The organism is Mycobacterium sp. NGS29, from assembly GCF_059812965.1.
Window position 1 is genome coordinate 1 of record NZ_JCALDR010000024.1, and the last position, 55,936, is coordinate 55,936.

The window sequence follows — 55,936 nt, forward strand, 5'->3', positions numbered from 1 at the left end:
CCGACTCTTCCCCCACCTACCACTCACTCAAGCCCTCACCCACTGGGCCGACGACGCCCTGGCCGGACAACCCAAAACCCCAGCCCCCCACCACCATCCCGCCGCCTCACTGAGCACCGAACTCCTCATCGACCAAGCCATCCGCACCAACCAATGCCTCAACTGCGCCACACCCAACGCCCCCCAACGCCCCCAACTACCCCTGGCCTCCCCCATCTGCCACCACTGCTGGCCCCACATCGCCACCCAACTCCACCACCCCCCCCAGGAGACCAACACCGCATGACCGACCTCCACGAAACCCCCACCCGCCAACAAAACCGAGCCACCACACCCACCGACACCCGACAACCACCACACGACCCCAGCTAAAGAACCCGACCGACGCGGGCTTCTCGCCCAAATTGGTACGCGAAGCATGTACGGAATCGAAGCCCCGCAACGGCGGATGACCGCTCAATTCGCGCGCTTCGGATGCCGCTGACAGCCGCGGGGGAGCGGTCGTCAATCAGTTGGGGTTAACAGGACCTGGCGGCATCTCGAAGATCACTTCGATGTGACCGTCAGGCATTAGCACTTCGCTGACCCGCCAGCCTCTGTATTGATAGACCCATCGGGTGGTGTCTGGTCCGCAGATTGAGCGGTCAGCATCACGGCTGCCCAGCCAGCAGCTGGTTCCCCCGGGCTCTGGCCCGGGCTGCAACTCGATGGTGATCTCTCCGGTGCTCAGGTCCTTGGAGACGTAGTTGTTGTCTTTGTCGACGTAGCTGACCCTGTCGGTGTCGGGGGGACACAAACTCGCGACATCACCATCTTCGGTGCCGATCCAGCAGAGCTTTTCCGCCGGCTTGCTCGGTGGAGGCTTCGGGTCAACATGGGCCACAGGCACACCCGTGCCGGGCACCAACTCACGCAACCCCGCCGGCCACGCCACCGCAGCCAGCCGCACCGCCCCACCCTTATCCGCACGGCTATACGCCGCCGCATGCTCAGTCAAACGCTGCGAATACACCCCGAAATCCGCCACCTTGGCGGTCACCGACCCCTCCCGAGACGCCAACCCCGCCGCCACACCCACCGCCGTCGGATACCCCATCGGACCATGACTTTCCGCGATCCGCTGCACCTCCACCACCGCCTGAGGCGCAATCAACGCCGCACGCGCCGCCAGCGCCGCATACGCATCAGCAGAACCCAACACATCCGCCGGAGAGACATCCACACCAGCCATCTCGTCGAGCGCCCCCTTCCTCCGCATAACGGCGAAGCGCGATCGGAGCTGAAACCGAAAACTACGTCCACCCCAGGACACCGTCAACGGCTAGGAGACTCAAGCTCGGGGTGGGAGCGGGCGCAATGATGCGAGCAATTTCTTGACCGGATTCTTGGGAGCAGGCTTCGGCCTCCGGTTCCGGGGTGGCCCCTCCCGATGATGCCGGCGGGCGCACCCCGGTGTTCAGAGTGGGCGGGCTTGTCCGTCGATGTGTTGTTGATCGACACCGGTGCGCCTGCCACCTCGGTTGTCCAAATCAGTGAACTGACACTGTGGCCCTGGGGGCGGACGGTACAGCGTGGTGTCGCATCGCTGACAATGAAATGTGCGATGGACCTGCCCGCAGCAGCACTGCTGACTGCCGATCAGGACACGGCCCGGGCCGCCCCGAAGTCTGTGCCCTCGGGGACAATATTCCGGAGCAGGGGGCTCTTCCCACCCTCTCCGGGTGCGTCGCAAAGCGGTCACAGGGCCGACACTATTCGGCGGCGGTGACTTCCCCTGATTGGCCAAGTAGTTCTCGAATCCGGCGCTGGGAGACCTACGGGTATCGGTTTGGCCGGGAGCTTCCTGCCGTATCTCGTGGAACAGGCTAACGCGCGCTACTGGATATCGTTCGTAGTCGGGGCGGGTTTGAGACGGGCGGCGATCTCGGCGAGCTGGTCACTGCTGAACGTTGCAGAGGTCAGTATCACCAGTGTGCCGTCGCGCTCCACGTGCGCTTGTGCCTGTGAACCGAGAACGTCTGATCGGGTGACTCGCACTATCGCCCCGTCGTGCTCCACGGTGCGCCACACGTCGCTGTTAAAGAGCTGCTCGTAGGCAGACGGCTGATCTGCAGCCAGACACTGGGACAACGAGACCGCTTGGTGGCCATCCTCTGAGCGGTAGTTCACCAGCACATACGCCGGCTGCGGAGGACGTGGTGTCGGCGCAATGAATAGGCAATCCAGACGCCAATTGTCGGGAACGCGATCGAGGGTCAGCACCGTGAACGGAGCGCGCTGCTGGGCCTCGGCCAGTGTCAGTCGGGACGGCTGCATCCGCTGGCCGATCGGCTGGACCTCCTCGCCGGCCGGCGGCTCGAAGCGGAACCGCTGCTCTTCGATCGGCCGATCGAAGACGATGTCCATTGCTGTGATCCGGTGGAAGGCCTCGCCGCCAACGAGAGCAACGACGTCGAGCACAACCCCTCGTTCGCGGTCGACCTGCAATGTGTATTGGTCTGCGCCGCTACCGAGTTGATGAAGCATGAACATCTGCTGCGAGCGACGGGAGTCTGCCCAGCGGGGAAAGGCCTGAACGGTCAGCGTGGCCCGTCCGGCGACGGTGGACAGACCGGCCGGGGCGAATCGCAATGCACCCAGCAGGGAGGTCGGATCGAGCATGATCGACACTTGCTCGCCGACCCCGCTGCCAACTTGCGGGTCGTCTTGGTTGCTTCGAGCGCCCATGCGTGGATCCCATGACCACCACAGATCACCCGCGCGAACAGCGTAGGAGCCGTCACTGGGCCCGCCCTCGTGTTCCTCGCGGACGCGATCAGCCTCGCGCCAGATCCGCAAAAACTCCACCTGCTCCGCGGCTACCTGCTCCCCGCTGCTGCGGAATGCCATCGTCGAGATCGCCGCACCCGCGTTTCTCAGCTTGTCGAGGTCGGCGCGCAGCGCAGCGGCCGCATGCTCGCTGTGCCGCCAGATCCGAAACGTGGCCTGCACGGAGGAAAAAGCGTTGTCAGCGCCGTGCAGCAGCTCGAGCGCGGCACCCAGGGCAGGAATGCCATCGTCGTCGACCACGGAATCAGACACCCAGTTAGGCTACGCATCTGGCGGTGAAAGTTGCTTGCCGCGAGACAAGCCCGTTAATGATTCCCACGCCTGCTGCCAACGTCCGCAGAGCATCGGAGGCTCGAAACAGATCCGCCGGCCACGACATCTACGGCGGCCACGAGAGGCCTTCCCTTCTCCGCCCGAGTAGCGGTGTGGCAGAGCAGTGCCGAGCTGCAGAAATTTCGTCCGGTCAAGGACACGTCAACCTCGCCGTGAGCGAGTGAGCAATCTATTTGCCGTGTCCCCTTCCTGTGCTCTACTGCGGGCATCGCGGACCAGGGAGGTTGTATGTCGTGGATGTTCGTGGCGCCCGAGGACTTGGTGTCTGCTGCTTCTAATCTTGCGGGGATGCGGGGAGCGCTGGACGCTGCCAACGCTGCAGCGACAGGTCCGACGACGACGGCTCTGGCCGCCGGGGCCGATGAGGTATCCGATGCCATCGCAAGCTTTTTCAACTCGCTCGGCGAGGATTACCGCCTCGTCTCCGCGCAGGCCGCGGCCTACCACGCTCAATTCGCGGATCTGATCGCATCCAGCGGCGCTCAATACGCCATAGCCGAGGCGGCATCCGTTAATCCCCTGCAGAGCCTGGGCAACGCCGTGGCCGCGCTGCCGGCAGGGCCGTACCAGGCACTCGACGATCTCCTGAGCACCCCCACCCTTGCGCCACTGGAAAGCCTGATTAACACCCCCACCAACCTGCTGCTGGGCCGGCCACTGATCGGTGACGGCGCCGCGGGAACCGTGGCCGCGCCGAACGGCCAGCCTGGAGGACTGCTATTTGGCAGCGGCGGCAACGGCTACGACGGTGCAGGCGGCGCGGGCGGGGCAGCCGGACTGATCGGCAACGGCGGACACGGTGGCACCGGCGCACCCAGCGGAACGGGCGGAAACGGCGGCGCGGGCGGCCTGCTGTGGGGGACCGGCGGAAATGGTGGAAACGGCGGCGCCGCAGCCGGTCTCGGCTGGAGCGGTGGCACAGGCGGCAACGGCGGCAACGGCGGCCTGCTGTGGGGCAATGGTGGTACTGCAGGCAACGGCGGAGTTGGCGGAGCCGCAACCACGATCTACGGCAACGGAGCCAATGGGGGCGCAGGCGGCAACGGCGGGGCCGCCGGAGTGCTCTACGGTGTACCCGGAAGCGGGGGAGCGGGCGGCCTTGGCGGCCCGGGCAGCTTATTCGGCTATCCAGGGCCCGCGGGCATCGGCGGCCCCGTGGGCACAGCCAGCCTCGTCGGGACGATCCAAGCCAATCTCAACGGTGTCCTGGGCACCGGCTTGGCCAACATCAACATCCTGTTCACCGGCTTCGCTGATCAGATCATCGGCACCGTCGATGGCATCGTCGACGGGGCCATCGGTCAGGCCGGCGTCCTGCTGCACGGGTTTCTCGTCGACATCGAAGGCACGGTGCTCAACAGCCTCGGCCTGGGCTTCCTCAACCCGGGAGCCGGCAACCTGGGCCTGCTCAACGCCGGAACCGGCAACACCGGATTCCTGAACTTCGGTAACGGCAACAGCGGCATCGCGAACTTCGGTTCCAATAACATCGGGTCACTCAATTTCGGTACCGGGAACAACGGCTATTTCAACGTTGGCTTCGACAACATCGGCAGCTTCAGCTTCGGCGGATCCAACAGCGGTGCTTTCAACGTCGGGTTCAGCAACATCGGCAGCTACAACTTCGGAGTCAACAACACCGGCAATTTCGACCTCGGCATCGGAAACACCGGTGACCGAGCGATCGGCTTCTTCCTGACCGGCAGCGACATGATCGGATTCGGTCCTCTCAGCATCCCCTTCGGCTAACGTCGCCAACTGGAAATCTTCACAGGATGAAGCTGCCCGCTTGCAACTGTGCCGAGTGCCGACCGGGACGCGGCACGCGCCCCACCCGAAGTCTGCGCCCGTAGGGGCAGCATTTAGCAGCAGGGGCACTTGTCACCCGTCAGGTGCGCCGCGAAGCGTCCACGCAACCACATTATGGGGCGACGCAGATCGCTACTAATTAGCGAAGTGGCACAGGAACTTAACGGCAAATGGATCGAGCATCGGTGGCTCTCGGAGCCCGAATGCTGGCACAATCCCTACTTGTACCTGAGCACAAGTAGGGATTGTGCGTGTCAGTGTCGTTGGTTAGCATTTGGTTCGTGCAAATCGAGGCTCTAAGGCTGGCATCCGCGTGATGGCAGGAAGCTCGATGACCGAGCTGATTCAGGATGCGGCTCAACGTGACGTCCAAGGTTTCTCAGCAAGAATCGCCGACGTGTCCCTGGAGGTTGCGGTGGACACATGGCTGCGGCGGGTGGTCCGGCGTAAAGCAACCCCTATTCAACGTGCGCGCTTGGTCAAAGCTGTGGAGCGGGGCAGCAGCCCGGAGACCAAGGACATCCAACTCACTCGTGCTGCGCTGCTGCGTGCTGCGGGCTTGGATGAACGTTCGGCCGCCGCGGCCGCAATCGAAGCGGGAGCGACGTTCACCGAAGTCGGATCCATCCTGGGGATGACTCAGCAGGGTGCGAGCGCACGGATCCGCCCTTACTTGAACGACCGCGCCGCTACGTCAGGGCCGCGCGCATGACCGAATTCCGGTATGTCGCAGATTGGCTGGCAGCAGGTTGCGCGAGCGCCGACGTCGGTGCCGTCGTGGACAGGAGACAGCAGCACGAGGGGGCCGCGTTAATTTTCGGTCGCAACATTGTTCCGGTGGGGCAGTAGCCATGACCGCTGGCGCAGCCGATATTGGGCGTCATGTCCTGGTCCTGACCGCTGCAGGATCATTCACTGTCGAGGGCCGGCGGCTGACAGATCCGGTCGACACTGCCGGCAAGCTCGGCAAGCTCATCTTGTGGTCGGTCAAGCGTGGGGGGCTGCAGGCGATACCGGGCTTTGGTGATCAAATGGGCGCTGCGCGGGTGTGGGTGACGGGCGCAGCAGTGGATCTGCTGGTCGGCGCCCCTGGCGATCGAGCCGGGGATCCAGCCACACACCTTGGTCAAAGGCTGGCGCCGCTCGTCGACGACGGGTGGGAACTACGTGGCGGCACAGGGCCAGCGGTAGTCCTCGCACATGGCCGCGGACCTGAGCGGGTGGTCGTTGAGGTGCTGGCTGAGCAGCAACCGTGGCTGGCTGCCGGTGATGCTGCGGTCGCCGACGACGCCGCAGAACTCGGCCGTCGGCTCCGCTGTTGGTATGCCGCTTTGGGGGTGCTGCCCGGGCACGGAGGCGCGGCCTCGGGTGCATTGCTGGCCGACCACGTCATGGCTGCTCGCACCGGCCGTCGGGGCGTCGTGGTCTCGACGCCCGGACTGCTGCCAGCGTGGGTGTCGCCGGAACTGCGGATCCAGCCCGCCTGGTCGGCGACCACCGACCAGACCGAATACGAGTTGCGACGCTGTGACGAACTGGTGCGCCTGAACCAACAGAGCCCAGCGCTGGCCTCGGCAGGGATGCTCACGTTTGGGCACGGCCAAACGCAGGCGTTAGAAAGCGCTGCCGCAGTCGCCGCCGCGCGCGCACAGAAGCGCCCATTTGGCCTCTGGCTCGTTGACCTGCCCGCAGCAGACGAGCTGGACCTGCCCGCGACCTTGCCGCTACCGCACCCTCGCATGGTCGCCAACCAGCGATCCCAGGCGTGGGTGACCACCGAAGACCTCGACGGCCTGGCCAAAGATGTTCGTGACGGCGGCGCCGGGCTGAGCGTCGAACAGCTCGAAATCAGCGAAGCGATCGTCTGGCCGCAGAAAGCACGCATCCTGGAGGCATGGGCGACTCGGCTGCGCAACGCCCGGGAATCATTCGCCGACGATGCGCCACTGCTGGAGCTGGTGGACGCCGCCGCTAACGACTACCTTGCCGCCCTCGCTGACCCCGATGCGTGGGCGGATGAAGACTCGCGGCACCACTTTCAACCGGCCTGGGCTGCGACGATCGCCGCACACATCCGCCAGCGCGCACGGCGCGCAGCGATGCGGATCTCTCGTGAACACCGAACGTGGCCGCTCTACGTGGATGGCACATCGATGGTGTACGGGCCGTCGGCTCCGTTGGAGTCCAGTGCACCAGTTGATCTGTCCGACAGTCACACTCGGCTCGGGCGGCTGGTTGTCACGTCTCGTGCCGAGTTGACCGAGCAGACCATTCTGGGCATGCTGCTCGCCGAATCCACCGCTGAGGTCTATGCGGTCCTCAGCGCAGCACTTGGCCCGTCAGCGGTGGGAGTCGACCAACTGCAAGACGCTGCCGTCCAATCGCCGCCCCCGCGTGACACCCCTGGTCGGCAAGATGCTGACGACGCGGAACCAACGTTGGTCGCCCCCGAGGTTGCGGGTTCTGGGGGTGAGGAGGTGGCCAAGAGCGCACCTGATGACGCCGAAGACAGGAATGCGGCAGCTGGTGCGCCTGGTCGTCGTCGCCGCGGGCCGGTTGGTGTACGTGCGAAACTGGGTGGGTCGCCGGCAGCGGTCCTGGACGCCGGCGGGCTATGGATGGCCGACGGATCCAAACACAACCTGCCGGAACCGATAACCCATGTGGGACACGTCGCTGAACTAGCCTACGCGCATCGTCTTGGCTACCTATTGACAGCGAAATATTCTGAGCCCGGACAGATTTGGATCACCGAGCAAGCATGTCGTGGCTTCGGCATCGACGTCGACCTCGTCTTGGAGAAGAAGCCGAAGGATCGTGACGCGGTCCTGCGCGACTGCACCCAAGACATTCCCTTCGTCACCCAGGCCGTGGCCGACGGCTGGAAGCTCGGCGGGGGCGGCGAAGGCGCGTCGGCCCGCCTGGGAATCTGGACCAGGATCTACCCGTCGGATCAGCAGCGCAAAGGCGTCTGGGTTGTGCTGATTCCCGGGATGGCGAGTTCCGGTGACTCGCCTCAGGAGGTCATCAACGTGCCGGTCCTCATCGACGGGCCAGGTGATGAGGGGATCGAGGTATCCGCGCCGAGTACGGTCGCTCGCCGACTCAAACTGCTGGCCGATGCCCAACGGTTTCCGCTGAAGATCAATCCCGGAGTCACCGCCATCGATCTGATGGTGCAATCGCGACCCCAAGGCACCACCATTGAAGAATGGCGCAATGGGCCGCTGGCGCCCTCGACGTTCGATGTTCCGTTCACCATCAATGATGTTGAGCGCGACTTCAATTGGACGCGGACACCTACTGCTGAGGAGCTGCAATGCCGCTTCGTGCACGCCTACGATCGGGGCGGGTCCTACCCTGCCGCAATCGCCGGGCTGGAGCTGCCGATCGGTGAACCCGTTCACCATCCTGACGGGTCGGTGTTCGAGGATCCCGCCCGGTTGGCGCAGCTGGTCAGGGCGCCGGGTCTGGTCACGATCGTGGTGCCCGAACCAGAGGATTGGCGGGTGCCGTTCCTGTTGAATCCTGCTGGGCTGCAGTTCACTTCGCCGAAGCCTACGACGACGGCGCGGCTGGAACGTGCGTTGAAGCTCGGTTACCGTCCGACCATCGTCGAAGCCTACAGCTGGCCTAATCACGGCCGCGTGCTGAAAGGGTTCTACGAGCGGGTGCGTGACGCTTCTGTCGTGCTGGACAGCGATGATCCCGATGCTCAGGCCGCCCGCAATCAGTCGAAGGTCATCCGCAACGTAGGGATCGGGCTGATGGGTTCTGAATCAAATCTCAAGGGCAAGACCGGGTATGACCCGATGAAACGCCTGAGCATCATCGGCAAAGCCAGCGCGAATATCGCCTACCGGCTCGACCAGATCGGACAAGCGACGGGCCGCTGGCCGGTCGCGGTGGAAAAAGACACTGTGCTCTACCTTTCCGACGACCCCGACCCCCGGGCGGCATGGCCCGGAGAGGCGAAGACCTGGGGCCGCGGCTTCGGCCAATACAAACACGAGGGCTCAGCACTGCTGTCCGACCAGGTCGAATTTCTCGACGGCCGCCACTACAAAGGCAAACCGGCGCTGCTGGATCCCGACGAGTGGGCCGACATGCTGGGGTCGCTGGCCAGCCCTGCTGATGTGAAGAGAGGCAGCTGATGGCGCGGCCCCGGCGGCGCCGTAACCTGACCGGCGACGACCTCGGTCGATACGGATCCGCATCGGCCGGTTCGGTTGACGTCGACCGTGCCGCAGCAGGACTGAGAGTGCCCAAGGCCCAAGTGCGCGAGGCGATCAAGCAGGCCAAAGCCGCACAACGTCAGGTCATTTACCGGGCGATCTCGGGACGTCGTAGCGCCGATGTGAGCAGCGGAACCAACACCACGGGAATGTTGCTGGCGGCGTTCGGTCGCGGTGTGCGAGGCGCGGCGGTCAATGCGAAGGCCGCTGCTGCCAAGCTCGGGGTGGCGGTGTCGACGGTGCGGCGTTGGGCTGCCGGGACACAACAACCTTCCGCAGCTCACCTCGCCGCGGTGCAAGCCGAGTCCAGAAAGGCGGCGACCACCAAAGCGGGCCGCAAAGCCGCCACCGACGACTTTCGCACCAGCCCCCATGGCCAAGCAGCCCTGGTCGGTGGAACGTCGTTGTGGATCAGTGGAAACCAGGGCCCAGGCGGCAATGTCGAGGACCAATACACCAAAGACCGAACCATCCGGCAACACATCGACGTCGAGGACGTCGAAGCGATGCTGCGAGCGTATGAAGAGGGCGGCGATGAAGGCCTGCACGCCTGGCTGACCGAGGTGATGGACCAAAAATACCTCGCCGACTGGGGATTCATCAGCATCGAGGACTTCGGATTCGGCGAACGGCCGTGACCATTTTCGTCGATCCGGTAGCGGGGCCGCGTTGGACCCGGGGACGCCTTGCCGACATGCTGATCGACTGCTACGGCACCAGCCCCAGAGGCCGGGTCAATGCTGATGCCGTCGCCGAGTACGTCGGTGTCACCGCGGCGACAGTGCGCCGCTGGATCAGTGGCGGGCAGCGCGACCGGCGCCGCGCACCACTGTGCCCGCCGAAGCGCATCACGCAACTACAGAGAGGCCCCGATATCGTTGAGCGCCGTAACCAGCAGCTCTACGAACGCGCGCTGTCCGCCATCGGCAGCATCAACGGCAATGACCCGATACCGGCCGAGTGGGACAAGCAGCAGTGGCTTGACACGCACACCGTCGCCATCGGCGCAATCCACGGAAAGCCCTGGTACCAAGTGGCTGTCACCAACGCCGGCCCCCGCTCCATGACCGAACTGCGCCGCCGGGTCACCGTGATCGACGCCCTTGAAGTCCCGACCTGGTTCCACGCACAAGTCCTTACCCACACCGTGATGACCCGACAACAAGCATGGCGCGTACACCCCGCAAAGACACAACTGACCAGCGGACGCACGCACGTGTGGATGAATAACGCACCACCGCTCAAGCTCATTGACTACGCCCCGGGTGAGGGTTGAGGGCCGCCCTGACCCGTACAACAAGTCCAGTGAACGTATGACCAAGGAGGACTGTACATTTCATGGAAAGTCACAACGATGAGGAAATCCTCGACACCCTAGTGCGCATCTCCGAGGGGGCGCCTGAGGCCTTGAAGAACCGTCACCTGCCTGCTGCTCTGCAGGACAACCTCGTCTATATCCGAGCCAACGTGTCGGACGCGTTGAAAACACTAGCGATACAACTCTAACGAAGTTCGCGATAGGTACGAGGGAAAGAGACAACGACGATGACCACTGCAGCGGGTACAGGAAACATCGCGGCGCTGGCTGAAGTCCTTGGCAGCGCCTGGGATTCGGGTCAAAGCTCGGATAAAGGGTCCACGGTCAGAGAAAACGCAATCCACGATCTCACTGGACGGTGGCTAGACTTGCGCACAGTCGCCGCCGCCGATGCACCTGTTCGATCCGTCGTTTTCAACCAAGCGGATGGGACGATTGCTGCGCGATTCGACGAACGCCACGGAGTAGTTTTCGGCGACGATCGCCCGTTCCCGTGGGACGTTCTTCGTGGTCCCTTGACGCTGCTGTGGCATCCAGACGACCACCCTACGCAGTAGTCCGGTACCGGCTCCGAACTGCCGAGGTTGAAGGCGAGGGGTGACGCAGCATGGCACGCGAAACGACTGAGGCCGAGGCGCCGGAACTCGTTCGGGCAATTCGACTCTGGTCAGACGAAGCCGAAGCCTCAAGGAGGGCAGCGCAATGACCCCCGCCGGGCGACCCCATGGAAGATTGTCAGACCGAGAGGCGAACAGTTATGGCGAGATTGATGAGCGTGGCGCTAACGACAGGTCAGGTACGCGCCCGCCAGAAAACGGTCACCCGTAGGGTTGGGTGGGAAGCTCTCAAGCCCGGGGACCTAGTGACCCCGTGCCCAAAAGTGCGCGGCCGGCGGGCTGGTGAGCCCCTGGAACGGATCGTCACGGTCGAGATCGTGTCTACTCGCCGTGAGCGGCTTGACAGCATCACCGCGGAAGACGTGATCGCCGAGGGCTTTCCGGGCATGACGACCGAAGAGTTCATCGATTTCTTTGCCGCGTCCCACCGCGGCGTGACCGCTGCTAGCGAGGTCACCCGGGTCGAGTGGAGATACCCACGCGAGTGTCGAGTCTGCGGGTGCACCGACTACAGCGCGTGCGACACAATCAGCGGCCCATGCGCCTGGAAGATTACCTACGACGACGACACCGGCATCTGCACCGCCTGCCGCGCGCCCGCCAGTTCAGCAAAGGTATTACCAACCGAGACAGCGAGTGTCATATGAGTGGGGCACAAGAAGCCGAAGCGTTGACTCCAGCGCAATCCCCTTGGGAGGTCCCATTCGGGATGTCCACCTGTGAGCTGACTCAGACAGTCGAGGGGCCTATTTTCGGCGGCGACGGCCGCGTGGTTGAGTTTGGCCCGCGTATCCACCACCGGGGTGTTCAGCACATCTACGATGACGGCACTGTGCGCGTCGTCGTCAGGCCAGGAGACCGTGACACCTATCGCGCGAGCGGCTACTACATGTCCGTCGAGTCATTGGCAGGTACGCCTGCGCAGCAATTCAGTAACGTTCACGCAGCGTTGACGGCCGCGAGTGAAGAGCTCCTACATTGGCCTCACCACCGTCGCGCCTTATCCCTCGCCCGGATCCGCCCCGCCGGTCCGAGATAGGGGCGGACACTGTGGTCGTCAACGTAATGTCCTGCGGGACTGAGCGTCTGGGCTGTTGAGGGCGTCGCGCAAGATGGTGTGGACATCGGTGTTGGCGCGCGCGGCAGTGTCGAGTTGGTCGGCCAGATTGTAGAAGCCGTGAAACATGCCCGGGTAGCACCGCGCCGTGGTCGGCACGCCGGCGGCGCGCAGCTGGCGGGCGAACTGTTCACCGGCCGCGCGCTGCGGGTCGGCGTGGGCCAGGACCAGATGTGCTGGCGGCAGTGTGCACAGCTCGGCGAGAAGGGGTGAGGCCAGCGGATTGAGCCGGTCGTGGTCGCCAGCGAGATATTGGTCGCTGAACCAGTGCAGGTGTTCGGCGGTGACGACCGCCGCCCGCGGCGGAGTGGGGGTGGGCGCGGATTGGCGTCGCTGGTCGACGACGGGACAAAGCAGGAGCTGGAAGGCGATGGGCGGTCCGCTGCGGTCGCGGGCCAGCAGGCACACGCCGATCGCCAGGTTGGCACCCGCACCTTCTCCGGCCACCGCCACCCGGTGCGGATCGCAGCCCATCTGCTCGGCGGTGTCGGCCGCCCACCGGGTCGCCGCCCAGGCGTCTTCCAGCGCGGCGGGAAAGCGGTTCTGGGGGGCCAGGCGGTAGTCGACGGCCACAACGACCGCGCCGACGCCGTTGGCCAGGCGGCGGCAATCGGCATCCCGTGCCACGGAGTCGCGCAGGACGAAACCGCCGCCGTGAAAGTAGACGATCAGCGCGGCATGGGTGTTGGCACCCGGAGTGGTGTGGGTGCTCAGCGGTTCGTAGATGTGCACCGGGATATCGCCGTGGCCATCAGGACCGTGCGCCCGACGACTGTGCACGCGCGCAACCTGGACGTGCCGGCGGGGCGTGCAATTGCCGCGCAGGTGCTGGCGAAGCTCGAACGCATTCGATCGGCTTTCGTCAAAGATCAGGGCCCAGCGGTCGGAAACCCGTTCCACAAAAGGCGTTTCCGCGGATTCGGAGGCGTCGGCCGCGCGGGTCATCGGAGATGTCCGTGGCCTTGCTGCGGTGGTTCTGTCCGGCTACCGGCTCGGTCGGCGCCCGGGGCGGGCTCACGGTCGGGAAGTTGATTGACTCGTAGCAGGGCGCGGACACGCACGGCCGAAAAAGGCACGCGCGGCTGGGACAGCATGAGCGAAGATCGTATCTCCCGCGCTGTGGTGGCGGTCAGCTTTGAGGGACTTCATACGACGTTCTTGATCAGAGGTCGATTCTTCTTCTGTTGCGAGGAGGCGGCGTATCAGCGTGCCGGTTGAAAAGCGGGGGCCCGACTAGCCGGATGAAGGTAGGGCGGGCGGAGTGTACCGGTGCCCAGTGGCCCAGCACTGGTGATGTTATTGGAGCCTAGGCAGCGGGGAGGGGTGGATCGGCCCAGGATTCCGGGTTCGTGCTCGTGGCCCGCGGACCAGTCGGTGGCGGAGGGTATTTCGGTGACCTGCCAATGGGTGACTAAGCCTTCTCCGACGCCGGTGTGCTTGCCGATCGATGGAAGGTCGGTGAGCAGATCGCGGATGGTGTCTGGTTCTCCGACGGCGCGCCAGGTGAGGTGGGTGGCTGGGTGTGCCATGACCGGGATGACGCGGTGTTGATAGCGAGCGGTCCTGTCCGAAACGGCTTTCGAGATGACTGGCGCGAGTTGTTGAAGTCGATGGTGGTTGGTGCGGGAGGTTCGCCACCTAATGTCGGGTTCGCTGACGGACTGGTTATGGGGATGTAGGTCGGCGAAGGTCGCCATCCAGTGCCAATCGTCGGCGTTTTCAGGGTCTCCGCAGCGAGCGAGCGGTAATTCTAAGGTTTCTGGGGGCTGGGATGGCTGGTAGGTGAGGTGGTGGCCGGCGGCGCGAGCGGCCCATTTTCGTCGGTGCCAAATGACTGAGGCGAGGAGGCCGTCGAAGGCGATACCCCAGGGCCGCGACAGTACGACGCCGTACGGGGTGGTGGCGGTGATGTGTAGCGGGATCATGTTGGCGCTCAGGTGATTTTGCATAGTGCCGCCATGACGTCACTGCGATGTGTCGCGAGTTCGGATTTCCAATCGATGGTGGAGTCGGGGAAATGTCCGCGTTGCACGGTGGGGGTGAGGGTGGCGGTGATTGTGCCGTGGCCGGCGGCGATGCGTCCGCCGAGATGGCCGTTGCGGGCGAAGGTGTCGAGGACGTCACGCAGGAATGCGGTCTGGTGGTTGGTGGCGTTGGTGAGGCGCACCCAGGTTTGAAGCCGGGTTCCGGCTGGGAGGGTCTCGACACCGAATCTGCCTAGGGGGCTGGTCGTTTCGTCGAGATCGGTACACGGTGGTTGGTCGGTGTGGGCGCGGTGATCGGAGAGGTGGCTATATGATTCTTCGGCGAGAGTGTGCACGGCAGGCAGAGGGGTGCCTGCTGGCGCCGGCCGGGGCAGGATGTGGGCGAGCTCGGCGACCTCAGGCAAAACCTTGCCGACGGCGAGGAGCCCGGACATGATCCGGCCGGAGGCTGCGCCGCCGAACACTGCCAGCTGGGGGAGTAGGGCTTTGAGGTGGCGCTCGTCCTCGTCGGTGAAAGGGCTGGCTGATTTGGCGAGGCGGCCGCCGTTGGTGAGTAAGTGCGCGGCCGGAACGGGCAGCGCACCTTCGTAGTCGAGGACTGCGGCGGTGAGTTCTTCTCCGATGCGGCGAAGGACACCGCGGAAACCGCTGCCGGACACGATGGGGACCAGCGTCGTCTCGCCGGCGGGGCTGAGGACCTTCTCTCGGCGGAACAGTGTGAAGTTGTCGGTGCCGACAGCGGTGTAGTCCTCGCGGTGCACGATGGATGATTGGGCCAGGACGTCGATGTCCCACTGAATACTGTTAAGGGTCAATTGCGTGCCGCTTTGCGTTTGGCGGCAACGGCTTCGGCGATGATGCGGACCCGCAACAGCAGTGCCGGCAGGCTGGTGTGCAATGCGGTGAGGACCGGCAGAGATGGTTCGCGCAGCAGCCCGGCAAGTTCCAGTCGCCGGTCTGCGGAGCGCGGTGTGGCAGCGCCGAGACGTACCAGAGCCGGCGAGGACCACCACTCATCGAGTGTCGTGGCGCGGTAGGCGGCGCGGCGCACTCTGCTGGGAAGAATCTCGTCCCAGTAGGTTTTGCGGTACTTCGGTTCGCCGATCCAGCTGTTGTCCCAGTCGATGCTGTAGTGCAATAACAGCAGCAGCCTTTCTGCAGTGTCGGCCGGATGGGCGGCCACTGCTGTTGGCGGTGCACCGGTTTCGGCGTCGCTGTCGACGGTGAACGATGGCAGTTCGGGCACCAAAGCTTGCCACGTTCGGGTCGGCGTGAGCTCGGTCATGGGCGTCAGGGTAGCGGGTAAGGGTGCCACCGAGGTGTTTACTTGTCGGCCGAGGGCTGGGGGTTTGAGCTGTTGGCTGGATACTGCGCGATTGTGAGCGCTTGGCTGACATCGTGAGCGTGGTTTCGTGTCAGCGGGTCTGGTTTGTCGGTGGCTCCCGCACAATGGCAGCCATGGGTGGGCAGTTGCGTCGGATTGGTGATCCGGTGGTGGCTGCGGCCTCGGAGGGTGCGCGTGTGCGCACCCGGCTGCACTTGACCGCCGACGAGGCCGCGGCGTTGGGCGAGGCCGGTGAGTTCTTGGGTTCGGTGTATCGCCGCGAGCTTGCGGGTCGGATCACGTTGGGCCGGTTGGACCGCAAGGCGCACGCAGTGTGGCGCGCTGAGCGTAAGCGTGCGGTGACGGCGGTGGCGTCGTCGCGGTGGGCCGGTGCGCTCACCCGCGCGGTCGAAGACCAGTATCAGCTGGGGATGCGCGCCCTGGACGCCGAGGTCACCGATTTGCGGGCCGCGATCACGGTGCTGGAATCCCGGTGTGCGCTGCGCCGGGGTGAGGTCGGTGCCCCGGACCGCGATGTTGCTGGTGGGCCGCGGCGGCGGTCACGGCGCGCGGTGCGCGGTTATCGCACGGCGGCCGAGCGGTTCTGCAAAACCCGCCGCCTGGCCGCGCTGCGCGCGCGCCTGGACGGGGCGCAAGCTGCGTTGGCCGCGGGCCGGCCGTCGATCACCGTGGGCGGCAACAGGCGGTGGCGCACCCGGCAGAACCTCACTGCCGCTGGATTGAGCGAGCAGCAGTGGCGGGACCGTTGGGACACGGCCCGCATGTTCCTGACCGCTGACGGTGAATCCGGTAAGGCCAGCGGTAACGAGACAATCCGCGTTGATGAGTCAGGCCATCTTCGGGTGAAAGTACCTGCCGCCCTGACTGATCGGTTCGGCACCCATCTGCACATCGCCGCCCCGGTTGCGTTCAACCATCGAGGTGACGAATGGCTTTCCCGTGTGGTTGCGCGTCGGGCGGTGCGCTACGACATCATGTATGACCCGGACCGGGGCCGCTGGTATCTGGACGCCTCCTGGACCACCACCCCGGTCTCGGTCCCCGAGCTCGACGAGCTGCGCGAACACCGGGTGCTCGGGGTGGATCTCAACGCTGATCACCTCGCCGCCTGCGTGCTCGACCCCTCCGGCAACCCCATCGGGCAACCCGTAACTATTCCTGTCGAGACCGCCAGTTTTCGTGCCACCCGCCGGGATGGGCGGGCCCGCGCGGCGATCACCACCCTGCTCGACCTCGCCCACCACCACGGTTGCGCAGCGGTGGTGGTCGAAAACCTTAACTTCACCGACGCGCGTAGTACCGGGCGTGAAACCCTGGGCCGCGGCAGGCGAGGAAAACGCCTTCGCCGCACCGTGTCCGGGATCCCCACTCGGCGTTTCCGAGACCGGCTCACCGCCATGGCTGCCCGCCGCGGCATCGCTGTGATCGGCGTGGATCCGGCCTACACCAGCAAGTGGGGGCGTCAGCATTGGCGTAACCCCTTGCAGCAGCAGACTTCCGATCCGACCGCTGTCACCGTGCATCACGGTGCGGCGGTCGCGATTGGCAGACGTGGACTCGGCGTGCCGATCAGGCGGCGGCCGGCAGGACCCCGCACCCAACAGCGGATGCGTGCGGGCACTCCACCGGCTAGACCCGACCAGCCACCGAGCGCCACACGACGGTGTGACAGTTCTGGCCCACCGACACGCCCACCACGACGACGAGGCGTACCGGTCCACCAGCCAACACCCGCCGCCAGCGGCCAACACCGTTCGGGCCGCACACCGAGCAGAAACTCAGTTTCGCTCAGTATCTAGGAACGGTTGGTGAGGGTTCGGCCAGCTGACCAAAGCGGTGGAATTGTGCGCCACGGCTGAATGGCCGCCCACGCCCGCAGGATCGCCGGCCAGCGGTCGGTGGGTTGTTTGGTGAGTAGCTGCGCCGGCGGAACTGGGTCACCGAGCTGTGGCCAGGTGGCCCCGACCGTGATGCGCAGCCACTGCAGATCGGTCAGTCGTCGCGCGGCGGCGGCGTCCCAGGCAACAACGAGGCCATCGGTGGCTAGATGCCCCCACTGGGTGGTCGGCAGGATGTGCCGGCGGCGCATGGTAGGCACCATCGCAGCGTGTGTGGTGGGTAACGGTCCGGCAGTCAGTATCGGCGTCAAGTCGGTGCTGGGGGAGTACTCGTTCAACGAGGTTGTCGTGATCAGTAGCGTCGGCTGCGTGGTCGGCGGATGACTGTAAGCCCACGCACACGCGACGCATAATCGGCGGGCCCCGAAGGGCCACGCGTCGAAGCCGGTGAACTTCTCAGAGATGATGCGGGAACTGGTGACAGTGGGCCCGTCCGTGCCGCATCGGCCGCAGCGGCCGGCTACCGGTTCGGGGGCATCCACGGCAGGTCGACCGGCAGCGACCCACGCCGCGGCGGCGGGATCAGACAGCATGGTGGCCGTCACGATACGGTCTGAAGTTGACACCTACGGCTGTTAATGTGACCACCACGAAACGCACACAGGGGCTGGGTGAGGGTTTCACCTGAGGCGGCTCCGGACGGTTGGAAACAGCCTTCCGGGCCGCCTACCTCCGTCTTCAGGTCGCTCCGCAGGGACGCTGTAGGGATTAACCGTCGTGTCCCGTTTGGCCCATACACTGCGATTTGAACCAGCCAGTTACGCAAATCTGAGGCCACGTGGGCGCCAAGACCGCCAGACCAAACCGAGAACAGCCCGTCGCCATCGACGTCGAGGGCGGGGCCATCGGTGCGCGTGACATCAAGGCGGCCCGCGAGGTTGCCGAGGACGCAATGACGGAGCGCTCGTTCCAACGACTGGCCAACCAGTTCGTCGACGAGCTACGCGATGACGACTCCTCCCTCACACGGGCGACGCGTGATCGCGATCGAGCGACACCGCGAGATGTGAGCCACGTCGACTCCGATCGTCTGCGCGGCGAGCTGCCTGCCCGCGAAGAGTTCCGAGAGATCCTAAGTGGCCGGCAGCGAAAGATCCGATCCACGGTCAAAAATAGAGTCATCGCGGCGGCGCCGGCGTCGCAGCACGCTGCGATCAACAGCCTGCTCAGCAGCAAGGACCCCACGGAGTGGCGGCGCGTCAACGAGCGTCTGCATCTCGCGGCCGGCGATGCGCAACAGCTGACCGATGGCGAACGCGCCAAGGTGCAGCGTCTGGACAGGGCGATCCAGTCCTACGAGCGACTCAACGACCGGACCCACCGTGTCTATGTGGCTGTGCGACTACCCGACAACCACGCAGACATCACCAAGCCGTCGGATCTGCCGGCGAGCCTGCAGCCGGGGGCCAGCGTCGCGTTCGACCAGTTCACTCTGACCCGGCACAACCTGCACGAGACACCGGGGCATGACAGTTCCCGGTACGTGGTGTTCGAGGTCGTGACCAGCCGCGGGATGTACCTGGGTCGCTCCGACAGCGTGGAGGACACCACTCACGTGTTGCCCAGGGGCATGCAGTTCGACGTGGCATCCGCCGAACACGTCGCCTACGCAACCCGCCCCCGAGGATTCAATGAACGCCTCGTCTTGCAACTGAGGGAGCGCTGATGACCCCCACCGAATGGATCGTTCACCCCAACCGGTCTGAGATCGGAATGGACGAGCCCGGACAGAACGGGCACTACCGATCAGTCACGCGCCTCCGCGCGGCGGCCATCGAGCCGTGCCTGGCGCGAGTTAAGCTGCCGCACAGACTTTTTGACATCGCCGACGCCGACGGCGCGGTCACCTTCGGCGGCAACGATTGGTGGTTCGTCGTCGGCGCGGCGCGCACCTTCGCCCGTACCCACCTCGCCGCAGACGTGCCGGCACCGTTCGGGTTCAAGCGCGGCGGTCAATGGCGGTGGTGGGACAACACCACCACCTCGGAGTCGATCCTCGACGGGCCCGACGCAATCGAGTACGTCCGCCAATACCTCGACCAGCTGTTCCCGCACGCCGCGATCGCGGTGACCGACCGACGATGACCACCGCACCGGCGGGCCTGAACATGCACGAGCTGCGCGGCATTGCGGCGCGCCGCCGAGGCCCGCGAGCCCATCATCATTTGCTTGACCGCATCGCCGAGCACCTCGACGAGCAGGACGGGTTCGTGTCCTGGAGCGGCGGCAAGGACTCCACAGTGGTGGTCGACCTCGCGCGCCAGGTCGATCCGCACATCCCGGTCGTGTTCTTCGACAGCGGACTGCAATTCCCCGAAACCCTGCGCTATTTGGCGGAGCTGGCCGAGGCTTGGCAACTGAACTATCAGGTGATCACTGCCGATCCGGACTTGTTGACGGTGCTGATCGCCGGCGGCGGATTCGATCATTACGCCGTCGATCGACGGTTGCGAGGCCAGTTGGCTGACGTGATGATTACCGGGCCGGCCAGGGAAGCGCATCGCCTTTACGGCCGCGGCTCGCTGTGGGGTGTGCGCGCCGAGGAGTCGCACGGCCGGCGGATGCTCTACCGGCGCGGATTGGCCTCGGAGACTCGGGCGCGGCAGCAGAGTTCACGCACCGACGTGCGGATGCAGGCCGGGGGTATCGTCCGTCGCGCCGACGGAACCATTACCTACGGGCCGATCTGGGACTGGCAACGCTCCCACGTCTTTGAGTACCTGGCGGGGCGGGGGATCGAGCCCAACCCGCTCTATCGCAAGCTCGCTGACCTCGGGGTCCCCGACGCGCAGATCCGTGTCGACTCCATCATCGACGCTTCCAAGCTGTCCAACGGCCACATCGCGTGGCTGCAGAGGGGTTGGCCCGATCTCTTCGACCGGTTGGCCCACGCACTGCCCCGACTGCACGAATGGGCCTGAAGTCAGAACGGGGCGGTAGCATTGACTTTCGACGACGGGCAAGCCGAGAAGGGGCGGGCCCGAACACTCCGGAAGGGAGCATGCATCATGAGTGTCGGACTGGCGGGCACGTTGCCCACCGCTGCGTACGACCAGGAGGACGACATCGACGAGGCCCCCTACCGCTGGTCGGACCTACTCGCGCGGCGCAATGCGCTGAGCTTGCGGGTCGAGGACCTCGTGCCGGTCCTACGGGTAGATCTGCACAAGTACCGCTCCCGGGAGACCGGCGCCCTGGAGGTTGGCGCCGAACTCGTCGACGAGCTGATCGCGATGGAGGAGTTCGTCGCCGGCGAGGCTGCGCGGATGCTCGACGCGGCGCCGGCCGGCGGGACGGTGAGGTTAGATGCCGCCGTCGACCAGGCGGAGTTCGAGGATGCCTACCCGGATGCCCGCACACTGCGGGATCTTGTGCCGTACCCGATGTCGCTGCAGCACGTGGCCGTGGGCCGTGCCGCGGCGGAGTTGAGCCGGCGCGGCCGTGACGTCGAGGTGTACCGCGGGCAGCAGCGCGGGGATCTCACCGTGCGCCGGCTGGCCGCCGGGCTGCTCAAAGAGGAAACCTCTCGGCTGCTCGGCATCGAGGCGAAGAAGTACGCGAAGTTCGAGCGAAGCACCTCGGCGCCGCCGACCGGGTTGGTGGCTGAACTGCAGGCCATCGACGACTTCATCACTGCCAGCGCCGCGCAGCTTCACATCACCAAGGAAGATGGTGCGAGTGTCGTGGTGATGATCGACGACCAGGCCGTTTTCGAGCGGCTCTACCCGCAGGCTCGCACCAAGCGCGATGGTGAGGTGTATCCACGCCGGGTGCACCGGGTCGCGGCCGCACGCCGCGCCCACGAACTCGAGGCGGCCGGCGCATCGACTCGTATCGCCGTCGCCGACCGCTGAAGACGAACCGCCCGCTGTTTCAACGACTTCCAGTTCGCAATCCGACGCATGAGCAGGTCCGCGCTGACGCCACCGCCGAAGTCGCGGCTGCGTGTTGGGCAGGTCGAGGCAACATCGCGCGGACCAGACGGCTCACCGAGCGGTCCGCTGAGCTGACCGCGGAGTTCCATCAACGTGTTCGACCCGCCGGCATTCGACCGGGAATGAGTCCGAGTCAACCTGGGACGGCCGGGATCGCGACGAGATTCTTCGAGCAGCTCTGACCCGCCTTTCGACCCACCCCACCCGGCACAGGGGCGGGGTGGGCAATGTCTATTGCGTTGCACCACAGAGGATTCCGTTGTCGGTGGCTGTTGGTAGTGTCATGTAGGTAAGGGCAAGCCGTTGGGGCAGGCCCAACTTCATCCGAGGGGAATTTGGGATGGTCGTTTACGTCGATGATGTCGAGCCGGTCGATGTCGAGCAGTTGAGCCTCGATGAGGCGCGGATGGTATTGGCCCGGGCGCGGGCTGAGCTGGCGAGCGCGTTCAATTCGGCGCATGCGGGGAGTCTGCGGCGGGAAATCGCCGAGGTCGAAGGGCAGATCGAATGGCTGGAGTCGGAGGCGGAAGCAGCGGCGTTAGAGGATGCCGCCACCGAGCACGCCAGCGACCTGTGGGCGGACTACGACCGGGGTATCTCGGCGTGAGTGCCGCAGACGGTGGGGAGAGGACCGACATCACCGGTGCTGAGGACCGCCCTTTGGTCGATGATGACGGCTATCCCACCGAGTGGGGAATCGCGGCGGTGCGCCACTGCCATGGCTCGCCAACGGCGGTGGTAGATCTGCTGGAGCAACTGTGGTGGACGCCGAGCCTGATGACCGTCGATGAGTGGCTGGACAACCAGCTGCGGAACGTCGTGCGGGTGTCGCTCGCGACAGGCGGATGGTCGGGTAACGAGACGTTGATCGACGCGCTCGACAAGTCGAGGTTCCACCTGCTCTATTTGGGAGTCAAGTCATCGCGGCGGGCTGCACGTGTATACGGTCCCTCAGACCGAGTGGGAGATGGTCAGCGAGCTCGGCGAGGTCATCGCGGAGAGCGCTGCCGAGTAGCGCGAACGGGATCGGGTAGGTGGCCGGTGAGGGAATTCGCCGGCCATCTTCATCAACCACCCCCACCCGGCACAGGGGCGGGGTGGTTGATGTAAACCGCTGCGATGTCGCGGTTTTGGTGGCGGTGGTGTCGGCAGTGGTGGTTGTGGACTTGTCGGTGGGTGCCGGTAGTGTCCTGTGTTGTGAGGACGGGCCATCGGGGCCGGTCCACTACTCCTCGGGAGGGGATTCGGTCATGACCGATTTGGACACCACCGTGACGGTGATCGACGCTGCGGCCAGAGCACATGTCCCAGTTTTACTCTGGTCCGATCCTGGCATGGGCAAGTCATCCATTGTGCGGGCGTTGGCCGCTGCCGATGGTGTACCGGTGGAGACGGTGATCGGGTCGCAGCGTGAGCCGGTAGACATTGCGGGCTGGCCGGTGGTCACCGATGGCGCGGTACAAACCCTCGCATTACCCGATTGGGCCAAGACGCTTTTGGACGCCAACGGCGGTTACCTTCTGTTGGACGAGATTTCGACATGTTCGGCGTCTGTGCAGGCCGCGATGCTCACGGTCGCGTTAGAGCGGATGGTTGGACGAACCAAGCTGCCTCACGCCGTGAGGATCGTCGCAGCTGCCAACCCACCTGACCGGAGTGCCGGTGGTGTCGATCTGACGCCGCCGATGGCTAACCGGTTCCTGCACGTCGATTTCGAGCCGACCGCCGAGGAATGGCTGACCGGCATGCGGTCCTCGTTCGCCGCCTTGCCCGCCTCGCGAGGCATCGCCGCCGATGACCTGCGCCGCGCCGACGAAATCGGGGCCGTCTGCGCCTTCTTGGAGGCCAGACCGGCTCTGCTGCACCAGTTTCCGCACACTGACGAGGCTGCTGGGAGGGCGTGGCCGTCGCGGCGCTCCTGGGAGGCGATGGCACGGGTGCTGGCGCATCTACGCTCTGACGACACCGCCGCCATCAGCACCGTCGCGCTCGGACTGGTCGGTGACGGTGCGGGCAGCGAGTTCATGGAATGGCGGGCCAGCATGGATTTGCCCGCCGTCGCGGACGTGATCGCGGACCCGAGCATCGTCGCCTGGGGGACGGCTCGCCCCGATCAGGTGTGGGCGGTGCTGTCCGGTGTGGTCGCCTGGGCGTCGGGCAGGGGCACTAAAGACGCGTGGATGACTGCCTGGGGTCCGGTGGTCGAGGCAGCGACCCACGGCGCACCCGACGTGGCCGGGGCAGCGGCCCGCGCGTTGAGCGTAGCGATGCCTGCCGGTGCGAAACCGCCTGCGGCGGCGCGCAAATTCAAAGACGTGATGATCGCAGCAGGCCTCGACGTGGGCAGCGCGGCATGACCGAGGTCAGAGCGCTCACCGCCGACGAATGGCGACGGTTGCGGCTGGCGCGGATGGCCGCAGTCGAGGCGATGCCCTACTTCGCACGGGCGCTGTTCGCGTTGTCGCCAGTCGCCGCACCGGGTTTGGGCACGTTCGCGGTGGACAAGCACTGGCGTCTCTACCTCGACCCGGCGATGCTGGGCACCGCCGAAGGGTGGTCGATAAATCTGGCTGGCTCCGTGCTGCTGCACGAGGTTGGGCATGTGCTGCGTGACCACGGTGGCCGCGCTGACACGGTGGACTCCCCGGTGGATCGCACCATGTGGAACTACGCCGCCGACGCCGAAATCAACGATGACTTGATCGCGGCGGGCGTGCGTCTCCCCGAAGGTGTTGTGACACCGGGACGGCTGGGCTGCGAGGACGGCCACGCCGCCGAGGTCTACTACCGGCATCTGGTGCCGCCCGGTACGCCACCACGCAGCGGGGCGGACGGCGATCCCGGCGGCGGGTCCGGTGACGGCGAGGACGACGGCCACGGCTGCGGGTCCGGTGCCGGGGATGCCGTGCCGGGCGAACTGCCCGCCGCTGCCGACGTGGGCGGCAGCAAGGGGCTGTCCCGTGCTGCGGCCGATCTGGTAAAGGTCGCCGTCGCCCGCGAGGTTCAACGAGAGTTGGCGCACGGCGAGGCCGGTCGCGGCACGATGCCAGCGGGCCTGGCGCGGTGGGCCGCTGACCAACTCGCCCCGGCAGTCGTGCCGTGGCCCAAGGTGCTGCGGGCGGCGGTGCGCCGCGCCGTCGAGGATCAAGCGGGACAGGTGCATCACTCCTGGCGACGGCCCAACCGGCGCGCTCCCAAGGGTGTGCTGCTGCCGACGCTGCGGGCACCCAAGATCGCCGTCGATCTGATCATCGACACGTCGGGGTCGATGGGTGAGGCCGATCTGGCGGCGGCGCTGTCGGAAACACGGGCGGTGCTGAGGCGCACCGGAGCCACTGTGCGGGTGCTCTGCTGCGATGCCGGTGCCAGCGCACCGCGCCCGGTGCGGTCCATCAACGATGTGACGTTGGTCGGTGGCGGCGGCACCGACATGCGGGTCGGAATCGATGCCGCGCTGGCAGCGCGCCCACCGGCCAACGTGCTGGTCTGCCTGACAGACGGTGGCACGCCGTGGCATGAGCGTCGGCTCCCGGTTCCGCTGATCGTCGCCCTGATCGGCACGCACGCCGCCGACACCGCGCCCGCGTGGGCCAAGACGGTGCGCGTCACCCCCGCTGCGGCGGTGGCGACGTGAGCAAGCGGGCCGGGGGCCGTGACTTCACGCAGTGGGCCGACACCGTGCTGGCGGGCACCGGCTGGACCGTGGGCACGGTGCGCGCCGCTGCGCAGCGGGACCGTACCGATCTGGCGACGGCGGCGCTGGCCGATGGGTTCGCCGCCGCCGCTCGCGGGCTGGCCGACCCCGCGCAGAGCCGCGACGGTGCGGCGTGAGCGCCGCACTGTTCGACCTCGCGCAGCGGGTGGCCGCACGCGATGCCGGTGGGCCGGTGCCCCGGCTGCTGCACAATCCCGCCCCATCGCGTGACGTGAAGGTCGCCGTCGCAGCGCAGCGCACCGGCCCGGTGGTGCACGTGCAGGCCGTGGGGCCGGATGGGCGCACCCGCAGCGGCACCGGGGCCGAGGGACTGGCCGCGCTCGCCCGCGCTGCCGGATGCGTGGACGGTGACCTCGGCACCGGCGCGACGGCCCTAGTCGATACCCCGGCCACGATGCGGGCGTTGGAGGGGCTGGCTCGCAGCTACGCCGACCCGGCGCGCTGCGCGGATCGCGACGTGACGGCGGGATCGGCGCTGGCCGGGTGGTGGGTGGAGCGGGCCGCGCACCCCGGTACATCGGCGGTGACCGACGTACTGGGCGCGACCCGTACCCGATTCATACTGGGCGTAACACCGGGCGAGGATCACGCGGGCATGTGGCGGACAGCGCTGAAGGTGCCCAACGGTGTTGGCGGGCTGCAGATCTGGCATCACGCCGTGACCGGTGGTCTGCTGCTGCCGGGGCTGGACGCGGTGCGTGAGGACGACGACTGGCAGTGGGAGGCTGCGCAGAAGGCCGTGGGCGAACAGCGCAGCTGGGACCGGCCCGAAACGCTGTACCTGGCGGCGGCGCGGCTAATGAGCCGCTGCGATGCCGCCGACCTCTACGACGCCGCACTGCTGGCCGATCCGCTATGGCGTGCGCGTGGTGTGCATACCGGGTTCGTCTGCCACGGGCAGGTCGTCACCGGGGCGGGCCAGGCGGGCAACCGCGTCACAGTGCGTGCCGATCGGCTCGACACCCGCCTGAAAGCCGGGACCGCCGTCACCGGGTGGCAGGGCGAGCCGATGACCGCGATGCCGGACACGGAGAACCGTTTCAGCGGTGAGGTTTTCGCGACCGCCGTGGGCGAGGACGGCGCGTTGACGGTGACCATCGGCGGCCTGCGCAAGACGGGTTACCGGCCTACTACCGGGGAGACGGTGACGGTGATGCCCGCCCCGCCCTCGGTGTCCACGATCCGGTCGCGGCGCACGGCGGTGTCTCGGCTGTACCGGCGACGGTTCTCCTGGTTATCACAGGGAACCACGCCGACCGCCAGCCGCCGACCGGTGCCGCTGGCGGTCATGATCGCCGCCGCCGACGACACACCCACGACCGAGAACTGAACTGAGATGCGTACCCTACCCAAGCGATTCGCCCAACCCGCCGACACCAACGAGACACCCGCCGCTACGGCGGCACCGGCCACAACGCCGTCGCCGCCCGCTGCCCCGATAGTTCAGAACTGGCCGGGGCGCGACCTGCTCGACTCACCGATGCTGGCGAGGGTGCTGCTGGCCGCGTGGGGCGGGGACCCAGCAATCTGCGTCCCCGCTTGCCCGGGAGCCGGAAAGTCAAGGCTTGTCGCGCTTTTGGCGGGTGCCTTGGCGCATCGGGTGGGACTGCGGGTGGCGGTGGCCGCGCAGACCCGCGAGCAAGCCGCCGAGCTGTCCCGGCGCATCGCCGCCGTCAGCGACCGCACCTCGCTGATCGTGTCGGGGGCCGGTAAGAAGCCGGTCACCGTGAACGGCATTCGCACCGTGGCCGGTCGCAGCGTGCGATGGCAGCACTCGACCGGGGGTGAAATCCTGATCGGCACCGCCGCCCGCTGGCTCTACGTGGACCCGAGCATGGCGGGCGCGGACGCGCTGCTAGTGGATGAATCCTGGCAGGCCACCTACGGCGACCTCGGCGCGCTTGGGGCGCTGGCCCGCCAGGTGGTCTGCGTCGGTGACCCCGGCCAGGTGGCACCCGTGGTCACCGGCTCGACCGAGAAATGGGACGGGAAGGCCACCGGCCCGCACCAACCCGCCCCCGCTGCGCTGCTGGCCGCACACGGCGAGGCGATCACCGTCCACGAACTGACGAACTCCTGGCGACTCGGCCCGCAGACCTGCGCGCTGCTCTCCGAGCACTTCTACCCGCAGATGCCGTTCACGTCACGCCGTCCCGACGAGGCGGTAATCGCACCGGACGGCACCGTACTGCCTGAAATCGTCAGTCGCCCAACAGAAGCGCACAACGGCCCGACCGACCCGGCGCTGCTGACCGCGCTAGCCGAGCGGGCACGCGAACTGACTCGCCACAACTACCGGCGCGGTGGCGTGTGTGAGCCGTTGACCGCCGCCGATCTGGCCGTAGTCGTGCCCCACGTCGCCCAAGCCGGTGCGGTACGGGCGCTGCTAGCCGACATGCCCGATGTGCTGGTCGGCACCGTCAACGCGTTGCAAGGCTTGGAACGACCGGCTGTCGTCGCATTGCACCCTATGGCCGGATACCGCAGTCCCGAGGCATTCGCCCTCGACGCGGGCCGAATGTGCGTCACCCTGAGTCGGCACCGAGCGCACCTGACGGTGCTCACCGATCCTGCGACTGTGCCGCTGCTCGACGCCGCCACCAACGACCCGCAGGCCGTCCAAGCGCGGGCGGTGCTCGCGGCACTCTGAACCACGAAAGCTTGTACAACCGACCATCGCGGTCGGCATTGGTTTGTGGGGGGCGGGCAGACCTTCGAGGCCGCCCACCCCACCCGGCACAGGGTGGGGGTGGGTGTTCGGGCGGCGGCGGCAGCAGCTGAAGAAGAAGAGATGCAGCGAAGATTGCCACACGGCGCGGGGTTGTTTAACAACGGCCCGACAGGGCGCTTCGGGGGTGAACACCTGCAGGTCAGGCCGTGCACTGAAGTTTGACAAGGGTGGGTGCCGGGCCGTTGTTCTGTCAAAGTAGCGCGGCGTTTCTTGTTCATCAGTGCAACTCGACGGCAGCGTCAACAGCGGCAGCGGCGGCAGCGGCAGCGGCGGCCGGCCGGCGGATTATGTCGGTGGTTGGCGGTAGCGTCTGTGGTGTCGAGCAAAGCCGTTGGGGCGGGCTCATTTCAGAAAGGGAAACATCATGGCGGTTCACGGTGACGGGGAATGCCTGGACGGGCCGGAGGGCTGCGCAGGGGAAACCCTTCCGCGTCAGACGCTTAGTGGGAGTGGGGATTCCTACTACCGGTGCGATCGGCACTACGACGCTTACGCGGCGCGTCTGCAGCCGGTGATGGACGGCATCAACCGGAGGTACCCGCGCCACGCCCCTAGCGACTTCGATGAAAGCTACGCCGGGGAACGGTGGGACGAGGACGAGTGGTAGGCGCTGCGCCCCAAGCCTCATACCCTATCCCTACCCGGCACAGGGGCGGGGTTGGGGCTGGTCCATGTTGGGTCGATCGGGTTTGTTTGGTTGGGGGAGTTGTTGATTCAGCGATAATTGTCGGTGTTGCCCGGTAGGCTTCACATTGTTGGGCAGGTCAGTGGGACCGGCCCTGGATTCCCGGAAGGGGAGTGCAATGCACGCAATCAAGGGGTTGTCGGCCGTCATCTCGAATCTGTTGGGAATACTCGGGTTTCGCCCCGTTGAGTCGTTGGTTGTAGTGTCCGTGCAGGGTGGTGAGGCGGGGTCAGTGATGCGCCTGGACCTCAGTGACGCGACGTCGCCGGATGTTCCGGAGCAGTTGGCGGATCTGGTCGTGCGTGCCGGGGGTGACGCTGCGGTGGCGGTGTTCGTGTCGGCAGAGGGCGCGTCGTGTGCGATGTGCGCCGACGAGTTCACGGAGCAGGCGCGCAATCTGTCGGCGGCGTTGGAACGGCGCGGCGCACAATTGCTCGATGCGGTGGTGGTCGATCACATAGAGGCCGGGGGACGCTGGCGATGTGTCGACAACTGCGGCAAGGGCGGTGTCCTCGATGACCCGGCTATCTCGGCGGCGGCTGCGGCGGCGGTAGTCGCGGGACACCGGATGTACGGCAGCCGTGAGGAACTGAGGGCGACCGTGGCGGTGGACGTGGCGCGAGCGACCTCGCTGGCGCCCATGCTGGTCGGTGTGTCGGGCTGCGTCGACGATGTGGCGGTGGCAGTGCGTTCGGCGGTGGCGGCGGTGCGCCGAGTCGGTGTCGGCGAGGTTCTCTCGGACGCCGAATTGGCCAGTGTCGGGTCGACTCTGGTGGATCTGAGAGTGCGTGACGCGCTGATGACCCTGATCGACAGCGACGAAGCGGGAGCGGCCGAGCAGCTGTGGTCGCAACTGGTGCAGGTTTTGCCCCAGCCGTTCCGTTCGGAAGCCTTGTGCATGCTCGCGCACGCCAGCTATGTGACGGGTGCAGGGCCGGTGGCGGGGATGTGCCTGGAAGCGATACGGGCCGAGACGCCGAATCACCGCATGGCCGCGTTGCTCGACACCGCGCTACAGAACGGGGTTCGGCCGGAGGCGATCCGCGGCCTGACCGCGAGCCTGCCCCCGGCGGTGTCGGTCTAGCCGCCGTGGCGGCGACCCGGTGGGGGCAGGGTACTGCCGGCTCCCACCGTGTCCCCCCTCGGCACAGGGGTGGGGTGGGGGTTGTTTCTTCGCGCGCGGCTGCTGCTGCTGCTGCTGCAGCGAAGATTGTCACGCGGCGCGGGGTTGTTTAACAACGGCCCGACGGGGCGCTTCGGGGTGGAAACTTGCAGTTCAGGCCGTGCACTGAAGTTTGACAAGGGTGGGTGCCGGGCCGTTGTTCTGTCAAAGTAGCGCGGCGTTTCTTGTTAATTTGCGGTGCATCTCGACGGTACTCGGGCTGTCGGAGGGGATCGGTAGCCTGGGGATGTCGGGCAGGTCAATCGGACCGGCCCACGAGTCCCAGATGGGGGATGTTCACGATGGGTTATTGCGCCAACTCGATTGACTCCGACTTCACCATTCCACCGGCGAACATCGCGGCCGCCCTGGAGGCGGTGCGTGCCGCGTTCGAGACGACCGGCACGGCGACGCTAACCGAGGTGATCGAGGAGAACACCTGCTTTGACGGATGTGAGGAGGATGCCGCGACGGGCTTCACGTTGGGGTGTCATCACGACAAGTGGTGGGACTCGACCGAGCAGATGTTGGCGGTGCTGGCACCGTTTGCGGTCGAGGGGTCATCGGTGCGGATGCTTGGCGAGGACGATTGTCTGTTCGGGTTCCGCGTGCTGGACGGTCAGTTGCGTACGGAATCGGGCAGATTCATGTGGTCGCTCGATGGTGAGACCGCCGCCCACGTGCCGGTCCGAGCGGGCGGGGTGTTGGCTCCGATGACCGTCGAGCGCGATCTCGTCGGGTACGCCGCTTGGTGGGCGGCGTCCGACACCGCTGAAATCGAGGAGCTTCTAGATGGGCTGACGGGTGACACCTGGGAGGCCGAGCACACCTTGGCCGCGGTGATGGGCTGTGTGTTCCAGAACGATCCAGGCAGCTCGCCGACTCGGGATTGGCTCACGGTCACAGGTCTCGCGCACGGCGTCACCGTCGCTTATCTCGGGTTGGATCTTGATCCGTCCTACGACGGCCAGGGGGTTCTCGATGGCTTGACCGTCGTGCTCAACTTGACGGCTGTCAGCGCCGAAGCTGCTGAGCAGCAGAACCTTTCGGTCTCGGTCTATGTGCAGGTGCGTGATGTCCTGCCCGCAGGCGGCGGCGTGCCCTGCGAAGTGCTGGGCGACATCATCGACACGGCGTTGGCGTTGGTGAATTGTGACATCGCCGCCTCCGACCGCTTCATCGTTGGTGCCCGCGATGTCCCCTCGGCAGCGTAGCGACGAGGATGGGGAGGGCGGTCTGATGGCGAATTACTACGGGCGGGGCCGCACTAACGTGTTTGCGGTCAAGGACGTGCAGGCGCTGAGGAATGCCTTGGAGTGCCACGACTTCGAGGTGGAGGAGCGGTCGCCCGGATGCGTGGCGATCTTCGCGGCAGACGCCGACGGCTTGGGAGACTGGTCGCGGTGGATCGACGGCGATGACGGCGAGGGCGAGGAGTTCTTTGTTCCGGAGATGATCGCGGCTCACCTGCAGCCCGATCAGGTGGCCGTGTTCGTCCATGCCGGTTCTGAAAAGCTGCGCTATGTCACGGGATACAGCATCGCTGTGGATTCCGATGGCCGCCGGATTCGCCTCGACCTCGACGAGATCATCCGCGTGGCGGCGGAGGTGTTCGCGGTGCCTGCAGGGTCGATATCGGCGCCAAGGTACTGACCGCGCGGGTGGGTGGGGCCGAGCCTGTTCGTGTCCGCGTGGGACGTTCGATCGAGGGGCGGCGTTGTCGGTGGTTGCCGGTAGTGTCACTCGTGTCAGGGCTCGCCAAGAGGGCAGGCCCGCGGTTCCCGGAAAGGGGAGTTGTCGTGACTGATGTCGTCGAGGGTTCAGAAGTATCGCAGTCGGTGTGCGAGGAGGAGTCAGTGAGCTTGTACTTCAAATCGGGCTCCAGCGACAAGGTGTATCACGCGCGCATCGAGGCCGCAGACGGCGGAGGTTACACGGTCAACTTTGCATTCGGTCGCCGCGGCGGGACGCTATCGACTGGCACGAAGACCAAAGCGCCGGTCGACCACGCTACTGCGCGGAGGGTTTTCGCGAAGCTGGTGGCCGACAAGCAATCCAAGGGATACACGGCGGGAGCTGACGGCACGCCCTACCGCCACAGCGCCAACGCTGGCCGGGTCAGTGGCCTGCTGCCCCAACTGCTCAACACCATCGACGAAGCCGACGCCGCGTGTTTGGTGGATTGTCCGCAGTGGGTGATGCAGGAGAAGTTCGATGGCCGGCGCCTGATGCTCCGCAAGGTCGGCGACGCAGTCGAGGGCATCAACAAGCTCGGCCTGATCGTGAGCGTGGCGGAGACCATCGAGGCAGCGGGCCGGTTGGTGCCCGGTGACTTCGTGCTGGACGGCGAAGCCGTGGGTGACTGCTTGCATGTGTTCGACCTGCTCTCCCGAGATGGCACCGACCTGCGTGCGCGGTCCTACGGCGACCGCTACCGCGCGCTGCGGGCCGTGATCGGCGATGCCGATACCGCAGCCGCCGCCGTCGTCGCGGAGTGCTGGGTCGATCCGGCCGAGAAGGCGCACCAGCTCGATGAGGTTCGGGGGCGAAACGCCGAAGGGGTGGTGTTCAAACGCTGGGATGCCCCCTACACGCAGGGGCGGCCCAGCAGCGGTGGCACACAGCGCAAGTTGAAATTCGTGGCAACAGCCTCCGCGGTAGTCACGGCCATCAATCGGCAGCGCAGTGTCCGGGTCAGCCTGCTACAAGGCGCGACCTGGCTGGACGTCGGCGCCGTCACCGTTCCCGCCAACCAGAGTGTTCCCCAGATCGGTGATGTCGTCGAGGTCCGCTACCTCTACGCCACACCAGGCGGCGGTGCGCTCTATCAGCCCGTCCTCCTGGGCGTCCGCACTGATGTCGAGCCCCCCGAGTGTGTGGTGGCCCAACTCAAGTTCAAGGCGACGTAACGCGGCGCCCGTTGGTGAGACCCACTGGTGATGGTGGGTCTCACCAACACCACCCCCCCTCGTCACAGGGGTGGGGTGATGGTGTGCCGGGCCGAAAAGGTCTGGCGGGGTTGTGGTTTCGGGTCCGGAATGTCGGCGGCGACGGGTAGAATCAGGTGTGAAGGCCAGGCCAGCGGGGCTGGGCCGATTTCCCAGGAAAGGGGAAATGTCGTGACTGCTGTCGTGGTTGAAGGTTCGGTAGGTGTGGTGTCGCGGTCGGTGGCCGAGGCGTTGGCGGCCGGCGTGGCGGCGGGCGCGGTGGTGTGCGCCGCGCTGTCGGACGGACCGGTTCCGGGCTGGCTGGTCGTCGAGGAGATCGCGGCCGATGGTGCGGAGCGTCAGTGCGCGGTGGTCCGGCTCGACGGCTGCTCGGTGGTGTCTGCCGGTCCGGTAACGGAGGTGAAGGTAGCCGGCGACCCGGTGCCCACCGAGGGCGAGATGCCGGCGTGGGCTTCCGCGCTTGCCGCGTCATTTTGGGCGGCTCGGCGAGCCCGCAGCGAGGCCGAGACGGCACGTTCGGCGCTGGCCAGGCACCAGGCGCGGCTAGCGGGCATAGAGGAGGCCGCTCACGAATACGCTGACGCCAATAGCCTTTGCGAGCGTTTCGATGAATTCATGGTCGAGCAGGGGCTGCGGCCACGATCCCGCGAGTACCTGTGCGTGGTGGACGCGACGGTGCGGGTGCGCATCGCGGCGTCAGGCCGCAACGGCGACGCCGCGGCTGGGGAGATCACCGACGAGATGGTCGCCGATGCCGTCGCGGGACTCGGCGTTCGGCTGCTCGCCGACGCCATCCAAGACCACGACGTCGTGGACGTCGAGGAGGCCTGAGTCGCCGAGCGGGGGCCGGCTCTTTCCGCAGTCGGCCCCGCTCCCCTCCCCGCCCGTCACAGGGGTGGGGTAAGGGATGAATCACTCTGCTGTCGAACATATTTGAATGAATTTGCTTGGTGGTGGTGATGGCGTGTGTTGCGCGGGTGAGTTGTCGGTGGCGGGTTGTACGGTGACATTTCGTGAGGGCACGCCAAACGGGCGGGCCCCTGACTCCCGTGAAAGGGGAGGCGGTTATGGCGACGGTGGAGATCCCGCAATCTGATGGGGCGCGCGCAGCTGGCCCGGTCCTGGCGCGACGTGTGATCGCAGCGGCGCAGGTGCTCGCCGAGTGCGATGGGATGCCTGCGACGGTGCTCGATGAGCGGCGGAGGGCGGTTCTGGAGGCGTTCCCCGGATGGGGACCGGTGGCGGCGTTATTCGACGCGGATCCGGCTGAGCCGTGGGCGGAGTTGGCCGACGAACTCGATGACGCGGCCGGCGACGCGATGGGCCAGGCCGCGAGGGTGGTCGACACGTCATTCTTCAGTCCGCCCGAGCTGGTGGCTCACATCTGGAACGTCCTTTGCACAGCGGGCTTCACCGGTGGCTCTGTGCTCGACTTGGGGTGCGGCACGGGGGCGTTCATCCGGCATGCGCCGTGTGATCTGGTCGTGGAATCGACGGGTGTGGAGGCGGATCCGACATCCGCGCGGATCGCCCGCCTGTTGCTTCCGGGGGCGAACATCATCACCGGCGAGCTCCAGAAGGTATCCCTGCCTCACAAGCGTTTTGATGCGGCCGTGGGTAACGTTCCGTTCTCGGCAGCCCGCGTGCACGACGGCGCGATCGGCTTCTACGGCCCCCTCCATGAGTACTTCGTGGCGCGTGCGGTGGCGGCCGTGCGCCCTGGGGGTTACGTGGTGGTGGTGACGTCACGCCATGAACTCGACGCCGCCAACGGCCTGTCGTCATCAATCACCAAGCATGCCGATCTGATGGCTGCCGTGCGGCTGCCGTCGGGCTACTTTCGCGAGTCGGGTACTGATGTGGTCGCCGATGTGCTGGTCCTGCGGGTCCGGGACGGAGACGACGATGGGCACGGGTGGTCACACGTCCGCGCGGGTGTGGTGCGCACGGCGGTGGAATCGACGGTGCGCGGACGTGCATGTCGGGAGATGGTAAGTCCCTTCTGGGGGCTGCACCCCGAACTCGTCGCCGGCGACATGGTGTTGACCGGTTTCGATCGGTCCCCCTTAGCCGTGCGCGCAGCGAACCCCGGCGGCGCGGTCGCATCGGCGTTCGCGGCAGTGGGTCCGCTGCTGGTGCCCTACACCGACGAGGCGGGACTGTCGGGGGACCTCGATGATGTGAGGCTCACCGACGACCAGGGCCGCAAAGAGGGGTCGCTACACAGCGTCGACGGTCAGGTGGTGCGCATCGTCGACGGCGCCCTAACCGCAGTTGCACGGCCCAGCGCCGAGCTGCGGGCACTGATCGGCCTACGTGATGCTGCGGTGGCCCTGATCGAGGCCGAGTCGGACTGGGACACCCCCGATTCGGCGTTGGAGCCGTTACGCGTGGCGTGCCGGCAGGAATACCAGAAGTACGTTGATCGGTACGGGGCTCTCAACCGGGGGACCATGACCGAGGGCAAACCGGACCCAGAGACGGGGCTACCGCGGTTGGGTTATCTGTAATCGCTTTGGGGGTGTGTAGGACTGTTACCCGCGTGCGTTTGGGGGTCGGTTTCCTTTGTTGGGGACAGTGTTATCTGTAGTGGTGTCACCGACGTGTTGTGGGTTCGTGGCGGGAACCGGATCGGCCGGCTGGGCGTCTAAACGGGGTATGGATGCTGAGGAGCGCGAAGCCTTTGTGAATGATGGGTTGGATCCGGACGACACGAGCGTTGTTGCCGCGATTGATTTGGTGCGGTGGGAGTTGTCGTTGCTTCTCGGTCAGGACGATTGACTGCTGAGCTCGTCGGCGAGGGCCTGGACGCGGGTGTTGATGTCGTCGCGGATGATTCGCATGCGCTGGATGCCGTCGATACCGCGTAGGGAGGGTTCGTCGGTATCCCAGCGTTGAATGCGGGTGCCGGGGTGGTCGGCGAGGTGGGCTTGGCTGCCGACGATGATAACCAGGTCGGCATCGTCGATCATCTGGTCGGTCAGTTGGGTGGGCTGATGGTAGGTGATGTCGACGCCAACTTCGGCCAGCACCTGCGCTGAGAGAGCGTTGACCGCGGTCTTGGCGTGCGTGCCGGCCGAGGCGATGTGGATGTTGGGTGCGGAGAGGTGGCGCATGAGTCCGGCGGCCATGACGGATTTTCCGGCGTTACTTACGCAGACGAACAACACAGATATGTCAGCCATAATGGTTGTGTCCCTTGGGGTTTTCGTCGGCTAGTTGGTGACGGGCACGTTGAGTTGGGCCAGCAGCTGGTGGATGCGTTGGTCGATCTGGTCGCGGATCGGGCGGACAGCGTCGAGGCCTTGGCGGGCCGGGTCGGGCAGTTCCCAGTTTTCGTAGCGTTTTCCGGGGAAGATCGGGCAGGCGTCGCCGCAGCCCATGGTGATGACGACGTCGGCGGCTTGCACGATTTCGTCGGTCCAGGGTTTGGGGTATTCGCCGGTGATGTCGATGCCGACTTCACGCATGGCTTCGATGGCGGCGGGGTTGATCTCGTTGCCGGGTTCGGATCCGCCCGACCAGGCGAGCGCGTTGTCGCCGGCGTAGTGGGTGAAGAACCCGAGTGCCATTTGGGAGCGGCCGGCGTTGTGGGTGCAGAGGAACAGCACGGTGGGTTTGCCGTCGCTGATCTTGCCTTCGACCCGTGCGAGGGCGTGCAGGCGTTGGCGGGCGAATCGTTCGGCCAGCAGGGGCAGGAAGTTGGCAATGGTGGCGCGGCTGGCGAATTGGTCATACGAGGAGCCGAGATACCGTTCGATGGTTTCGGTGCCGAACGTGTCGGCGAACTCAGATTCCAGCCGGGTGGCGGCAGTTTTCAGCGCGAGTTGTTGGTCGATGGAAAGGTCACCGCGTAGCTGATGGGTCACGGGGCTGTCGGTCATGGTCGATCATTCCGTTCTCGTCGAGCCGGTGGTGGGCACGTGTTGGGAGGTGTGATGGTGGAACCGTTTCCGCAGGGCTAGCGAGACATAGACCAGGGCGACCAGTACCGGAACCTCGATGAGTGGGCCGACCACCCCGGCCAGGGCTTGGCCGGAGGTGGCCCCGTAGGTGGCTATCGCCACCGCGATGGCGAGTTCGAAGTTGTTGCCGGCGGCGGTGAATGCCAGCGTTGTTGTGCGCTCGTAGCCGAGATCCAGCAGCGTGCCGAGCAGGTAGCCCCCGCCCCACATGATCGCGAAGTAGGCCAACAATGGGAGGGCGATGCGGGCTACGTCCCACGGTTGGTGGGTGATCTGATCGCCTTGCAGGGCAAAGAGAATCACGATGGTGAACAGCAGCCCGTAGAGCGCCCACGGCCCGATCCGCGGCAGGAACTTCGACTCATACCACTGGCGGCCCTTCGTCTTTTCTCCGAGGCGCCGCGAGAGGTAGCCGGCGGCCAGTGGGATGCCGAGGAAGATGAGCACGGATTTGGCGATCTGCCAGGGTGAGGTGTCGATGGTGGTTTGTTGCAGGCCGAGCCAGCCGGGCAGCACCGTGAGGTAGAACCAGCCCAGCACGGCGAACATGATGACCTGGAAGATCGAGTTCAAGGCGACCAGGACGGCGGCGGCTTCACGGTCGCCGCAGGCCAGGTCGTTCCAGATGATGACCATGGCGATGCAGCGGGCCAGGCCGACGATGATCAGGCCGGTGCGGTATTCGGGCAGATCCGGTAGCAGCAGCCAGGCCAGGGCGAACATCAGCGCCGGGCCGAGCACCCAGTTCAACACCAGTGAGGAGAGCAGCAGTTTGCGGTCGCCGGTGACGGTGTCGAGGCGGTCGTAGCGGACTTTAGCCAGCACCGGATACATCATGATCAACAACCCGAGCGCGATCGGCAGTGAAATGCCGTCGATCTGAACCTTGTCCAGCGCGCTGTTCAGGCCGGGGATCCAGCGCCCCAGCAGCAGCCCGGCGACCATCGCCGCGCCGATCCAGACCGGCAGGAACCGATCCAGGGTGGAGAGCTTGCCGACCGGTGTCGACGTCGTGGCGGTGTCGGTCATGCCGGCACCCCAGCCGAGGTGCCGAGCAGGACGGTCAGGCTGGCCAGCGCGTCGGGCACGACCGCGTAGTACACCCACGACGCTCGACGCTCCGATGTCAGCAGGCCGGCGTCGCGCAGGACTTTGAGGTGATGGCTCACCGTGGGCTGGGAGACCTCCACCCCGACCGAGATGTCACAGACGCAGGCCTCGCCGCCGGCGTGGCTGGCGATCGCCGAAAACAGCTGCAGCCGCACCGGATCGGCCAGGGCTTTGAGCTTGACCACCATATCGATGGCCTCAGCTGCTGTGAGGGGTTCGCGCAGCAGGGCCCCGGGTGGGCAGCACGTCTCGTCGTCGACCTGGACCGGTGATTTCGACATACATCAATATTGATACTCATCGAATCCATCGTCAAGTCGGGTGGTCGATCGCGGAGGGCCCACCATCATGGCGATGGTGGGCCCTTGGTGCCGCGAGTTGGGTCAGCAGCAGGACGTGGTCTTGGCCGTTTCAGGCTCGGCCTCTGCGGCAGCGGTGCCGCCACAGCAGACGCCACCACCCTGGTCAGCCTCGCCGCCGGCGAGCAGCTGGGGACTGGTGCCGAACGTCTCGGAGTCGGCCAGCACGGTGTAGACCTCCCATTTCTCGCCGGCCGGGCCGGTGACCCAGACCTTGTCCTGGGTGGCAAAACAACAGGTGGTGCCGATCTCCTCGTCGGTGAACAGGCCTTCGCCGGTCAGTCGGGCGATCTCGGCGTGCACCTTCTCGCTGGACTCGACCTCGACACCGAGGTGGTTGATGGTGCCGCCCTTGCCGGGGTTTTCCAGCAGCACCAGCTTCAGTGCCGGCTCGGTCACCGCGAAGTTGGCGTAGCCGGGCTTCACCTTGGCCGGGGAAATGCCAAACAGTTTGGTGTAGAACGTGATCGCCTCGTCGAGATCGTCGACGTTGAGCGCTAACTGAACACGGGACATGATCCACCTCCACTGAGGATGAGACATATATCGAACTGACGCGTCCCGCTCAGAATGCCACCTTTTCGATATATGTCAAGAATTGTGGCAGGATGGTTGTCATGCCCAAAGCGTTGCCCGTGATCGACATGTCCGCCCCGGTGTGCTGCGCCCCGGTGGCCGCCGGGCCGCTCAGCGACGCCGATGCCCTGGAGGTGGCGATGCGGCTGAAGGCGCTGGCCGACCCGGTACGGGTGAAGATCATGTCGCTGATGTTCAGTTCGCGCCCCGGGGGGGAGACCAGCGCGCATCTGGCCGCGGTGCTCGATCTGGCCGAATCCACCGTGAGTCATCACCTCGGGCAGCTGCGTAAGGCCGGGCTGGTGATCTCCGATCGGCGCGGCATGAACGTTTTTCACCGGGTGAAACCCGAAGCCCTGCAAGCCCTGTGCGTGGTGCTCGACCCGAACTGCTGCACGTAGCCCAAGGGGCGCTGTCGGGGTTGCTTTCGAGGGGTGCGGTCACCGTGGTGAATAGCCCCGCGGCGGGCCGTCACGAGTGGCGCGGCGAAGGGTCGGCGCAGTCGGCCGAGCAGAACCACCAATCCCGGCCGCCGTGGTGGCGGTGAGCGGGTGCGGTCGCCGGGTCGATACGCATGCCGCAGACCGGGTCACGCGGATAACGGGCCGCGGCCAGCGCGATCCGGTGCAGCGGGACCGCGGTGGTGATATTGCGCAGCACCGGCGCACCGATCGGTGTGGTGGGCAACCCGATCCCGGTGGCCGCCGGCACGATCGCGTCGGTCAGCACCGCGTCGCCGGCGCCGGCCAGGGCGGTGATGCGGGCGGCGATATTGACCGCATGCCCAAAGAAATCGCCGCCGCGGCCGATGGCGGGCCCGTGGTGGATGCCGGCCTGTATCGGCAGAAATCCGTCGGCAGCGGCCACCCGGTCGGCCAGGACGGTGATCGTGGCCATCATCTGGCTGGGGGTGGCGGCGGCCAGCATGACCGCATCCCCAATCGTCTTCACCACCTGCACCCCGGGCCCGAGGGCGGCGTGGGCGAGGTCGGCCAGCCGCGCCGCCAACTGGGCGGCCTCCCGATCGCCGCAGGCCTCGGTGAGCACGCTGTAGCCGGCCAAGTCGACGAAGGCCACCGTCACCTCCACCGTGGTGAAGTCAATGGTGGTGTCGGGCAACATCATTGGCCCCGCATCATCTGACGATCGCGGATGCGGCCGATCCACGGCAGGAAGCGGCCCACCGTAGCGGCGTAATCGGTGTAGGCGCGGCCATGGACCCGGCGCAGATAGGGTTCCTCCACCCCACGCACCTGCACCTCGATCCCTACGACCGCGATCACCAGCCCGGCGATCGCCACCAGGTTGCCCACCATCAGCGCCAGGCCGATCAAGGTGACCAGCAGCGCGGTGAAGATCGGGTTGCGCACCAGCGCGAACGGGCCGGTGGTGACCAGCTCGGTGGTTTCGGTGTCGTCGACCCCGATCCGCCACGACGCCCCCAACCCCAACTGCGCGACCAAGGTCAGCACGATCCCGCCGGCCACCACCACGACCCCGAACCCCTGCACCCATCCGCGGTCGAAAACGCCCAGGGCAGACAGGCCGGCCAGGGCGGCGGCCGGTGCCCCGACCCCCACCAGCAGATACCCCACATCGGCGACCGCCAGCGCCCACCACTCCAGCGTCGGCTCGGGGCGCCAACCGCGCCGGTTGCCGCTGTCACCGGTGCGGGCCAGCTGAATCCGGCGCCGCCACGCCCCGATCACCAGCATCAACACCACAAACAAGCCCAGCGCCGCATAGGCCATCGCGCACGCCCCCTTCCCGGCCGGCTTGACCAAACCCACCCCGGCATCGTTGCTTGGCGATGTTGCCCGGCTTGACCGATCAATGATGTGTGACGCTATCATCGTCGTGTGGCGATGAAAAGTGGTGTGGTCGAGGCCCCGGTGTGCGGGAGCTTGGATGCGGCGACGGCGTTGTTTCACAGCCTGTCCGATGGCACCCGGTTGGCGATCCTGCGGCGGCTGGCCGTGGGTGAGGCCCGGGTGGTGGATCTGACCGGCGAGCTGGGGTTGGCGCAGTCGACGGTGTCGGCGCATCTGGCCTGCCTGCGCGACTGCGGCCTGGTCGATTACCGGCCGCAGGGCCGGGCCTCGGTGTACCGGCTGGCCCGCCCGGAGCTGTTGGAGATGTTTCGCGCCGCCGAAGCGGTGCTGGAGGCCACCGGCAACGCGGTCGCGTTGTGCCCCAACTACGGCCACCCCACCACGCGGAAGAAGGCAACACGATGAGCGAAGCGTGCGGCTGCGGCAACGACCGCGACGAGGACGAACGCGAACCCGAACGGCTCTGGGAGGTCAGCGAACTACGCGCCGCCGCCGCGGCCGGGGTGCTGCTGCTGGCCGGCTACGTCGTGGGCTGGACCGACGGGCCGCGGCCGATCGAAATCGGCCTGTACGCGCTGGCGTTGGCGATCGGGGCTGCGACGTTCGTGCCCTCGACCGTGCGGCGGCTGGCCAAAGGCCAGATCGGGGTCGGCACGCTGATGACGATCGCCGCGGTCGGCGCGGTGATCCTCGGCGAGGTCGGCGAGGCCGCCATGCTGGCGTTCCTGTTCTCGATCAGCGAGGGGCTGGAAGAATACTCACTGGCCCGCACCCGCCGCGGCCTGCGCGCATTGCTGTCACTGGTGCCCGATCAGGCCACCGTCCTGCGCGACGGCACCGAAACGGTCGTTGCGCCCAACGAGTTGCGGGTCGGCGATCGGATGCTGGTCAAACCCGGCGAACGGGTCGCCACCGACGGCACCATCGTGTCGGGGCGCACCGCACTGGATGTTTCGGCGATCACCGGCGAATCCGTACCGGTGGAAGCCGGGCCCGGCGGTGAGGTGTTCGCCGGGTCGATCAACGGCACCGGCGTGCTGGAGGTCGAGGTCACCAGCACCGCCGCGGATAACTCCCTGGCCCGCATCGTGGCCATCGTGGAAGCCGAACAATCCCGTAAAGGTGAAGCCCAGCGCCTGGCCGACCGCATCGCCAAACCCCTCGTCCCGGCCATCATGATCGCCGCCGCCGCGATCGCTGCCATCGGGTCAATCCTGGGTGATCCGGTGGTGTGGATCGAACGCGCCCTGGTGGTACTGGTCGCCGCGTCGCCGTGCGCGCTGGCGATTTCGGTGCCGGTCACCGTGGTCGCGGCGATCGGCGCGGCCAGCAAGCTCGGTGTCCTGGTCAAAGGCGGCGCCGCGCTGGAAGCCCTCGGCGCGGTGCGCACCATCGCCCTGGATAAGACCGGCACCCTGACCGCCAACAAACCCACCGTCATCGACGTGGCCACCACCAACGGGGCCACCCGCGAACAGGTGCTCGACGTGGCGGCCGGGTTGGAGGCGCGCAGCGAACATCCCCTGGCCGCAGCGATCCTCGCCGCCACCGATGGCCCGGTCCGCCCGGCCGAGGATGTCGAAGCGGTCACCGGCGCCGGGCTCACCGGCCACCGTGACGGCCGCCGGCTGCGGCTCGGGAGACCCGGCTGGCTCGATGCCGGCCCGCTGGCCGACCAGGTCGCCGCGATGCAGGCCGGCGGCGCCACCGCGGTCCTCGTCGAAGACCACGACCACCTGATCGGCGCGATCGCGGTGCGTGACGAACTGCGCCCCGAAGCCGCCCACGTCGTCGCGGCGCTGCGCCGCGGCGGCTATCGGGTGGCGATGTTGACCGGCGACAACCCAGCGACCGCGACCGCCCTCGCTGAACAGGTCGGGATCGACACCGTGCATGCCGACCTGCGACCCGAAGACAAAGCCGCCCTGATCGCTCAACTGCGCCAACAACAATCGACCGCCATGGTCGGTGACGGCGTCAACGACGCTCCCGCCCTGGCGACTGCCGACCTGGGCATCGCCATGGGGGCGATGGGCACCGACGTGGCCATCGAAACCGCCGACGTCGCCCTCATGGGCGAAGACCTGCGCCACCTCACCCAAGCCCTCGATCACGCCCGCCGGGCCCGGCGCATCATGCTGCAAAACGTCGGACTCTCCTTGGGCTTGATCACCGTACTCATCCCGCTGGCCCTCACCGGAATATTGGGGTTGGCCGCCGTCGTCGCGGTGCACGAACTCGCCGAGATCGTCGTCATCGCCAACGGCGTCCGCGCTGGGCGCACCAAACCCCTCGACGAGGAGATCGCTGCCGCCCAGCCGGCCACCGCACCAGCGCCAACCGCAACGATCCGTTGACCGTCGCGCCCGAACACCGAAAAGATGGTGGTCAGGTGCTGTGGTGGGGTGCTGCCCCGGTCGAGCACGGCGTGCCAGCGTGCCTGGCCATGCAGGGTTGCATTCCGTACCTAGGTACAGGTTTATCGTCGAGCTATGGCGTTCGATGAACCCCCCGGCTGGGTGCCCGAGTCGTGTTCGTTACCGACGGCCGAGCAACCGCTGCGGGTGGCCGAGTTCGACCGGTTGTTCGGTCAAGCAGTGCTGGGTTGGGACCGACCCAGTGCCACCCGGTTGGACCTGGCCCTGGCCGCCGATGCCGAGGACGACGCCCGTGACCTGGCCGCGCGTGAAGTCGGCTGCTGCTCGTTCTTCGGCTTCGAGTTCGACTCGGACGGGTCGAATGTGGTCATGCGCATCGAGGTGCCGCCGTCGCGGGCCGAGGTGCTTGATGCCGTGACCGAGCGGGTCGCAGCAGCTGTGCGGGGCCCACGGTGAACGGGACGGGATTGCGCAGCGGGCAGGTCGCGGCCGCGGCGGGGGTGAACATTGAGACGCTGCGCTATTACGAGCGCCGCGGTCTGCTGCGTGAGCCGCAACGGTCGCTGGGTGGGCATCGGCTGTATCCGCCGGAAACGGTCACCATGATGCGGGTGATCAAAGCCGCCCAGCGTTTGGGCTTCACCCTCGACGAAGTCGCCGAATTGTTGGCCGCCACCCGCCTCGGTGGCCGTTCTGATGTGGGGCTGCAGGCACGGGCCGCGGCCAAGCTGGCCGAGGTCGACGAGAAATTGGTCGAGCTGACCGCGGTGCGCGACACGCTGCGCGCCGCGCTGGCCGCCGGCTGTGACGATCTCCTGGCATGCGTCGAGAGTCCTTGCTGCCCACTGCCATTCACTACCGGGAACGATAGCGCGATGGGAGGTGGCACCCAGGGGTGCTGCAGCCCCTCAACGTCGGGCCCGATCGCCTAGGGTCACCGATCATGGTGGTGCGTTCAATCCTGTTATTCGTGCTGGCCGCGGTAGCCGAGATCGGCGGTGCGTGGCTGGTATGGCAAGGCGTCCGCGAACAACGCGGCTGGCTGTGGGCCGGGCTGGGAGTGATCGCGCTCGGCGTCTACGGGTTTGTCGCTACCCTGCAGCCCGACGCTCACTTCGGCCGGATTCTGGCGGCCTACGGTGGGGTGTTCGTCGCGGGATCGCTGGTCTGGGGCATGGCGCTGGATGGGTTTCGGCCCGATCGCTGGGATGTGATCGGGGCCCTGGTCTGCATGGCCGGGGTGGCGGTGATCATGTACGCACCCCGCGCACACTGACACCCTCTTCACGAGGCGGTGAGGCTGTGATCGAGTTCCTGCCGGACACGACCGGCAATGTCGTCGGGATCAGTTTTCGCGGCAAGCTGTACCGAGGGAGCTACCGCGACGTGCTCGCGCCGCGCATCGAGTCGTTGTTGGAGCGCTTCGCGTCACTGCGGGTGTTGATCCTCATCGACGAATCGTTTAGGGGCTGGAGTGTTCCCGCGGCGTGGGCCAACACGGTTTTCGACGTCAAGCACCGACGGGACTTCGACAAGATCGCCATGGTGGGTGCCCCGACATGGGAGGAATGGTGCGTAAAAGCACCCGCTACGTTGCTGCTGCGCGGCGAACTGCGGACTTTCCCCCGCAGTCAACTCAACCAGGCATGGGAGTGGCTGCACTCATAGCCACCCGTTCGTCGATTCGTCGACTCGGCCACTGCCTCACCTCAGACGACAGTCGACCGACGACGATTGCGGTTCCGCAGACGGGATCGTCGAACTGAGCTCTTCCAGAAATGGCTCGACGACACCAGGCAACGTCGAACGTCAATCCGCGGCATCCGGCGACGTGGGTGAACCATCCGGTGTGGCAGCCAATTTCGCTCGCACCGGCCGCTGCCACCTCGTCAGCGGGTTGCTCGGCAATCGCCGAACTCACCCACCAGCCGCCCTGGCCGAGCAGCAGCGACAACTCCCACCGCACAACAGCAACCGCCATCACCACCTGCTCGTCATCCGGATCAACACCCTCATCCACGAGCGCCGGGCGCTCCTCAGCATCCACACCCCATCGGACAGCCAACCCGCCGCTCCGGTTGCCGACCAGACCCGCACGGCAACGGTGACGCCACTACACATCCCCGCCACCCACGGCGGTCACCAGCGAGAACGTTGACTCGCGCCCGACCGCCGACCGAGAGTTCGAAAACACCGGCAACCGACCATCAAGGACATCCCTACAGATAACACTGTCGCTCACGATCAGAACCAATCCCTTACCCCGTCAGCGACAGTCAAGGACACCGCAATACGGCCAACAGGTAACCCCGCTCCTGTTTTGCCGGGCGCAGCTCGACCATTTCGCCGGGGTTGGGCTGCCGGTGTCATCCTTGCCGGGCGGTGCCGTGCTCACCGGTGGCGCCCAGGCGGTGGATTTCACCGTGGGCGGCGGCCAGGTCGTGTTTGAGCTGTTTGATTTCGGCTTTGAGTGCGCTGATGGTGGTTTCGTAGCCGCGTTTTTGGGTGCGCAGCTGTTCACGCAGCGCTGCGGTGACACTCGAGGGCGTCGCGGCGTTGTCGGGGGCCGCGGTGCTCAGCCGTGGCGCAGGAGTGTTGGCGGCGGCTTTGACCTCGGCCAGCAGGTCGGCGTGGTTGTAGATGGTCTTGCGGGAGACATCGGCGTAGCGGGCCAGGGCGTTGGGGTTGATGGTCAGGCCTTTGCGTTGCATTTCGCGCAGCGCCTTTTTGATCTTGGCGCGGGCTTGGTTGCGGCTCTTGGTCGAAGCACGGCGCAGCCCGTCGAGGGAACGGGGCATACTCACCGCCCGCCGGGGCGTGGGCGCGGTTGGCCGGCCTTGTCGAGAGCCGACTGGTGTGCCCCGCGGGTCTGGATCTGCAGCAGCGGCAACCGAGGCGCGGTCCCCGCGCCGGCCACCGATCCCTGCCCTGGTGTCTGCCCGGGTGTGTTGAGGCGATCGATGATGGCCTGCAGCGAGGCGATTTCGCGGCGCCGCTCGATGATCCAGATGTTGTCGTCGGTCAGCTCGCGTCCGGCGCGTGCCCGGTACTGCTCACGGCGGGTGGCGATCAGTGCTTCGGTGGCGGCCAATTGCGCACGCAACTCGCCCAGATGCGTGGCGTCGGTGGCGAAATGCCCGCACGATAGACAGGCGTTGCCCTTGTCGCAGGTCTTCAGCGGCGGCAGCAGACACACCCCGTTGGGTAGCACCCGGTCGGTGCGCGCGGCCAGCTGAGTCATCTCGTAGATGTCGTGCGGGGCGATATCCACCTCGGCGCCATGTGCACCGATCTTTTTGTGCTTGAGGAATTCTGCTTCGGCGGTGGCTGCCAGGGTGGCCGCATACCGGGCGGTCATCTCCGGGCTCTTATGCCCGAGGTAGCGCTGAACGACGTGAAACGGGACGCCGTCGTTGAAACTGGTGAACGGCGTTGATCGCTTATGTCGAATACCGGTCAGGAAGCGTGTCATCGCACTGTCTCGAAGGAGCTGGACGCGGTCTGAGCCCGCGTTCGGGCGATCTCGGCGGAATAGTTGGACCAGTCGCCCCCGGCTGCGTGTGCCCAGTCGGCGGCGGTGGTGGCGTGTATGCCGAGCAGGTCGGCGAGCACGGCCGCGGGGACGGTGCTGGCGAGTTTCAACATTGCGGCGCGTCGGCCGGTTTGGCAGTCAATTCCAAGTTGGGCGAGGCGTTGACCCAATCGTGCCGGGGTGATCGGTCGACTAGGGAGGTGTCCGGGGAACAGCCAGTTGCTGTCGGGTGGCGCGGCGATGCTGGTGTGTCGGCGGGGTGCATCGAGGTGGGCGCGCACGAATCCGGCTAGAGGCTCGGCGATTTCGACGTCGCCGGTTCCGAATCGGATCGATAGGCTGTCGCCGCGGTCGTGTACCTGGCTGCGTGTCATTGTCGCGATACGGGAGAGCTGTTGGCCGTAGAGCAGCACGAAGCTGCCTGCGACCCGATCGACGGTGGCGATGTCGGGGTCATGCAGCAGCCGCTGGGCGAGGCTCCAATAGTCCTGCTCGCTAAGGGCAGGTCCTTCGCAGTGGGCGGCATCCGCAAGGGTCAGCGGTGGGGTGAGCTTGCGGGCAGCCGTCCAGCCGAGGAAGTCGGCGACTTCGCGGCGCAACGTGGGTGGGCCGGTCAGCAGCCACTGGTCGACGTCGGCCTGTCGGAGCTGGCTGAGCTTGATGGCGTTGTCGCGCAAGCACTCCAGCAGCGCGATCGCGGCCCGCAGGCGCAGGGTCGCATGTCCGGTGGCCGCGGTCGAGGTGGGTCGGGCACGGGCGCGTCCACGAGCACGGTGCAGGATCCGCCAAGTGGCATAGGCGGTCAGCGTGCGCCGGTCCTCTCCGACGGGGACCCGCTCAAGCAGGTCCGCAACTTTCCGCTCGAGCCTGGCCAGTGGTTCGTCACGCGGTGGTAGGACGTCGTGGGCCACGAGCACGGCGCGCAGATAATCGGCGGCTCGTCGGGTCGGGTGAGCATCGAGGGCCTCGTGGGTCAGCGCGACGTCGCCGCGCGCGAGCGCGGCCAGAATCGCAGCCCCCGCTCCCTTGCGCAGCCAGTTCAGCGCGGTCTGTGGGGTGCTCGTCGCCACGATGGCGTCGCGTACCGCGGCGAGCTTCCTGGGCACGATGCCGCTGGGGTCTGCGAGCAGCTCATCGGTGCGCCGCTCCAGCGTGCATCGGGCGCAGTAGCCGCGGGTGTAGAGCTTGTCTTCGGCGCCGCAGCTGGTGCAGACGTGCCCGGCGGGTCCGGCGCCCGAACAAGCGGCGCAGGTATTTGCGCCCGGCCCGGGCGGGGCGACCAGACGCTGGTGGCGCCCGCAGACGGTGCACGTGCCGGCCCGACGCAGCGCGGCGGTGTAGCACGGGTCGCAGATCGGACCCTCGGGCCAGCGCGCGGCTGCGGGCCGAGTAGCGCCGCAGTGGGCGCACTGGCTGGTCCGGCGTGGCCGGCAACGACTACATATCGGCCGCCCGGCTGCGACTCCGCTGCAGGGGCGTTCGTCGCCGCAGACCGAGCAGACGGCGGTCGGCGGCCGCCAGCAGCTCGAGCAGATGTCGGGTCCATCTGAGCTGGCGCGCTGGGAGATTGGCCGCACCCGCCCGCACCGGCCACAGAGCCGGGCGGGGCCGGCGCTCACTTGGGTTCCTCAGTGTCGGCGATGATGCGGGCGCGTTTGGGTCGTAGCTCACGTGTAACTGATTGCACCACAGTAGCTTTCGTGCCTGATACGCGTTTGGCGCCGGATTTGGATTCAACCACAGGCTCAATCAGATCGGAGGGGGTGCACTCCAGGATGTCGCACAAAGCGGCCAACGTGTGCAGCGACAACCGTTCCGGCGTGCCCGCCGCCAGGCGGTAGACCTGCTCGCGGGACAACACAACGCCGCGTTCGGCCAGCAGCGGCCCTAACTCGGTGGTGGCGAACATGCCTTGTTCGGCCATTCGCAATCGCAGACGCCACCGGTAGCTCACGGTCCGGCTCATCGCGAGCTCCCTTGCGGTATACGATCTTTCACCATGGCTTTGTCCCAGTGCTGGTAGTGATCACCTCAGCAACTCGCGTCTCGGTTCGGGTGGTGAGCCGCTTGACATGGTTGTAGTACTCGTTGACCTGCTGCTTCGTCACGCTGGTACCTGCTGATCCCCGATGAGCTATTTCACCCCGGAGTGTCACGAACGCATCGAGCTTCTTTGCGGCGGCGTCAGCCCTCATTCCCGGCCAATACCAAGCCTTCGCGACGTTCGCAACACCGACAGCATTCTTGAACAGATCGGTAATTTGGGAGGTCTTCGGCGTGTTCAGCTTTCTGTTCCGCTCCGCCTGGAGCTTCGTGAGTCGGGACGACAACACTGTCCGCCAGCCGTCGCCGGCCAGTCGCCATACGGCTAGATCGTGCTGGTCGGTCTTGAGTTCTTGGGCAACAAGTTTCCGCAACTCCGATGGCAGTCCGTCTGCCTTTGTCGAATGCTTGACGAGATGGTCGAGCGCTTCCGCGGCGAGATCTTCGCAAAACGCCTCCCAGAAGGCCGTGAGGAGCACGAACGCGGACTTGTGAAGCGCCTCGACCTTCCACTTCCGGCCACGGCCTTCGGGCGTAATATCGCTGTGGATCTCAAGGAGGCGCTCGATGTCCTCGCAGTTCTCTATGAACGCCGTTTGAGCCTGGCTGGTCATCGCACCGTCCCTCTACTAGCGAAGTGGATTACGACCGAACTCATCGCAAATTTCCTTGCGGCGCAGCGACAAACGCCCGATCCACAGCCGCACGCAGCATCCGGTTAGCGTGATCTGCGCCGACCGTGGTGTAGCCGGCCGTCGTCGATGCCCATGAATGCCCGGCCTGGCGCTGTACGAATGTCGGATCGACGCCGTCTTCGATCAGATGCGAAATGTAGGAATGGCGCAGGCAGTGGGGCGTGAGATTCTCTGGCAGGCCGGCGCCTGCCCGGTAGACGGCGAACCGCTCGTCGACCTGGCGCACCGAAATCCGCTCGCCCCGTTCGGTGAGAAACAGCGCGGGACGAGCGGCGGCGGCATAGCAGGGCCGGATCTCGGTCACGTACTCTTCGACCACCTCCGCCACCCAGGGCATCACCGTCGCCACCTGTCGCCGTCGCGGTGGAGACCCGCGCATCGCCTTGCCGTAACGCACCGCCAGTGTGCCGAATCGACCCAACTCTGGAACCGCTGGGTTGGTGGTGAAGTCGGCCACATCGAGCATCGCCGCCTCCCGCCGGCGAAGGCCAAAGGCGTACGTCACCTTGAAAAGTGTCGCGTCGCGAAATGCCGCCAACCAGCCCTTGCGACCGGTCGCGCCGACCGCGCCCACCCGGGCATCGGCGTAATCGAAGAACGCCTGCAACTCCGCGCGGGTGAACGGGCGTCGTCCCGGCCTGCCTTCGTAGTCGGCGACATGCACCGCGGTGTTCCACTCGTGGCAGATCTGTACCGGATGTGTCCCGAACCGGGCCTCGCATTCGGTCGTCCAGCCATAGCGGGCGTCGACGACATAGTCCAGGAAGCACGCCACCGCACCCTGATAGGAGCGGATCGTGGTGTGTGCGTGGCCATTACGCGACAGCAGGCTACTGGTCCAGTCCTCCACATCGCTCGCCGTCCAGCCCCAGGGAAACCCATCGGTGAACTCGGCGAATCGGCGCACGATCCGCTCCCGCCACAGCACCGTTGCTTCCGCAAGCAGCCTGCTGCGCTGCTGCGCCCGCCACCCGGCAAGCATCGCGTCGAACACAGTCCGCTCGGGGTGCAACAGTGCCGGACCCTGCACCAGTACCAGCCGTGCCGAACCAGCCAGATTGCCATGCTGTCGTGCTTGTTCCGCCATCCCCACGCAACCTTCCCAAGGCCCAAACCGATGCCTCAGCGTTGCACCAAATGCATCTAAGTGACGGGACGCCGAGCATCAACGCAGCTCACGGGGCGTGTCAGCCGCGAGTCCGATCGACTCCGTGGACTACGGCAAATGCCCAGATCGCCGCTGCCACAACGTTCTCCCTGGCCGCCGAATGATGCATCTGATGCAATTCCGCGCAGATGTAGCTCGGTGGCCCGGGTATGGCGCAGCCGATGGGTTTGGGTGAACCGCAGCGGCCGGCCCGCGTGATCGGTCATCGAGTGCATTGCGTCGAGCTTTTCCAGCATCGTGCGGTAGGTGGTGTAGGGCCGCGGCCGCTGGCCGCGGTATTGGTTTTTCAGCCCCAGAAACAGATACCGCGGATTCAGTTGCGGGTAGGTGGCTTTGAGCCAGTCTTGCTGTTCGGTGATGATGTCGACGACGGCCTGCTCCACCAGGATGGTCGGGATGACCCCGTCGACTTTGGTCTGCTGATAGCGCAGCCGGGCCACGAACGCCGCACTGTCGGGTTGGCTGCCCACGGGACGGTCGTGTCCGGGAATCGCCTCAAGCGGGTCGTGGTCGAGCATGAGGATTTCGGAGGCGCGCCGCCCGGTCAGCGCTTGCAGCAGCCACACCCGCGCGGCCTGCGGATCGCCCAGGCCCGGCAGGACGGTCAGATTCCCATCCGCCCGGGTCAGCACCACCTTGGCCTTGGCATCGGCGGCCAGCACGTCCAGGTAGGTCAGCATGCGCTGCAGATCCCCGGTCGAATACCAAGTCAGGTCGCGTTCACCGCGGCGCCGGCGCGGAGCGTTCAGCGGCGACCACAACGCGGTGTGGGTCAGCGTGGCTTGGCGCCACCGGGGGTTGCCGGTGGCGGTGGCCGCTTCGGCGGCGTGATCGTGCATGAACGTGTAGAACGCCTGGGTTTGGGCTTGCAGGCTGGCCACGGTGCCCGCGGTCAAACGGTGCGAGTGGGTGGCGGCCTGCGGGGAGCGCAGATACTCCAGGTAATCGACGAACACCTGCCGCAACCGATCGGGATCGGTACTGAACAGGGGGTCGTCGAGGTGGCCGTGGCTGCGGGTGAACCGGCCCAGCTGCGATCCCAGATTGCGGCACCGGTCGGTGACCGAGGACCAGGTCAGCAGATCGTAGGTCAAGGCGCTGCGCAGCCAGAACCGCAATCCTTCACGCAGCCAGGCCGGTTCGATGCCGCGCAGCCGGACCGTCTTGTCGTGGCTGGGTTCATGATCGCGTTGCGGAATCCGCGGATCAGCACGCAGATCCCAGATGTCATGCGACCACCACGGGGCCTCGGTGCAGCGCACCGCCACGCTCAGGTGCAGATGCTCGATCAGGTGGCCGATGTTGCGCCGCGAACCGGCCGAGGGCAACCGGTGGTTGCGCCGTTCAAACACCAGCGTGGCCTGCCGCATCATCTCGGTCGGGTCCAGCTCAGCGACGCTGACCGGCGAAGACCCGGTGCGACTGGTGTGCTCGGCGATTGCGCCCGGCAGCGCGCGGGCCAGCCAGCCCAGCAGCGACGGCTCGATCTTGCGCAGCTGTTGATCCCAGCACAGCCACACCCACCAGGCGATCTCCTGGCCGAAACGCACCGGCGCACCCATCGGTGTGTAGTCGCGTTCGGTCTCGGCGTATTCGGGGCGGCGGTACTGGCTTGCGAAGACGAACACCTCGTCAAACGGGGCGGTGGCGATCCGGTAGACCGAGCGCCGCCACGGTGTGGGAACCCGAGCCCACTGCGCTTCCCACGGGTGCGCGGCCCCCAGCGGTCCCGCCCCGGTCACCGCCGCCGGCGGATCAGTCGGAGGAATCATGGTGCACGCCTTTCCATCCGGCCACGTAGTTGCGTCACTGAGCCAGGGTGCGCATCTCGGCGTCCTCGGTGACCCACCCGTAGGTCGACAGCGTGGTCTGAATGTCGGCATGACCCAGCCGGCGCATCACCACATGCGGCGGGGCGCCCGAGAGCAGCAGCGCGGTGGCATGGGTGTGGCGCAGCCAGTGCGGCGTCCACTGCCGCGGCAGCGCAGGGCACCGATAGGTCAGGGAATCGACTTTGGCGTAGACGGTTTCGGGTCGCGTCGGGGCGAACCGCTGGCCACGGACCAGGTTGACGAACACAAAATGGGTGTCCAGATCCGGCACCACCAGATCGGCCCCGCGGTCCACCAGATGCCACACATATGCCGAATACAGTGCCTCCAGGTCATCCCCGATATAGATCCGGCGGGCCCGCAGCGTCTTACCGCGCACCCCGCGCGGATGGTCCTGGCGCGCGGCCACATCGATAAACGGTGTGCCCCCGGCGCCGATATGAAAATCCTGGTGCCGCAACGACAACGCCTCACCCAGGCGCATCCCGGTCTCGGCCAGCACCGCGAACAGCAACCGGTCCCGCAACCCCGAGTCCGGCCCCGACCACTGCTGCCCACTCTGGGTGGCGCAGCCGTCGAGGATCGCGCTGACCTGGGCGGGCAACAACACCGGTGTCGCCGCCCGGTTGCCGCGGCGCACCGTGTAGACCGGTCGGTCCTTGACCCGCGGCGACCCCACCCCGGCCAGCATCGGCACATACCGTGACCGGGAGCGCTTGCCGCGACTGATGAACAGCCGCTGATACGGCCCAGCCAGGCCGTGCGCATCGGCATGGAAGCGATAGCACGCCAGCACCGCCGCCGCCCGCAACTGCGTGCTCGCCGGACTCAGCCAGCCTTGCGGTGCTCCGATGCGCGCGGTGCCCGGCAGATCGCCGGTGCGCAGATAAGCCAGAAACTGGCCGAACAATCCCGTGGAGATCTCACGCCAATCCGTGCCGGTGTGTTCCAACACCGTCCACCACGCCGCCAACCCGGCCGCATACGCCTTGACGGTGTTCGGCGAGGCCTCATCATCGCGCAGAAACTGCAAGAACTCCTCAGCCGCCCTGACCGGCAGGCCATCGGCGCCCAGCACCGTGTAGGTGTCGGGCCGATCGGTCACAGCAACCCGCTGTGTGCGTGACATCCCCCCGACCGCCCCCGACCGCTTCTCTAGGCCTGCCGGCGGGCCCGTTCAAACGGCACCACGATCTGCCCACCATCACCGGGCCCCTCGCCGTCGCCATCACCGGCACTCTTGACCCGGGCCACCCGAAGCCGAGCCCGCCCCGGGGCGTCACGCTGACCGGCCAACACATCGGCCATCAGATCCGCCGGGAAAATCAGGTTGTGCGCCATCAACGCCTCGGCCGACGCGGTGCCATAGCAGGCCTCGATCCATTTGCGCAGCAACCGCGGCCGCTCCGGCTTACGCGCATCCCAACCCGGCTCGGTCTTACCCCACGTGTGCCCGGTATCGGTGTTGATCCTGGTATACAGCTGCTTCTGCAATGTCTCCGCCCGCGCATTGTCGATCAGCTTCGACTCGCGCAAGTGCAAAATCAACGCCCCCAACGAGATCCGCCACTTCAACTTCACATCGACCAAATCGTTCAAAGTCGGGGCCACCGGAATCTCCGGTGCGATCGCCTCGGCCGGCGCCAACAACTCCGAGGCGAACCGGGAGGCCTCACGCTCCTCCGCATCGCTCACATCGCCATACCGGTGCAACACCAAATGCCCGATCTCATGGGCGATCGTCCAGCGCGTGCGCTCCCAGGAATCCAGTGCCCGCAACAACACCACCGGTCGCTCCCGGTAGGCACCGGTACGCGCCGAGCACCCCAAATGCTTCTCAGTCAACGCTCCGGCCGGATCCTCATCCTCACTGTCCCAGTCGACACTGCCCGAGATACGAGAATGCTTCATCCGCAACACCACTGGAACGCCGGCAGCCTCCAGCTCGTAGGTCAACGACTTGATCGGCACCCCCGGCTCCACGCCCAACCACTGGCGGGCCTGGGCCGCCGCGGTCACCACATCGGTACCCGCCGGCAGCGGCTCCAGACGCACCGCGGGCAACTTGGCCTGCCCGTTGAGCTGATCGAGCAGATCACCCACCACATTGGCGAACACCGCCAGGTACTCCTTCTCGGTGACCCTGGTGGATTTCGGTGCGCGAAACAGCAAGTCGTGAGCGAACACTCGCGATACCGGGGCAGTGGTGAAAAACGCCGCCGGGAACCGCAACAACGTCGCCAGCCGGTTGAACTCGGTAGCATCCAGCAGCGCGGTTTCGGCCTGCTCCAACCGGGTCTGCCGAGGCGAGCGCCACCCCATGTGATCCATCACCGCCGTGCCCGACAGTCGCCGCAACACCCGGGCCTGGCGGACCCGGACGCCGAACACCTCGACGGTTGTCATCGCCGACCACCTCGTCCCCGGTAGCCTCCGGCCGGTAGCACGCCATCGCCTAAGCCCCCGAATCCTCGCCCGCAGAAGGGTTTTCGGGCCACTGCTCGTCGAAGTCGCGGTCGTCCTCGTCGTCCTCGACGTCCTGCTGAGCAATCTCGGCCGCTGTCTTCGGTCGGATCGCCGCCGGCAGATCGACGAACGCCACAATCCGCTCGTCGGACGTGTCGATCTCCTCGACCATCGCCAGGATGCCTCCGGCCACCGACAACCGGCCCGGGGTCTCCCACCAGTACAGGACCAAATCCCAGTTCTGCCCGATCCCCGGCGGGCCCATCACCCGCTGCGACTCCGGCTCGTCGTCGTCGAGCACCATCTGCCGCCCCGGCTTCGGCGCCGGCATCGCCAACTGCTGCACCACCGCCCCGAGCGCCTCGGCCTCCTTCGGCGACATATGGCGCACCCGCGCGAACGCCATATCTGAATCGCCGAATCGCACCGAAACCCCCGGACCCGACGACATCTGCAGTGTCGAATCCGGCCCGCACGATGCGCTCCGCGACGGTGTGCGCGGCGGGTTGTCGAACCGAGAGCGCGCATCGATCGCGTTCATCGCCAACACCCTGGTCCGCACATCCGAACACAGCGTTCCGCCGTGCAACCTCATCGGATCGGGAAACTCTTCTGCCCACGAGGCCAAGGTCTTGTCGAACGCCAGCCCGATCTCGCCCAGCAGCATGGCCAACGCCACACGATGCTGGACCACCAGCCGCCTCAGCAACTCCAACGGAACCGCCATGGCAGAAATTCTGCATGGTTTTACCTACATCACCGGGTAGGCGCGCCGCGTGTCGGGGTGTCATTCTTGGTGCCTCGTCATAATCGAATTCTACATGTGTAAGACGTCAAATGCACTGCAAACACGGCACTTTCGCGCGATTCGCGTCACCAATTCGAGCTCCAAACCCGCACGTGGCCGCACCCCAGGCGGCGCGCGGAGCCTCAGCCCGATGGCGCATGGGCTGGCCGGCCGGAGCGCACCGCGCAAACACGTGTCGAGTGTGACCGATGGGGCGAATGTGACTCAGGAGGTAATCGGCGTGTCGCTCGGATCGGCAGCGGAAAGGCCGTGTGCACCTTACTGACGACCCACGCCACGGTCACAACCGGCCCGAGCGCCGCTGCCGGTCTGCGCCCGCGGTGAACGTTGACCACATGTGTACAACGCTGGGCCCGTCGCCTGGACGCCCTCTACATGTACCAGTCGTCACAACCAGCATCTATCGCGATCAACCCAAACCCTATTCCAGATAAATTGCGTTGGCGCACACCGAGCCTCGGCGGGTTCCGGGCGGACCCCGATGCGCCGGTGGTGCTCGCCTTGGAGGCG

Annotated in this window: 55 protein-coding genes and 4 pseudogenes (1 of these 59 cut by a window edge); 35 read left to right on the top strand and 24 right to left on the bottom strand. The window is 66.4% G+C overall.

Annotated elements, in window-relative coordinates; genetic code table 11:
* A pseudogene (locus AC5Y5Z_RS23220) lies at nt 1–286 on the top strand (hypothetical protein); the annotation flags it as partial.
* A 222-nt stretch (nt 287–508) separates the two neighbouring features.
* Here AC5Y5Z_RS23220 and AC5Y5Z_RS23225 read toward each other — a convergent pair.
* Nucleotides 509–1,312, bottom strand: a complete 804-nt coding sequence (locus AC5Y5Z_RS23225) for a WXG100 family type VII secretion target (RefSeq protein ID WP_499919413.1) — start codon at nt 1,310–1,312, stop codon at nt 509–511.
* 563 nt (nt 1,313–1,875) lie between these two features.
* Entirely contained in the window at nt 1,876–3,081 is a 1,206-nt protein-coding gene (locus AC5Y5Z_RS23230; protein WP_499919385.1) for a hypothetical protein, read from the bottom strand.
* Nucleotides 3,082–3,399: 318 nt separating this feature from the next.
* Here AC5Y5Z_RS23230 and AC5Y5Z_RS23235 point away from each other — a divergent pair, with 318 nt between their 5' ends.
* The 6 genes from AC5Y5Z_RS23235 (at nt 3,400) to AC5Y5Z_RS23260 (ending at nt 11,788) form a co-directional block, all read left to right on the top strand.
* Entirely contained in the window at nt 3,400–4,911 is a 1,512-nt protein-coding gene (locus tag AC5Y5Z_RS23235) for a PE domain-containing protein (protein ID WP_499919414.1), read from the top strand.
* A 391-nt stretch (nt 4,912–5,302) separates the two neighbouring features.
* On the top strand, nt 5,303–5,683 hold the full coding sequence (locus tag AC5Y5Z_RS23240) for a Fis family transcriptional regulator (RefSeq protein WP_240751274.1): 381 nt from the start codon (nt 5,303–5,305) through the stop codon (nt 5,681–5,683).
* A 139-nt stretch (nt 5,684–5,822) separates the two neighbouring features.
* On the top strand, nt 5,823–9,125 hold the full coding sequence (locus AC5Y5Z_RS23245; protein WP_499919387.1) for a hypothetical protein: 3,303 nt from the start codon (nt 5,823–5,825) through the stop codon (nt 9,123–9,125).
* A complete protein-coding gene (locus tag AC5Y5Z_RS23250; RefSeq protein ID WP_499919388.1) occupies nt 9,125–9,844 on the top strand; it encodes a hypothetical protein in 720 nt (239 codons plus the stop codon). Before AC5Y5Z_RS23245 ends, AC5Y5Z_RS23250 begins: the two co-directional genes overlap by 1 nt.
* 56 nt (nt 9,845–9,900) lie before the next feature.
* Entirely contained in the window at nt 9,901–10,482 is a 582-nt protein-coding gene (locus AC5Y5Z_RS23255; RefSeq protein WP_499927798.1) for a hypothetical protein, read from the top strand.
* Nucleotides 10,483–11,458: 976 nt separating this feature from the next.
* The gene (locus AC5Y5Z_RS23260; RefSeq protein WP_240743961.1) at nt 11,459–11,788 is read left to right on the top strand and encodes a hypothetical protein; all 330 of its coding nucleotides are present in this window, start codon (nt 11,459–11,461) and stop codon (nt 11,786–11,788) included.
* A gap of 410 nt (nt 11,789–12,198) precedes the next feature.
* On the opposite strand, the gene AC5Y5Z_RS23265 is transcribed toward AC5Y5Z_RS23260, so the two are convergent.
* The 4 genes from AC5Y5Z_RS23265 to AC5Y5Z_RS23280 form a co-directional block, all read right to left on the bottom strand.
* Complete coding sequence (locus tag AC5Y5Z_RS23265) at nt 12,199–13,203, bottom strand: alpha/beta hydrolase (RefSeq protein WP_133449284.1); 1,005 nt, start codon at nt 13,201–13,203, stop codon at nt 12,199–12,201.
* Between the two features lie 257 nt (nt 13,204–13,460).
* Nucleotides 13,461–14,183, bottom strand: a complete 723-nt coding sequence (locus AC5Y5Z_RS23270; RefSeq protein ID WP_133449311.1) for a hypothetical protein — start codon at nt 14,181–14,183, stop codon at nt 13,461–13,463.
* Between the two features lie 8 nt (nt 14,184–14,191).
* Nucleotides 14,192–15,058, bottom strand: a complete 867-nt coding sequence (locus AC5Y5Z_RS23275; RefSeq protein WP_133449285.1) for an RAMP superfamily CRISPR-associated protein — start codon at nt 15,056–15,058, stop codon at nt 14,192–14,194.
* Nucleotides 15,055–15,528, bottom strand: a complete 474-nt coding sequence (locus AC5Y5Z_RS23280) for a hypothetical protein (RefSeq protein ID WP_133449286.1) — start codon at nt 15,526–15,528, stop codon at nt 15,055–15,057. The genes AC5Y5Z_RS23275 and AC5Y5Z_RS23280 overlap by 4 nt, the downstream gene beginning before the upstream one ends.
* A 173-nt stretch (nt 15,529–15,701) precedes the next feature.
* Here AC5Y5Z_RS23280 and AC5Y5Z_RS23285 point away from each other — a divergent pair, with 173 nt between their 5' ends.
* Nucleotides 15,702–17,387 (top strand): hypothetical protein, encoded by a 1,686-nt coding sequence (locus tag AC5Y5Z_RS23285; RefSeq protein WP_205879842.1) that lies wholly within the window; start codon nt 15,702–15,704, stop codon nt 17,385–17,387.
* Here AC5Y5Z_RS23285 and AC5Y5Z_RS23290 read toward each other — a convergent pair.
* Complete coding sequence (locus AC5Y5Z_RS23290) at nt 17,384–17,677, bottom strand: hypothetical protein (protein WP_338100573.1); 294 nt, start codon at nt 17,675–17,677, stop codon at nt 17,384–17,386. The genes AC5Y5Z_RS23285 and AC5Y5Z_RS23290 overlap by 4 nt on opposite strands.
* On the opposite strand from AC5Y5Z_RS23290, the gene AC5Y5Z_RS23295 reads away from it, so the two are divergent.
* From AC5Y5Z_RS23295 to AC5Y5Z_RS23380, 18 genes are all read left to right on the top strand, one after another.
* Nucleotides 17,676–17,810, top strand: a complete 135-nt coding sequence (locus tag AC5Y5Z_RS23295) for a hypothetical protein (protein WP_338100574.1) — start codon at nt 17,676–17,678, stop codon at nt 17,808–17,810. The genes AC5Y5Z_RS23290 and AC5Y5Z_RS23295 overlap by 2 nt on opposite strands.
* A 454-nt stretch (nt 17,811–18,264) precedes the next feature.
* Complete coding sequence (locus AC5Y5Z_RS23300; RefSeq protein WP_499919392.1) at nt 18,265–19,152, top strand: hypothetical protein; 888 nt, start codon at nt 18,265–18,267, stop codon at nt 19,150–19,152.
* Nucleotides 19,152–19,571: a hypothetical protein gene (locus AC5Y5Z_RS23305; RefSeq protein ID WP_499919394.1), complete on the top strand. Its 420-nt coding sequence runs from the start codon at nt 19,152–19,154 to the stop codon at nt 19,569–19,571. The genes AC5Y5Z_RS23300 and AC5Y5Z_RS23305 overlap by 1 nt, the downstream gene beginning before the upstream one ends.
* Nucleotides 19,568–20,407 carry a phosphoadenosine phosphosulfate reductase domain-containing protein gene (locus tag AC5Y5Z_RS23310; RefSeq protein WP_499919395.1) on the top strand — a complete coding sequence of 280 codons (840 nt, stop codon included), beginning with the start codon at nt 19,568–19,570 and terminating at the stop codon, nt 20,405–20,407. The genes AC5Y5Z_RS23305 and AC5Y5Z_RS23310 overlap by 4 nt, the downstream gene beginning before the upstream one ends.
* 87 nt (nt 20,408–20,494) lie before the next feature.
* Nucleotides 20,495–21,340 (top strand): hypothetical protein, encoded by an 846-nt coding sequence (locus AC5Y5Z_RS23315; protein WP_499919396.1) that lies wholly within the window; start codon nt 20,495–20,497, stop codon nt 21,338–21,340.
* Nucleotides 21,341–21,761: 421 nt separating this feature from the next.
* Nucleotides 21,762–22,028, top strand: a complete 267-nt coding sequence (locus tag AC5Y5Z_RS23320; protein ID WP_133449292.1) for a hypothetical protein — start codon at nt 21,762–21,764, stop codon at nt 22,026–22,028.
* Nucleotides 22,029–22,671: 643 nt separating this feature from the next.
* Complete coding sequence (locus AC5Y5Z_RS23325; RefSeq protein ID WP_499919397.1) at nt 22,672–23,778, top strand: sigma 54-interacting transcriptional regulator; 1,107 nt, start codon at nt 22,672–22,674, stop codon at nt 23,776–23,778.
* Nucleotides 23,775–25,055 (top strand): vWA domain-containing protein, encoded by a 1,281-nt coding sequence (locus tag AC5Y5Z_RS23330; protein ID WP_499919399.1) that lies wholly within the window; start codon nt 23,775–23,777, stop codon nt 25,053–25,055. The genes AC5Y5Z_RS23325 and AC5Y5Z_RS23330 overlap by 4 nt, the downstream gene beginning before the upstream one ends.
* Entirely contained in the window at nt 25,052–25,252 is a 201-nt protein-coding gene (locus AC5Y5Z_RS23335; protein ID WP_205879844.1) for a chemotaxis protein, read from the top strand. Before AC5Y5Z_RS23330 ends, AC5Y5Z_RS23335 begins: the two co-directional genes overlap by 4 nt.
* The gene (locus tag AC5Y5Z_RS23340) at nt 25,249–26,466 is read left to right on the top strand and encodes a hypothetical protein (protein ID WP_499919400.1); all 1,218 of its coding nucleotides are present in this window, start codon (nt 25,249–25,251) and stop codon (nt 26,464–26,466) included. The genes AC5Y5Z_RS23335 and AC5Y5Z_RS23340 overlap by 4 nt, the downstream gene beginning before the upstream one ends.
* A 6-nt stretch (nt 26,467–26,472) precedes the next feature.
* Nucleotides 26,473–27,786, top strand: coding sequence for an AAA family ATPase (locus AC5Y5Z_RS23345; RefSeq protein WP_499919402.1), 1,314 nt, complete (start codon nt 26,473–26,475; stop codon nt 27,784–27,786).
* Nucleotides 27,787–28,231: 445 nt separating this feature from the next.
* Nucleotides 28,232–28,474 (top strand): hypothetical protein, encoded by a 243-nt coding sequence (locus AC5Y5Z_RS23350; RefSeq protein ID WP_133437096.1) that lies wholly within the window; start codon nt 28,232–28,234, stop codon nt 28,472–28,474.
* A 196-nt stretch (nt 28,475–28,670) separates the two neighbouring features.
* Nucleotides 28,671–29,636, top strand: coding sequence for a DUF4192 domain-containing protein (locus tag AC5Y5Z_RS23355; RefSeq protein WP_499919403.1), 966 nt, complete (start codon nt 28,671–28,673; stop codon nt 29,634–29,636).
* A gap of 380 nt (nt 29,637–30,016) precedes the next feature.
* A complete protein-coding gene (locus AC5Y5Z_RS23360; RefSeq protein WP_133437094.1) occupies nt 30,017–30,928 on the top strand; it encodes a hypothetical protein in 912 nt (303 codons plus the stop codon).
* Nucleotides 30,929–30,953: 25 nt separating this feature from the next.
* A complete protein-coding gene (locus AC5Y5Z_RS23365; protein ID WP_133437093.1) occupies nt 30,954–31,367 on the top strand; it encodes a hypothetical protein in 414 nt (137 codons plus the stop codon).
* 146 nt (nt 31,368–31,513) lie between these two features.
* A complete protein-coding gene (locus AC5Y5Z_RS23370) occupies nt 31,514–32,623 on the top strand; it encodes an ATP-dependent DNA ligase (RefSeq protein WP_133437092.1) in 1,110 nt (369 codons plus the stop codon).
* 210 nt (nt 32,624–32,833) lie between these two features.
* The gene (locus AC5Y5Z_RS23375) at nt 32,834–33,493 is read left to right on the top strand and encodes a hypothetical protein (protein WP_240751267.1); all 660 of its coding nucleotides are present in this window, start codon (nt 32,834–32,836) and stop codon (nt 33,491–33,493) included.
* 236 nt (nt 33,494–33,729) lie between these two features.
* Nucleotides 33,730–35,172, top strand: a complete 1,443-nt coding sequence (locus tag AC5Y5Z_RS23380) for a methyltransferase domain-containing protein (protein WP_499919405.1) — start codon at nt 33,730–33,732, stop codon at nt 35,170–35,172.
* A gap of 258 nt (nt 35,173–35,430) precedes the next feature.
* Here AC5Y5Z_RS23380 and AC5Y5Z_RS23385 read toward each other — a convergent pair whose 3' ends face one another.
* The 5 genes and pseudogenes from AC5Y5Z_RS23385 to AC5Y5Z_RS23405 all read right to left on the bottom strand — a co-directional run bounded on the left by AC5Y5Z_RS23385 (nt 35,431) and on the right by AC5Y5Z_RS23405 (nt 38,612).
* Nucleotides 35,431–35,847: an arsenate-mycothiol transferase ArsC gene (locus tag AC5Y5Z_RS23385; protein ID WP_120795212.1), complete on the bottom strand. Its 417-nt coding sequence runs from the start codon at nt 35,845–35,847 to the stop codon at nt 35,431–35,433.
* Between the two features lie 30 nt (nt 35,848–35,877).
* Nucleotides 35,878–36,546 carry an arsenate reductase ArsC gene (locus AC5Y5Z_RS23390; protein ID WP_120795211.1) on the bottom strand — a complete coding sequence of 223 codons (669 nt, stop codon included), beginning with the start codon at nt 36,544–36,546 and terminating at the stop codon, nt 35,878–35,880.
* 39 nt (nt 36,547–36,585) lie between these two features.
* Nucleotides 36,586–37,656, bottom strand: a pseudogene (arsB, locus tag AC5Y5Z_RS23395) (ACR3 family arsenite efflux transporter); the annotation flags it as partial.
* Entirely contained in the window at nt 37,653–38,018 is a 366-nt protein-coding gene (locus tag AC5Y5Z_RS23400) for an ArsR/SmtB family transcription factor (RefSeq protein WP_120795209.1), read from the bottom strand. The pseudogene arsB and the gene AC5Y5Z_RS23400, both read right to left, overlap by 4 nt.
* A 102-nt stretch (nt 38,019–38,120) precedes the next feature.
* Nucleotides 38,121–38,612: an ArsI/CadI family heavy metal resistance metalloenzyme gene (locus AC5Y5Z_RS23405; protein WP_120795208.1), complete on the bottom strand. Its 492-nt coding sequence runs from the start codon at nt 38,610–38,612 to the stop codon at nt 38,121–38,123.
* Between the two features lie 101 nt (nt 38,613–38,713).
* On the opposite strand from AC5Y5Z_RS23405, the gene AC5Y5Z_RS23410 reads away from it, so the two are divergent.
* Nucleotides 38,714–39,073: an Rv2640c family ArsR-like transcriptional regulator gene (locus AC5Y5Z_RS23410; protein ID WP_120795252.1), complete on the top strand. Its 360-nt coding sequence runs from the start codon at nt 38,714–38,716 to the stop codon at nt 39,071–39,073.
* Between the two features lie 70 nt (nt 39,074–39,143).
* On the opposite strand, the gene AC5Y5Z_RS23415 is transcribed toward AC5Y5Z_RS23410, so the two are convergent.
* Complete coding sequence (locus AC5Y5Z_RS23415) at nt 39,144–39,797, bottom strand: adenylate/guanylate cyclase domain-containing protein (RefSeq protein ID WP_120795207.1); 654 nt, start codon at nt 39,795–39,797, stop codon at nt 39,144–39,146.
* Nucleotides 39,794–40,462: a methyltransferase family protein gene (locus tag AC5Y5Z_RS23420; protein ID WP_240743954.1), complete on the bottom strand. Its 669-nt coding sequence runs from the start codon at nt 40,460–40,462 to the stop codon at nt 39,794–39,796. The genes AC5Y5Z_RS23415 and AC5Y5Z_RS23420 overlap by 4 nt, the downstream gene beginning before the upstream one ends.
* A gap of 75 nt (nt 40,463–40,537) precedes the next feature.
* Here AC5Y5Z_RS23420 and AC5Y5Z_RS23425 point away from each other — a divergent pair, with 75 nt between their 5' ends.
* The 7 genes from AC5Y5Z_RS23425 (at nt 40,538) to AC5Y5Z_RS23455 (ending at nt 45,040) form a co-directional block, all read left to right on the top strand.
* Nucleotides 40,538–40,909: an ArsR/SmtB family transcription factor gene (locus tag AC5Y5Z_RS23425; protein WP_120795206.1), complete on the top strand. Its 372-nt coding sequence runs from the start codon at nt 40,538–40,540 to the stop codon at nt 40,907–40,909.
* On the top strand, nt 40,906–42,861 hold the full coding sequence (locus AC5Y5Z_RS23430; protein WP_240743953.1) for a heavy metal translocating P-type ATPase: 1,956 nt from the start codon (nt 40,906–40,908) through the stop codon (nt 42,859–42,861). Before AC5Y5Z_RS23425 ends, AC5Y5Z_RS23430 begins: the two co-directional genes overlap by 4 nt.
* A 135-nt stretch (nt 42,862–42,996) precedes the next feature.
* Nucleotides 42,997–43,338, top strand: a complete 342-nt coding sequence (locus AC5Y5Z_RS23435; protein ID WP_120795205.1) for a hypothetical protein — start codon at nt 42,997–42,999, stop codon at nt 43,336–43,338.
* Nucleotides 43,335–43,814: a MerR family transcriptional regulator gene (locus AC5Y5Z_RS23440; RefSeq protein WP_120795204.1), complete on the top strand. Its 480-nt coding sequence runs from the start codon at nt 43,335–43,337 to the stop codon at nt 43,812–43,814. The genes AC5Y5Z_RS23435 and AC5Y5Z_RS23440 overlap by 4 nt, the downstream gene beginning before the upstream one ends.
* A gap of 11 nt (nt 43,815–43,825) precedes the next feature.
* Nucleotides 43,826–44,158: a YnfA family protein gene (locus AC5Y5Z_RS23445; RefSeq protein WP_120795203.1), complete on the top strand. Its 333-nt coding sequence runs from the start codon at nt 43,826–43,828 to the stop codon at nt 44,156–44,158.
* Nucleotides 44,159–44,184: 26 nt separating this feature from the next.
* Complete coding sequence (locus tag AC5Y5Z_RS23450; RefSeq protein WP_120795202.1) at nt 44,185–44,550, top strand: SpoIIAA family protein; 366 nt, start codon at nt 44,185–44,187, stop codon at nt 44,548–44,550.
* A 181-nt stretch (nt 44,551–44,731) separates the two neighbouring features.
* Nucleotides 44,732–45,040, top strand: a complete 309-nt coding sequence (locus AC5Y5Z_RS23455) for a hypothetical protein (RefSeq protein WP_133438355.1) — start codon at nt 44,732–44,734, stop codon at nt 45,038–45,040.
* Nucleotides 45,041–45,248: 208 nt separating this feature from the next.
* Here AC5Y5Z_RS23455 and AC5Y5Z_RS23460 read toward each other — a convergent pair whose 3' ends face one another.
* The 10 genes and pseudogenes from AC5Y5Z_RS23460 to AC5Y5Z_RS23505 form a co-directional block, all read right to left on the bottom strand.
* A complete protein-coding gene (locus tag AC5Y5Z_RS23460) occupies nt 45,249–45,680 on the bottom strand; it encodes a transposase (RefSeq protein ID WP_120795200.1) in 432 nt (143 codons plus the stop codon).
* 2 nt (nt 45,681–45,682) lie between these two features.
* A pseudogene (locus tag AC5Y5Z_RS23465) lies at nt 45,683–46,333 on the bottom strand (tyrosine-type recombinase/integrase); the annotation flags it as partial.
* A 17-nt stretch (nt 46,334–46,350) separates the two neighbouring features.
* A complete protein-coding gene (locus AC5Y5Z_RS23470; RefSeq protein WP_499927810.1) occupies nt 46,351–47,520 on the bottom strand; it encodes a hypothetical protein in 1,170 nt (389 codons plus the stop codon).
* A gap of 509 nt (nt 47,521–48,029) precedes the next feature.
* On the bottom strand, nt 48,030–48,380 hold the full coding sequence (locus tag AC5Y5Z_RS23475) for a helix-turn-helix domain-containing protein (RefSeq protein WP_499927812.1): 351 nt from the start codon (nt 48,378–48,380) through the stop codon (nt 48,030–48,032).
* Nucleotides 48,381–48,408: 28 nt separating this feature from the next.
* Nucleotides 48,409–49,071, bottom strand: a complete 663-nt coding sequence (locus tag AC5Y5Z_RS23480) for an MAE_28990/MAE_18760 family HEPN-like nuclease (RefSeq protein WP_499927814.1) — start codon at nt 49,069–49,071, stop codon at nt 48,409–48,411.
* Between the two features lie 40 nt (nt 49,072–49,111).
* Nucleotides 49,112–50,239, bottom strand: a complete 1,128-nt coding sequence (locus AC5Y5Z_RS23485; protein WP_499927816.1) for a tyrosine-type recombinase/integrase — start codon at nt 50,237–50,239, stop codon at nt 49,112–49,114.
* Between the two features lie 197 nt (nt 50,240–50,436).
* Nucleotides 50,437–52,062, bottom strand: a pseudogene (locus AC5Y5Z_RS23490) (site-specific integrase); the annotation flags it as partial.
* Nucleotides 52,063–52,126: 64 nt separating this feature from the next.
* Nucleotides 52,127–53,281 (bottom strand): tyrosine-type recombinase/integrase, encoded by a 1,155-nt coding sequence (locus AC5Y5Z_RS23495; protein ID WP_499919408.1) that lies wholly within the window; start codon nt 53,279–53,281, stop codon nt 52,127–52,129.
* Nucleotides 53,282–53,307: 26 nt separating this feature from the next.
* Nucleotides 53,308–54,558 carry an ImmA/IrrE family metallo-endopeptidase gene (locus AC5Y5Z_RS23500; protein ID WP_120795196.1) on the bottom strand — a complete coding sequence of 417 codons (1,251 nt, stop codon included), beginning with the start codon at nt 54,556–54,558 and terminating at the stop codon, nt 53,308–53,310.
* 49 nt (nt 54,559–54,607) lie between these two features.
* A complete protein-coding gene (locus AC5Y5Z_RS23505) occupies nt 54,608–55,345 on the bottom strand; it encodes a hypothetical protein (protein WP_011855061.1) in 738 nt (245 codons plus the stop codon).
* 516 nt (nt 55,346–55,861) lie between these two features.
* On the opposite strand from AC5Y5Z_RS23505, the gene AC5Y5Z_RS23510 reads away from it, so the two are divergent.
* Nucleotides 55,862–55,936 carry the beginning of a helicase-like domain-containing protein gene (locus AC5Y5Z_RS23510; RefSeq protein WP_499919410.1) on the top strand. 3,237 nt of this gene lie beyond the right edge of the window, so the window shows 75 of its 3,312 coding nt (coding positions 1–75); its start codon is at nt 55,862–55,864; its stop codon lies off the right edge, out of view.

Bases quoted from the DNA above. Each gene is read 5' to 3' on its own strand.
- AC5Y5Z_RS23290 (WP_338100573.1), bottom strand. From the start codon at position 17,677: ATGCGCCGCCGGCACATCCTGCCGACCACCCAGTGGGGGCATCTAGCC.
- AC5Y5Z_RS23265 (WP_133449284.1), bottom strand. From the start codon at position 13,203: ATGACCCGCGCGGCCGACGCCTCCGAATCCGCGGAAACGCCTTTTGTG.
- AC5Y5Z_RS23305 (WP_499919394.1), top strand. From the start codon at position 19,152: ATGACCCCCACCGAATGGATCGTTCACCCCAACCGGTCTGAGATCGGA.
- AC5Y5Z_RS23295 (WP_338100574.1), top strand. From the start codon at position 17,676: ATGGTAGGCACCATCGCAGCGTGTGTGGTGGGTAACGGTCCGGCAGTC.
- AC5Y5Z_RS23500 (WP_120795196.1), bottom strand. From the start codon at position 54,558: ATGACAACCGTCGAGGTGTTCGGCGTCCGGGTCCGCCAGGCCCGGGTG.
- AC5Y5Z_RS23345 (WP_499919402.1), top strand. From the start codon at position 26,473: ATGCGTACCCTACCCAAGCGATTCGCCCAACCCGCCGACACCAACGAG.
- AC5Y5Z_RS23435 (WP_120795205.1), top strand. From the start codon at position 42,997: ATGGCGTTCGATGAACCCCCCGGCTGGGTGCCCGAGTCGTGTTCGTTA.
- AC5Y5Z_RS23400 (WP_120795209.1), bottom strand. From the start codon at position 38,018: ATGTCGAAATCACCGGTCCAGGTCGACGACGAGACGTGCTGCCCACCC.
- AC5Y5Z_RS23390 (WP_120795211.1), bottom strand. From the start codon at position 36,546: ATGACCGACAGCCCCGTGACCCATCAGCTACGCGGTGACCTTTCCATC.
- AC5Y5Z_RS23365 (WP_133437093.1), top strand. From the start codon at position 30,954: ATGGCGAATTACTACGGGCGGGGCCGCACTAACGTGTTTGCGGTCAAG.
- AC5Y5Z_RS23410 (WP_120795252.1), top strand. From the start codon at position 38,714: ATGCCCAAAGCGTTGCCCGTGATCGACATGTCCGCCCCGGTGTGCTGC.
- AC5Y5Z_RS23505 (WP_011855061.1), bottom strand. From the start codon at position 55,345: ATGGCGGTTCCGTTGGAGTTGCTGAGGCGGCTGGTGGTCCAGCATCGT.
- AC5Y5Z_RS23460 (WP_120795200.1), bottom strand. From the start codon at position 45,680: ATGCCCCGTTCCCTCGACGGGCTGCGCCGTGCTTCGACCAAGAGCCGC.
- AC5Y5Z_RS23360 (WP_133437094.1), top strand. From the start codon at position 30,017: ATGGGTTATTGCGCCAACTCGATTGACTCCGACTTCACCATTCCACCG.
- AC5Y5Z_RS23425 (WP_120795206.1), top strand. From the start codon at position 40,538: ATGAAAAGTGGTGTGGTCGAGGCCCCGGTGTGCGGGAGCTTGGATGCG.
- AC5Y5Z_RS23315 (WP_499919396.1), top strand. From the start codon at position 20,495: ATGAGTGTCGGACTGGCGGGCACGTTGCCCACCGCTGCGTACGACCAG.
- AC5Y5Z_RS23445 (WP_120795203.1), top strand. From the start codon at position 43,826: ATGGTGGTGCGTTCAATCCTGTTATTCGTGCTGGCCGCGGTAGCCGAG.
- AC5Y5Z_RS23270 (WP_133449311.1), bottom strand. From the start codon at position 14,183: ATGATCCCGCTACACATCACCGCCACCACCCCGTACGGCGTCGTACTG.
- AC5Y5Z_RS23495 (WP_499919408.1), bottom strand. From the start codon at position 53,281: ATGTCACGCACACAGCGGGTTGCTGTGACCGATCGGCCCGACACCTAC.
- AC5Y5Z_RS23235 (WP_499919414.1), top strand. From the start codon at position 3,400: ATGTTCGTGGCGCCCGAGGACTTGGTGTCTGCTGCTTCTAATCTTGCG.
- AC5Y5Z_RS23385 (WP_120795212.1), bottom strand. From the start codon at position 35,847: ATGGCTGACATATCTGTGTTGTTCGTCTGCGTAAGTAACGCCGGAAAA.
- AC5Y5Z_RS23320 (WP_133449292.1), top strand. From the start codon at position 21,762: ATGGTCGTTTACGTCGATGATGTCGAGCCGGTCGATGTCGAGCAGTTG.
- AC5Y5Z_RS23280 (WP_133449286.1), bottom strand. From the start codon at position 15,528: ATGACCGAGCTCACGCCGACCCGAACGTGGCAAGCTTTGGTGCCCGAA.
- AC5Y5Z_RS23405 (WP_120795208.1), bottom strand. From the start codon at position 38,612: ATGTCCCGTGTTCAGTTAGCGCTCAACGTCGACGATCTCGACGAGGCG.
- AC5Y5Z_RS23480 (WP_499927814.1), bottom strand. From the start codon at position 49,071: ATGACCAGCCAGGCTCAAACGGCGTTCATAGAGAACTGCGAGGACATC.
- AC5Y5Z_RS23245 (WP_499919387.1), top strand. From the start codon at position 5,823: ATGACCGCTGGCGCAGCCGATATTGGGCGTCATGTCCTGGTCCTGACC.
- AC5Y5Z_RS23355 (WP_499919403.1), top strand. From the start codon at position 28,671: ATGCACGCAATCAAGGGGTTGTCGGCCGTCATCTCGAATCTGTTGGGA.
- AC5Y5Z_RS23255 (WP_499927798.1), top strand. From the start codon at position 9,901: ATGCTGATCGACTGCTACGGCACCAGCCCCAGAGGCCGGGTCAATGCT.
- AC5Y5Z_RS23430 (WP_240743953.1), top strand. From the start codon at position 40,906: ATGAGCGAAGCGTGCGGCTGCGGCAACGACCGCGACGAGGACGAACGC.
- AC5Y5Z_RS23485 (WP_499927816.1), bottom strand. From the start codon at position 50,239: ATGGCGGAACAAGCACGACAGCATGGCAATCTGGCTGGTTCGGCACGG.
- AC5Y5Z_RS23250 (WP_499919388.1), top strand. From the start codon at position 9,125: ATGGCGCGGCCCCGGCGGCGCCGTAACCTGACCGGCGACGACCTCGGT.
- AC5Y5Z_RS23380 (WP_499919405.1), top strand. From the start codon at position 33,730: ATGGCGACGGTGGAGATCCCGCAATCTGATGGGGCGCGCGCAGCTGGC.
- AC5Y5Z_RS23285 (WP_205879842.1), top strand. From the start codon at position 15,702: ATGGGTGGGCAGTTGCGTCGGATTGGTGATCCGGTGGTGGCTGCGGCC.
- AC5Y5Z_RS23330 (WP_499919399.1), top strand. From the start codon at position 23,775: ATGACCGAGGTCAGAGCGCTCACCGCCGACGAATGGCGACGGTTGCGG.
- AC5Y5Z_RS23415 (WP_120795207.1), bottom strand. From the start codon at position 39,797: ATGATGTTGCCCGACACCACCATTGACTTCACCACGGTGGAGGTGACG.
- AC5Y5Z_RS23310 (WP_499919395.1), top strand. From the start codon at position 19,568: ATGACCACCGCACCGGCGGGCCTGAACATGCACGAGCTGCGCGGCATT.
- AC5Y5Z_RS23475 (WP_499927812.1), bottom strand. From the start codon at position 48,380: ATGAGCCGGACCGTGAGCTACCGGTGGCGTCTGCGATTGCGAATGGCC.
- AC5Y5Z_RS23350 (WP_133437096.1), top strand. From the start codon at position 28,232: ATGGCGGTTCACGGTGACGGGGAATGCCTGGACGGGCCGGAGGGCTGC.
- AC5Y5Z_RS23240 (WP_240751274.1), top strand. From the start codon at position 5,303: ATGACCGAGCTGATTCAGGATGCGGCTCAACGTGACGTCCAAGGTTTC.
- AC5Y5Z_RS23325 (WP_499919397.1), top strand. From the start codon at position 22,672: ATGACCGATTTGGACACCACCGTGACGGTGATCGACGCTGCGGCCAGA.